General features: G+C 72.0%; 41 protein-coding genes and 1 riboswitch. Of the genes, 22 read left to right on the top strand and 19 right to left on the bottom strand.

From position 1 onward, the window contains the following. Window positions 1-72 precede the first annotated feature (72 nt). The 3 genes from ACFU97_RS08260 to ACFU97_RS08270 all read left to right on the top strand — a co-directional run bounded on the left by ACFU97_RS08260 (window position 73) and on the right by ACFU97_RS08270 (window position 3,340). Window positions 73-420: a hypothetical protein gene (locus tag ACFU97_RS08260; RefSeq protein WP_384252506.1), complete on the top strand. Its 348-nt coding sequence runs from the start codon at window positions 73-75 to the stop codon at window positions 418-420. 20 nt (window positions 421-440) lie between these two features. Then, window positions 441-1,655, top strand: a complete 1,215-nt coding sequence (locus ACFU97_RS08265) for a glutathionylspermidine synthase family protein (RefSeq protein ID WP_384252509.1) — start codon at window positions 441-443, stop codon at window positions 1,653-1,655. Between the two features lie 99 nt (window positions 1,656-1,754). Continuing rightward, window positions 1,755-1,845, top strand: a riboswitch (ZMP/ZTP riboswitch). Window positions 1,846-1,888: 43 nt separating this feature from the next. Further along, the gene (locus ACFU97_RS08270; protein WP_384252511.1) at window positions 1,889-3,340 is read left to right on the top strand and encodes a glycine hydroxymethyltransferase; all 1,452 of its coding nucleotides are present in this window, start codon (window positions 1,889-1,891) and stop codon (window positions 3,338-3,340) included. A 76-nt stretch (window positions 3,341-3,416) separates the two neighbouring features. Here ACFU97_RS08270 and ACFU97_RS08275 read toward each other — a convergent pair whose 3' ends face one another. From ACFU97_RS08275 to ACFU97_RS08285, 3 genes are all read right to left on the bottom strand, one after another. Continuing rightward, window positions 3,417-4,124: a hypothetical protein gene (locus tag ACFU97_RS08275; protein ID WP_384252514.1), complete on the bottom strand. Its 708-nt coding sequence runs from the start codon at window positions 4,122-4,124 to the stop codon at window positions 3,417-3,419. A 137-nt stretch (window positions 4,125-4,261) separates the two neighbouring features. Beyond that, entirely contained in the window at window positions 4,262-5,209 is a 948-nt protein-coding gene (locus ACFU97_RS08280) for a hypothetical protein (RefSeq protein WP_384252517.1), read from the bottom strand. Further along, on the bottom strand, window positions 5,202-5,804 hold the full coding sequence (locus ACFU97_RS08285; RefSeq protein WP_384252520.1) for an RNA polymerase sigma factor: 603 nt from the start codon (window positions 5,802-5,804) through the stop codon (window positions 5,202-5,204). Before ACFU97_RS08285 ends, ACFU97_RS08280 begins: the two co-directional genes overlap by 8 nt. 89 nt (window positions 5,805-5,893) lie before the next feature. Between ACFU97_RS08285 and trpS the strand changes: the two genes are divergently transcribed. Then, complete coding sequence (trpS, locus tag ACFU97_RS08290) at window positions 5,894-6,907, top strand: tryptophan--tRNA ligase (RefSeq protein WP_384252523.1); 1,014 nt, start codon at window positions 5,894-5,896, stop codon at window positions 6,905-6,907. 137 nt (window positions 6,908-7,044) lie between these two features. Beyond that, window positions 7,045-7,620 carry a 2'-5' RNA ligase family protein gene (locus tag ACFU97_RS08295; RefSeq protein WP_384252526.1) on the top strand — a complete coding sequence of 192 codons (576 nt, stop codon included), beginning with the start codon at window positions 7,045-7,047 and terminating at the stop codon, window positions 7,618-7,620. A gap of 16 nt (window positions 7,621-7,636) precedes the next feature. Here ACFU97_RS08295 and ACFU97_RS08300 read toward each other — a convergent pair whose 3' ends face one another. Together ACFU97_RS08300 and ACFU97_RS08305 are read right to left on the bottom strand one after the other, a co-directional pair. After that, window positions 7,637-8,392: a decaprenylphospho-beta-D-erythro-pentofuranosid-2-ulose 2-reductase gene (locus ACFU97_RS08300; RefSeq protein WP_384252529.1), complete on the bottom strand. Its 756-nt coding sequence runs from the start codon at window positions 8,390-8,392 to the stop codon at window positions 7,637-7,639. 19 nt (window positions 8,393-8,411) lie between these two features. Beyond that, complete coding sequence (locus ACFU97_RS08305) at window positions 8,412-9,761, bottom strand: FAD-binding protein (protein WP_384252532.1); 1,350 nt, start codon at window positions 9,759-9,761, stop codon at window positions 8,412-8,414. 194 nt (window positions 9,762-9,955) lie between these two features. Here ACFU97_RS08305 and ACFU97_RS08310 point away from each other — a divergent pair, with 194 nt between their 5' ends. After that, window positions 9,956-10,867, top strand: a complete 912-nt coding sequence (locus ACFU97_RS08310; protein ID WP_384252535.1) for a YihY/virulence factor BrkB family protein — start codon at window positions 9,956-9,958, stop codon at window positions 10,865-10,867. Here the strand turns inward: ACFU97_RS08310 and ACFU97_RS08315 are convergent. Beyond that, window positions 10,815-12,089, bottom strand: a complete 1,275-nt coding sequence (locus ACFU97_RS08315; RefSeq protein WP_384252538.1) for a D-alanyl-D-alanine carboxypeptidase family protein — start codon at window positions 12,087-12,089, stop codon at window positions 10,815-10,817. The genes ACFU97_RS08310 and ACFU97_RS08315 overlap by 53 nt on opposite strands. 91 nt (window positions 12,090-12,180) lie before the next feature. Here ACFU97_RS08315 and ACFU97_RS08320 point away from each other — a divergent pair, with 91 nt between their 5' ends. From ACFU97_RS08320 to ACFU97_RS08335, 4 genes are all read left to right on the top strand, one after another. Beyond that, window positions 12,181-12,420 carry an SCO4848 family membrane protein gene (locus tag ACFU97_RS08320; RefSeq protein ID WP_384252541.1) on the top strand — a complete coding sequence of 80 codons (240 nt, stop codon included), beginning with the start codon at window positions 12,181-12,183 and terminating at the stop codon, window positions 12,418-12,420. Between the two features lie 51 nt (window positions 12,421-12,471). Continuing rightward, window positions 12,472-13,755 carry a metallophosphoesterase gene (locus ACFU97_RS08325; RefSeq protein WP_384252544.1) on the top strand — a complete coding sequence of 428 codons (1,284 nt, stop codon included), beginning with the start codon at window positions 12,472-12,474 and terminating at the stop codon, window positions 13,753-13,755. Between the two features lie 231 nt (window positions 13,756-13,986). Further along, complete coding sequence (locus ACFU97_RS08330; RefSeq protein ID WP_384252547.1) at window positions 13,987-15,528, top strand: ABC transporter substrate-binding protein; 1,542 nt, start codon at window positions 13,987-13,989, stop codon at window positions 15,526-15,528. Window positions 15,529-15,624: 96 nt separating this feature from the next. Beyond that, on the top strand, window positions 15,625-16,026 hold the full coding sequence (locus ACFU97_RS08335) for an ATP-binding protein (protein ID WP_384252550.1): 402 nt from the start codon (window positions 15,625-15,627) through the stop codon (window positions 16,024-16,026). Between the two features lie 349 nt (window positions 16,027-16,375). On the opposite strand, the gene ACFU97_RS08340 is transcribed toward ACFU97_RS08335, so the two are convergent. Together ACFU97_RS08340 and ACFU97_RS08345 are read right to left on the bottom strand one after the other, a co-directional pair. Continuing rightward, window positions 16,376-17,833 (bottom strand): ATP-binding protein, encoded by a 1,458-nt coding sequence (locus tag ACFU97_RS08340; protein WP_384252553.1) that lies wholly within the window; start codon window positions 17,831-17,833, stop codon window positions 16,376-16,378. Further along, a complete protein-coding gene (locus ACFU97_RS08345; RefSeq protein ID WP_384252556.1) occupies window positions 17,830-18,519 on the bottom strand; it encodes a response regulator transcription factor in 690 nt (229 codons plus the stop codon). Before ACFU97_RS08345 ends, ACFU97_RS08340 begins: the two co-directional genes overlap by 4 nt. A 166-nt stretch (window positions 18,520-18,685) precedes the next feature. Between ACFU97_RS08345 and ACFU97_RS08350 the strand changes: the two genes are divergently transcribed. Further along, the gene (locus ACFU97_RS08350) at window positions 18,686-21,091 is read left to right on the top strand and encodes an MMPL family transporter (protein ID WP_384252724.1); all 2,406 of its coding nucleotides are present in this window, start codon (window positions 18,686-18,688) and stop codon (window positions 21,089-21,091) included. A gap of 23 nt (window positions 21,092-21,114) precedes the next feature. Here the strand turns inward: ACFU97_RS08350 and ACFU97_RS08355 are convergent, their stop codons facing one another. From ACFU97_RS08355 to ACFU97_RS08370, 4 genes are all read right to left on the bottom strand, one after another. Then, complete coding sequence (locus ACFU97_RS08355; RefSeq protein WP_384252559.1) at window positions 21,115-21,846, bottom strand: TetR family transcriptional regulator; 732 nt, start codon at window positions 21,844-21,846, stop codon at window positions 21,115-21,117. A gap of 11 nt (window positions 21,847-21,857) precedes the next feature. Then, window positions 21,858-22,334 (bottom strand): thiol-disulfide oxidoreductase DCC family protein, encoded by a 477-nt coding sequence (locus ACFU97_RS08360; RefSeq protein WP_384252726.1) that lies wholly within the window; start codon window positions 22,332-22,334, stop codon window positions 21,858-21,860. A 5-nt stretch (window positions 22,335-22,339) separates the two neighbouring features. Beyond that, the gene (locus ACFU97_RS08365; RefSeq protein WP_384252561.1) at window positions 22,340-22,735 is read right to left on the bottom strand and encodes a hypothetical protein; all 396 of its coding nucleotides are present in this window, start codon (window positions 22,733-22,735) and stop codon (window positions 22,340-22,342) included. Between the two features lie 95 nt (window positions 22,736-22,830). Beyond that, window positions 22,831-23,241 (bottom strand): VOC family protein, encoded by a 411-nt coding sequence (locus ACFU97_RS08370; protein ID WP_384252564.1) that lies wholly within the window; start codon window positions 23,239-23,241, stop codon window positions 22,831-22,833. 68 nt (window positions 23,242-23,309) lie between these two features. On the opposite strand from ACFU97_RS08370, the gene ACFU97_RS08375 reads away from it, so the two are divergent. Continuing rightward, complete coding sequence (locus ACFU97_RS08375) at window positions 23,310-23,702, top strand: hypothetical protein (RefSeq protein WP_384252567.1); 393 nt, start codon at window positions 23,310-23,312, stop codon at window positions 23,700-23,702. Next, window positions 23,702-26,170 (top strand): DUF4132 domain-containing protein, encoded by a 2,469-nt coding sequence (locus ACFU97_RS08380; protein WP_384252570.1) that lies wholly within the window; start codon window positions 23,702-23,704, stop codon window positions 26,168-26,170. The genes ACFU97_RS08375 and ACFU97_RS08380 overlap by 1 nt, the downstream gene beginning before the upstream one ends. 78 nt (window positions 26,171-26,248) lie before the next feature. Here ACFU97_RS08380 and ACFU97_RS08385 read toward each other — a convergent pair whose 3' ends face one another. From ACFU97_RS08385 to ACFU97_RS08405, 5 genes are all read right to left on the bottom strand, one after another. Beyond that, entirely contained in the window at window positions 26,249-27,010 is a 762-nt protein-coding gene (locus ACFU97_RS08385) for a succinate dehydrogenase iron-sulfur subunit (RefSeq protein ID WP_384252572.1), read from the bottom strand. Continuing rightward, on the bottom strand, window positions 27,010-28,764 hold the full coding sequence (gene sdhA / locus ACFU97_RS08390; RefSeq protein ID WP_384252575.1) for a succinate dehydrogenase flavoprotein subunit: 1,755 nt from the start codon (window positions 28,762-28,764) through the stop codon (window positions 27,010-27,012). Before sdhA ends, ACFU97_RS08385 begins: the two co-directional genes overlap by 1 nt. Before the next feature lie 19 nt (window positions 28,765-28,783). After that, window positions 28,784-29,266, bottom strand: a complete 483-nt coding sequence (locus tag ACFU97_RS08395) for a succinate dehydrogenase hydrophobic membrane anchor subunit (RefSeq protein WP_384252577.1) — start codon at window positions 29,264-29,266, stop codon at window positions 28,784-28,786. Between the two features lie 5 nt (window positions 29,267-29,271). Beyond that, a complete protein-coding gene (sdhC, locus tag ACFU97_RS08400; RefSeq protein WP_079061657.1) occupies window positions 29,272-29,652 on the bottom strand; it encodes a succinate dehydrogenase, cytochrome b556 subunit in 381 nt (126 codons plus the stop codon). 190 nt (window positions 29,653-29,842) lie between these two features. Next, on the bottom strand, window positions 29,843-30,388 hold the full coding sequence (locus tag ACFU97_RS08405) for a 2-oxo-4-hydroxy-4-carboxy-5-ureidoimidazoline decarboxylase (protein WP_384252579.1): 546 nt from the start codon (window positions 30,386-30,388) through the stop codon (window positions 29,843-29,845). 206 nt (window positions 30,389-30,594) lie between these two features. On the opposite strand from ACFU97_RS08405, the gene ACFU97_RS08410 reads away from it, so the two are divergent. The 3 genes from ACFU97_RS08410 (at window position 30,595) to ACFU97_RS08420 (ending at window position 33,464) form a co-directional block, all read left to right on the top strand. Then, complete coding sequence (locus ACFU97_RS08410) at window positions 30,595-32,199, top strand: family 20 glycosylhydrolase (RefSeq protein ID WP_384252729.1); 1,605 nt, start codon at window positions 30,595-30,597, stop codon at window positions 32,197-32,199. 107 nt (window positions 32,200-32,306) lie between these two features. Beyond that, window positions 32,307-32,810, top strand: coding sequence for a hypothetical protein (locus ACFU97_RS08415; protein WP_384252582.1), 504 nt, complete (start codon window positions 32,307-32,309; stop codon window positions 32,808-32,810). A 96-nt stretch (window positions 32,811-32,906) separates the two neighbouring features. Then, window positions 32,907-33,464: a hypothetical protein gene (locus ACFU97_RS08420; protein WP_384252585.1), complete on the top strand. Its 558-nt coding sequence runs from the start codon at window positions 32,907-32,909 to the stop codon at window positions 33,462-33,464. Window positions 33,465-33,478: 14 nt separating this feature from the next. Here ACFU97_RS08420 and ACFU97_RS08425 read toward each other — a convergent pair whose 3' ends face one another. Then, window positions 33,479-33,964 (bottom strand): DUF1877 family protein, encoded by a 486-nt coding sequence (locus ACFU97_RS08425; protein WP_384252587.1) that lies wholly within the window; start codon window positions 33,962-33,964, stop codon window positions 33,479-33,481. 174 nt (window positions 33,965-34,138) lie between these two features. Here ACFU97_RS08425 and ACFU97_RS08430 point away from each other — a divergent pair, with 174 nt between their 5' ends. Together ACFU97_RS08430 and ACFU97_RS08435 are read left to right on the top strand one after the other, a co-directional pair. Further along, window positions 34,139-34,555, top strand: a complete 417-nt coding sequence (locus tag ACFU97_RS08430) for a hypothetical protein (protein WP_384252589.1) — start codon at window positions 34,139-34,141, stop codon at window positions 34,553-34,555. Window positions 34,556-34,607: 52 nt separating this feature from the next. Then, entirely contained in the window at window positions 34,608-36,080 is a 1,473-nt protein-coding gene (locus tag ACFU97_RS08435; protein ID WP_384252591.1) for an MFS transporter, read from the top strand. Between the two features lie 20 nt (window positions 36,081-36,100). Here the strand turns inward: ACFU97_RS08435 and ACFU97_RS08440 are convergent, their stop codons facing one another. Then, window positions 36,101-38,329 carry an N-acetylmuramoyl-L-alanine amidase gene (locus ACFU97_RS08440; RefSeq protein ID WP_384252731.1) on the bottom strand — a complete coding sequence of 743 codons (2,229 nt, stop codon included), beginning with the start codon at window positions 38,327-38,329 and terminating at the stop codon, window positions 36,101-36,103. 250 nt (window positions 38,330-38,579) lie between these two features. Here ACFU97_RS08440 and ACFU97_RS08445 point away from each other — a divergent pair, with 250 nt between their 5' ends. The 4 genes from ACFU97_RS08445 to ACFU97_RS08460 all read left to right on the top strand — a co-directional run bounded on the left by ACFU97_RS08445 (window position 38,580) and on the right by ACFU97_RS08460 (window position 42,178). After that, complete coding sequence (locus ACFU97_RS08445) at window positions 38,580-39,197, top strand: RNA polymerase sigma factor (RefSeq protein ID WP_384252594.1); 618 nt, start codon at window positions 38,580-38,582, stop codon at window positions 39,195-39,197. Between the two features lie 114 nt (window positions 39,198-39,311). After that, on the top strand, window positions 39,312-40,094 hold the full coding sequence (locus ACFU97_RS08450; protein WP_384252596.1) for a hypothetical protein: 783 nt from the start codon (window positions 39,312-39,314) through the stop codon (window positions 40,092-40,094). Window positions 40,095-40,469: 375 nt separating this feature from the next. After that, the gene (locus ACFU97_RS08455; RefSeq protein ID WP_384252599.1) at window positions 40,470-41,132 is read left to right on the top strand and encodes an RNA polymerase sigma factor; all 663 of its coding nucleotides are present in this window, start codon (window positions 40,470-40,472) and stop codon (window positions 41,130-41,132) included. After that, window positions 41,132-42,178 carry a hypothetical protein gene (locus ACFU97_RS08460; RefSeq protein WP_384252601.1) on the top strand — a complete coding sequence of 349 codons (1,047 nt, stop codon included), beginning with the start codon at window positions 41,132-41,134 and terminating at the stop codon, window positions 42,176-42,178. The genes ACFU97_RS08455 and ACFU97_RS08460 overlap by 1 nt, the downstream gene beginning before the upstream one ends. The last annotated feature ends 236 nt before the right edge of the window (window positions 42,179-42,414 follow it).

The raw sequence follows: 42,414 nt of genomic DNA on the forward strand, positions 1-42,414 counted from the left end.
GATCTCTAGGCTGACCCCCTGACATCACGCGACCCGGGTCGCACGACAGCCACACCAACGGGGAGACGGAACATGGCGGACGCACGCCGGCAACTTCGCTCGGGCACGGTCGTACTGGGCGGCATGGGGCTCCTGGCCGCGGCCCTGACCGCCTGCTCCTCGGACCCCGACAAGCGCTGCGTGGACCGGGACAGCTACAACCTGTCCAAGGGCTACAAGGTCGTCTCCGACAAGAACTGCACGTCCACCAAGTCCTCGGCCCACGGGGTCTGGTACTACGGCGGCAGCAAGAAGGGCTCCTGGGTCGACGACGGCTCCTTCACCAAGCCCCGCAAGGCGTCCGGCGGTTCGGGCGGCTCCGGCGGCCACGGAGTCTCCCGCGGGGGCTTCGGCGGCGGCAAGGGAAGCTCCGGCGGCTGAACAAGGACACGAGCCACACCATGCGACGCCACACCATCACCCCTCGTCCCGGCTGGCAGCGGACGGTCGAGGAGCAGGGCCTCATCTACCCGCTCACCCGCCACCCCGACGACTCCCTGCGCCCGTACTGGGACGAGAGCGCCTACTACTCCTTCGGCCTCGACGAGGTGGAGGCGCTGGAGGAGACCGTCGAGGAACTGCACCGCATGTGCCTGGCGGCCGCGGACCACATCGTCACCACCGGCCGCTTCGCCGACCTGGGGATCACCGACCCCCGCGTGGCCGACGCGGTCGCCGACGCCTGGCGCCGGCGCGACGAACTCCCTTCCGTCTACGGCCGTTTCGACCTCCGCTACGACGGCACCGGCCCGGCCAAGCTCCTGGAGTACAACGCCGACACCCCCACCTCCCTGGTCGAGGCCGCCTCCCCGCAGTGGTTCTGGATGGAGGAACGCTTCCCGGGCGCCGACCAGTGGAACTCCCTCCACGAACGTCTCGTCGCCGCCTGGAAGAAGCAGTCCGCCCTCCTGCCGCCGGGCAGCCCCCTGTACTTCGCGCACTCCTCGGACGACGAGCTCGGCGAGGACCTGATGACGGTCGCCTACCTCAAGGAGACCGCCGAGCAGGCCGGCCTGGAGACCGACTGGATCTCCATGGAGGAGATCGGCTGGGACTCCCTCTCCGGCCGCTTCGTCGACAACCAACTCCGCTTCATCCGCAGCTGCTTCAAGCTCTACCCCTGGGAGTGGCTGACCACCGACAGCTTCGCCGGCCACGTCCTCGACACGCTCGACAACGGCGGCGGCACCGGGTCGACGATGTGGATCGAACCCGCCTGGAAGATGCTCCTCAGCAACAAGGCCCTGCTGGCGATCCTCTGGGAGCTCCACCCGGGCCATCCCAGCCTCCTCCCGGCCTACCTCGACGGCCCCCGCGACCTGGCGAGCACGACCGGCTACGTCGCCAAGCCGCTGCTCGGCCGCGAAGGCGCCGGCGTCACGATCCACGAACCCGGACCCGGCACCGAGCCGCCCGGCGACGGGGCGATGCCGCCGGCGCTGCGTGAAGAGGCCTGCTGCTACCAGGAGTTGGCCCCGCTGCCCGACTTCGACGGCAACCGCGTCGTCCTCGGCGCCTGGGTCGTGGAGGACGAGTCCGCGGGCCTCGGCATCCGCGAGTCGTCCGGCCTGATCACGGACGAGTACGCGCGCTTCCTGCCGCACGTGATCCTTTAGGGGCTTCCCGGCCGCCGTGCGCCGGGGGCGCCCCCTCGTCCGCCGTCGCTCGCATGGTGGACGCCGGACCTCGGCCTTCCGGCATGCCCGGTAGGCTGGCCGGCGGGCCGTGACTGGCGCGCTGGGATGGGACCGACCATCGGGGAGCGGCCCGTGAAGCGAGCGAGTGCCGTGCGCCTGGGCCGAACCGTAACCGTGCATGCTTCAAGCCACGCCACCCGGAGGCCGTCGAGATGTCAGAGCAGCAGCCCCTCTCCACCGAGTCCACCGCCTTCCGTGCCGCCCTCGACGTGATCAGGTCCGTCGAGCCGCGCGTCGCCGACGCCATCGGCCAGGAGGTCCACGACCAGCGCGAGATGCTGAAGCTGATCGCGTCCGAGAACTACGCCTCCCCGGCCACCCTGCTCGCGATGGGCAACTGGTTCAGCGACAAGTACGCCGAGGGCACCATCGGCCGCCGCTTCTACGCCGGCTGCCGCAACGTCGACACCGTCGAGTCCCTCGCCGCCGAGCACGCCAAGGAGCTCTTCGGCGCCCGCCACGCCTACGTCCAGCCGCACTCCGGCATCGACGCCAACCTCGTCGCCTTCTGGTCCGTCCTCGCCCAGCGCGTCGAGATGCCCGCGCTGGAGAAGGCCGGCGTCCGCCAGGTCAACGACCTCTCCGACGCCGACTGGGCCGAGCTGCGCCAGGCGTTCGGCAACCAGCGCATGCTCGGCATGTCCCTGGACGCCGGCGGCCACCTCACCCACGGCTTCCGACCCAACATCTCCGGCAAGATGTTCGACCAGCGCTCCTACGGCACCGACCCCGCGACGGGCCTGGTCGACTACGAGGCGCTGCGCGCGTCGGCCCGGGAGTTCAAGCCGCTCATCATCGTCGCCGGCTACTCCGCCTACCCGCGTCTGGTGAACTTCCGGATCATGCGGGAGATCGCCGACGAGGTCGGGGCGACCCTGATGGTGGACATGGCGCACTTCGCGGGCCTGGTCGCGGGCAAGGTGCTGACCGGCGACTTCGACCCGGTCCCGCACGCCCAGATCGTCACGACCACCACCCACAAGTCGCTGCGCGGCCCGCGCGGCGGCATGGTCCTGTGCGACGACTCCCTCAAGGACCAGGTGGACCGCGGCTGCCCGATGGTCCTCGGCGGCCCGCTCCCGCACGTCATGGCCGCCAAGGCCGTCGCCCTCGCCGAGGCCCGCCGCCCCGACTTCCAGGACTACGCCCAGCGCATCGTCGACAACTCCCGCGCCCTCGCGGAGGGCCTGATGCGCCGGGGCGCCACCCTGGTCACCGGCGGCACCGACAACCACCTCAACCTGATCGACGTCGCCACCTCCTACGGCCTCACCGGCCGCCAGGCCGAGGCCGCGCTCCTCGACTCCGGCATCGTCACCAACCGCAACGCCATCCCGGCCGACCCCAACGGCGCCTGGTACACCTCGGGCATCCGCATCGGCACCCCCGCCCTCACCACGCGTGGCCTGGGCACCGGCGAGATGGACGAGGTCGCGGGTCTGATCGACCGTGTCCTCACCAGCACGGAGGCGGGCACCACCAGCAAGGGCACCCGGTCGAAGGCCCAGCACGTCCTCGACCCGAAGATCGCGGACGAGATCTCGCACCGCGCCACCGACCTCGTGGCCGGCTTCCCGCTGTACCCGGAGATCGACCTCGGCTGATCCGCGTCCTCTCTGGAGTTTTCAAGGATCCGGGACTCCGTGGGGTCCATGACGGTCGCGGCGCGATCCGCGGCGGTCAGAGATCGATGAGTTCCTGTCGTGGCTCCTCCCGCGGCGGTCCGGCTCCCGGCCGGGCCGCCGCGCGGCGTATCAGCAGCACGCCGCCCGCCCCGGCCACGAGCCCCACGGCCAGCCCCGGCACCGCCCACCAGAGCCCGCCCGGCCCGCTCCCGTCCCCGGCGGCCCCTCGCGCGGTGGCTCCGTCGTCGCCCAGACCGTCCACGGATGCGCTCCCTCCGAGTCCCGCGAGCACCTTCTCCCGCTCCAGATCCACGAAGATCGAGCGCGGCGCCCGGTGCCAGCGGATGTCGTCGTCCTGGACGTCCGGCGCCGGATCCGTACGTATCCAGGGCGTGCCGTCCGCCGCCACCACCAGCTGGTCCTGCCGCTCGACCGCCACGTCACCGCCCGGCGCGCGATCCGTCTGCGGCCAGCCCCCGATCCCCGTCAGCTCCCAGAACACGGTGAAGTCCACCGGCGGATAGCGACCCTCGGCCCACGCCTCCGGCACCCGCTCCGTCCCCATGTAGTCGGGCCGCAGCAGCTGTCGCAGATGGGCGAAGGACTCCTGGCCGGTGCGCAGCACCGTCGTCCGCCCCGTCCCGCCCGCCACGATCATCGCCAGATCGGGAACGAACGGGTGAGGCGGCGGGGGCCCACCGGCCGAGGCGGAGGACGCGCCCCACAGCGTCAGAGCGAGCATCGTCGTCAACACCCCTGCCATCGCCGTCAGTTGACGGACCCCGCGCCCGCAGCCCCACATGCCGATCCCCAACCCGTGAGTCCCGCGCGGCCCGTCTCCGAACCGCATGTCACTTCTGGTACACCGCCCGACCCGCCAGGGTTCCCGCTGCCGGCGAACTAGCCGGAGGAATCGGGCGACTTCCCGGACGGCGCCCGCACCGACGTGGCGATCCGCACCGCCCGCTCCTTGGACGTGACGCCCTCCAGCCGCAGCGTGACGCCCTCGCCTCCGTCCCCCGATCCATGGGTCCACAGCAGCGTCGGCCCGGCGGTCCGCTCCGCGCGCGTGAACCGGTGCCCGTCCGCGTCCACCAGCCAGAAGCTCAGCAGGTGCGGCTCGGGGAACCACAGCGCGAAGTCCTGCCCGGCCCCGGCCGACGGCCGCGTGCCCAGCGGGAGCCACTGCGGAGGGTCGCGCAGCCGCTTGGCGAAGCCGATGTCCAGCCAGGCCGGGAACTCGTCCAGCCGGACCGTGCGCCCGTCCTTCCGCCAGCACAGGCTCACCAGGAACCGGCCGTGCGGTTCGCCGGTGACCGCCACCGTGTCCGGCATGCCGAGCGCGTCCGGCACCAGCGGCTCGAAGCCGGCCCGCCGCTGGGCCTGTCCGAGCGACACCGACCGGCCGCAGCCGGGCACCACGGCGCCGGGTGAGGGGACCGCCGACGGGTCGTACCGCACCTCGACCCCGCCGAAGTCGAACCAGTCCAGGACGGCGGCCCGCACCGGAGGCGTCAGCGCGAGCACCGTCAGCAGGCCGCACAGGGCCGCGGTCACCGACCGCCACCGCCGCCGCGTCCAGCGCCGGACCGCACGCAGCCCCGCCCGGGCGCCCCGGGGTTCGGCCGTGGGGACGGGCAGCTGATCGGCCAGTATCTGCCCCAGCACGCGCTCGACCATCGTCTCGGAGCCGAGAGGATCACCTGCGCCCTCGGAGCCGCTCGTCCCCGGCGCGTCCAGCGACCTGCCCAGCGCGCGCAGTTCCTCCGGCAGACCGGAGGCGGCGCCGCGCCCTCGCCCGTGGCCACGCCCGCCCTCGCCGTCGTACGCCTTCCGTCCCTCACCCACGCTCGTCACCCCCTTCCCGGGGCTCGGCTTCCGGCAGGAGCCGGCCCAGCTTGCGCAGGGCCCGGCTGAGGCGGGACTTGACCGTCCCGCGCGGCCAGCCCAGGGCCTGGGCGGTCTCGGCCTCGTCCATCTCCAGGAGATAGCGGTAGGTGACGACCAGGCGATGCTCCTCGCTCAGGCGCTCCAGGGCCGCCAGGAGGGCGTTGCGGCGCTCCGTCTCCAGGGTCGCCAGCGCCGGGTCCGCCGATTCCGGTATCAGCGGCTCGGCCTCCGCGAAGGCCGCCTCCCGGCCGGCGAGCGTGCGCTGCCGCGCCGCCGTGCGCACTGTGTTCCTCGTCTCATTGGCGACGATCGACAGCAGCCACGGCTTGAAGGCCGCGCCGTCCCGGAATCCGCCCAGCGCGCAGTACGCCTTCACGAAGGCCTGCTGCACCACGTCCTCCGCGTCCGCCCCCGCCCCGAGCGCGGCGGCCGCCCTGAGCGCGATGCCCGTATGGGCCCGCACCAGGTCCGCGTACGCCTCCGGCTCTCCGGCGCGTACGCGTGCGATCACCGCGGCCTCATCGACGATGCGGCCCCCCTCCCGCGTCCTCACACCCTTGTTACACCGCGGCGGACAGATCGGTTCCCGTCTGTTTCCGACCAGTTCCGGATCGGGGCCCAAGACCTGAGAGAATGATGAGCATGGCCTCTGATCGTCCCCGCGTGCTCTCCGGAATCCAGCCCACCGCAGGCTCGTTCCACCTCGGCAACTACCTCGGCGCCGTCCGCCAGTGGGTCGCCCTGCAGGAGTCCCACGACGCGTTCTACATGGTCGTCGACCTGCACGCGATCACGATTCCCCAGGACCCGGCGGAGCTGCGCGCGAACACCAGGCTGGCCGCCGCCCAGCTCCTCGCGGCCGGTCTCGACCCCGAGCGCTGCACGCTCTTCGTCCAGAGCCACGTCCCCGAGCACGCCCAGCTGGCCTGGGTCATGAACTGCCTCACCGGCTTCGGCGAGGCGAGCCGCATGACCCAGTTCAAGGACAAGTCCGCCCGGCAGGGCGCCGACCGCGCGAGCGTCGGCCTGTTCACCTACCCGATCCTCCAGGTCGCCGACATCCTGCTCTACCAGGCCCACGAGGTCCCGGTCGGCGAGGACCAGCGCCAGCACGTCGAGCTGACCCGCGACCTCGCCACGCGCTTCAACGGCCGCTTCGGCGAGACCTTCACGATCCCGAAGCCGTACATCCTCAAGGAGACGGCGAAGATCTACGACCTGCAGGACCCGTCGATCAAGATGAGCAAGTCGGCGTCCACGCCGAAGGGCCTGATCAACCTCCTCGACGACCCCAAGGCCACCGCGAAGAAGGTCAAGAGCGCGGTCACCGACACCGACACCGTCATCCGCTACGACGTCGAGAACAAGCCCGGCGTCAGCAACCTGCTCACCATCTACTCGACCCTGACCGGGAAGTCCGTGGCCGAGCTGGAGCGGGACTACGAGGGCAAGATGTACGGCGCGCTCAAGACGGACCTCGCCGAGGTCATGGTCGAGTTCGTGACGCCCTTCCGGGAGCGCACCCAGCAGTATCTGGACGACCCCGAGACGCTGGACGCGATCCTGGCCAAGGGCGCGGAGAAGGCGCGCGCGGTCGCCGCGGAGACCCTCGCCCAGGCGTACGACAAGGTCGGCTTCCTGCCCGCCAAGCACTGACGCGCGCCACCGCCCAGGGGCACCGCCCGGCAGAGCGCTGCACATCACTACGGTTGCGCGTGCCCACGACACTTCCGTAGCCGTACAGTCGATAGCCGACGGCCGAGAACAAATCCGTCACGACGACAGGAGACGACGTGGGGACCGTAACGATCGGCGTTTCGATCGCGGTCCCGGAGCCTTACGGCAGCCTGCTCCAACAGCTGCGCACGGGCTTCGGCGACGCCGCGGCTCACGGCATTCCCACCCACGTCACCCTGCTGCCGCCGACGGAGATCGACGGCGACGCCCTGCGGGCCGTGGAGGCGCATCTGACCGAGGTCGCCGCTGGCGGGCGGCCGTTCCCGATGCGGCTGTCCGGGACCGGCACCTTCCGCCCCCTGTCACCCGTCGTCTTCGTACGGGTCGACGAGGGCGCCGAGGCCTGTACCTGGCTGCAGAAGCAGGTCCGCGACGCCTCCGGCCCGGTGCCGCGGGAGCTCCAGTTCCCGTACCACCCGCACGTCACGATCGCGCACGGCATCGACGAGGAGTCGATGGACCGCGCCTTCGAGGAGCTCGCCGACTACCGCGCCGAGTGGTCGTGCACCGGCTTCGCGCTGTACGAGCAGGGCCCCGACGGCGTCTGGCGCAAGCTGCGCGAGTTCCCCTTCGGGAGCCCGATGGTGCCGCCCCAGGGCGGTCACGTGCGCGGCACCATCCCCAGCCACTGACGGCGGCCGTCGCCACTCAGACCGGCAGCCGCCGCAGCAGCGCCCGCGGCACGTGCCGCAGCACCGACATCACCACGCGCAGCCTGCCCGGCACCCACACCGTCTCCGAGCGCCGCCGCAGCCCCAGTTCGACGGCCGTGGCGACCGCCTCCGGGGTCGTCGCGAACGGCGCCTCGGGCAGACCCGCGGTCATCTTCGACCGGACGAACCCGGGGCGTACGACCATGACGTGCGCGCCCGTGCCGTACAGCGCGTCGCCCAGGCCCTGCGCGAAGGTGTCCAGGCCGGCCTTGCTGGAGCCGTAGATGAAGTTGCTGCGCAGCGCCCGCTCGCCGGCGACGGAGGAGAGCACCACCAGGGAGCCGTGGCCCTGTCCCTGCAGCGCGCTCGCGCTCACCAGGGCCGCCGACACCGCCCCGGTGTAGTTGGTCTGCGCCACGCGCACCGCGGCGGCCGGCTCGCGCTCGTCGCGTGCCTGGTCGCCGAGGATCCCGAAGGCGAGCAGCACCATGTCGACGTCGCCCTCGGCGAAGACCTTGCCGAGGACCGTCTCGTGGGAGCCGGGGTCGAGCGCGTCGAAGGCGACGGTGTGCACGTCGGCGCCGTGCCCGCGCAGCTGCTCGGCGGCCTGTTCCAGGGCGGGCGAGGGGCGTCCCGCCAGCCACACCGTGCGGGTGCGGCGGGCGATGAGGCGGCGCGCGGTGGCGAGCGCGATCTCGGACGTACCGCCGAGGACGAGCAGGGACTGGGGGAGGCCGAAGGCGTCCTTCACGACAGCAGCTCCTAGGTGCCTAGAGGGCGAGACGGCGGGACAGGTCCGAGGTGAACACCGCGCGCGGGTCGAGTGCGGCCCGCAGGGCCCGGAAGTCGTCGAGGCGCGGATACATCGCGGCGAGCAGGTCGGGGCGCAGCCGGGCGTCCTTGGCGAGGCAGACGCGCCCGCCGGCCGCGGCGACCTCCTCGTCGAGTCCGTCGAGGAAGGCGCCGAGGCCGGGCAGGCGGGCCGGCAGGGCGAGGGCGAGAGACCAGCCCGGCACGGGGAACGACAGCCAGCCCTCCCCGGCCTCGCCGAAGCGCTTGAGGACCGCCCCGGAGGCCGGGGAGCGCCGCTCGCCGATGCGGCGCACGATCCGGTGCAGCGTGTCCTCCTGGCCGTCCCCGACGACGCACTGGTACCGCACGAGGCCGCCGCGGCCGGGGGCGCGGCTCCAGTGGGGCGCGCCGTCCAGGGGACGGAGGAAGGCGGAGATGCCACGCAGTTCGCCGGTACGCACGCGTGGCGCCGTCCGGTACCGCAGCTCGTTGCACAGGGCCGGGGCCGGGCCGCCGAGCAGGCCCTCCGCGAACGGAGCGGCGGACAGGCGCCGGGTCCGGAATTCCAACGGAGCTCTCCGCGCGCGTGCCGGCAGCGCGTCGAGCGGGGCGTGGTCGCCGCGGGTGAGGACCGCGCGCCCCGTCACCGGGCCGCGGGCCCGAAGGTCGATCCAGGCGGCCGAGTAGCCGTAGAGGTGATCGGTGGCCGCCAGGCGCGCCAGCAGGTCGTCGAGGCCGGTGGTGCGCACCGTGTCGACCGACATCAGGGAGGTCTCCACCGGCAGCAGCCGGACGGTGGCCGTGAGGATCACCCCGGTCAGGCCCATGCCGCCGGTGGTCGCGTCGAACAGGGGCGTGCCCCGGCCGACCGCGCGGATCTCGCCGTCGGCGGTGAGGAGTTCGAGCGCGAGGACGTGGCGGGCGAAGGATCCGGCCACGTGGTGGTTCCGGCCGTGCACGTCGGCGCCGATCGCGCCGCCCACCGTCACATGGCCGGTGCCGGGCACCACCGGCACGAACCAGCCCAGCGGCAGCAGCACCTCCATCAGGCGGTGCAGCGAGACGCCCGCGTCGCACAGCACGGTGCCGCCGTCGGCGTCGATCGCGTGGATGCGGTCCAGGCCCGTCATGTCGAGCACGACTCCGCCGGCGTTCTGCGCGGCGTCCCCGTACGCCCGCCCCAGGCCCCTCGCGATGCCCCCGCGGACCCCGCAGCACCGGACCGCGGCCACGGCCTCCTCGTACGTCCTCGGACGGATCACACGGGCCGCGGAGGGAGCGGTGCGGCCCCAGCCCGTGAGGGTGACGGGAACGGTGTCGGCGGACATGACGGCGACCGTATCGTCCCTTTACGGGCGATCGGTTTTGAAACATGATGCTCATCCGCGAAATGGGTGATTAATGGGATGTCGTGCAATATTGCCGCGACATCGGCGGCCATGAGCGCGTACGGCGCCGTAACGCCGCAGTCCTTTCGGGGTACGCGCACATCGGGTGTCCGTACCGAGGGGAGAGTCGGATCATGGACTGGCTGAAGAAACTCCCCGTCGTCGGCCCGCTGGTGGCGCGGCTGATGCTCACGCACGCGTGGCGTTCGTTCGAGCGCCTGGACCGCGTGAAGTGGACCCGGCTGGCCGCCGCGATGACCTTCACCAGTTTCGTCGCGCTGTTCCCGCTGCTGACCGTGGGGGCCGCGGTCGCCGCCGCCACGCTCAGCGAGGAGCAGCAGAAGGACCTCCAGGACAAGATCGCCGAGCAGGTGCCCGGCATCTCCGACCAGCTCGACATCCAGGGCCTGGTCAACAACGCCGGCACCATCGGCCTGATCGCGGGCGCCGTCCTGCTGTTCACCGGCATCGGCTGGGCCGGTTCCATGCGCGACAGCCTGCGGGCGGTGTGGGAGCTGCCCGACGAGGACGAGAACCCGTTCGTGCGCAAGGCCAAGGACCTGGGCATCCTCGTCGGCCTCGGCGGCGCCGTCCTGATCACGCTCGCCACCTCCATCATCGCCTCCGCGATGGTGGGCTGGATCACCGAGCAGATCGGCCTCGACAAGAACGGCTGGGGCGGCGTGCTGCTCTACGTCATCGCCTTCGCCGTCTCGGTGTTCGCCGACTTCCTGCTGCTTCTGTACGTGCTCACCCTGCTGCCCGGCGTGGAGCCGCCGCGCCGCCGGCTGGCGGTCGCCGCGCTGACCGGCGCGATCGGCTTCGAACTGCTCAAGACGCTGCTCAGCGGCTATATGCAGGGCGTGGCGGCGAAGAGCATGTACGGCGCCTTCGGGGTGCCGGTGGCCCTGCTGCTGTGGATCAACTTCACCTCGAAGCTGGTCCTGTTCTGCGCCGCCTGGACGGCGACGCAGAGCAAGGAGGACGAGGACGTCACGGCCGAGACCGGCGGCGTACCAGATCCGGCAGCGGCCACCGGCGGTTGACCAGGAACGCGCCCGCGCCGAGCAGCACCAGCACACCTGCCGCTATGGCGAGGGCGACCCCCATGCCGCCGGCGGAGCCGTTCGCCGTGGAGCTCGCCACCGGGGCGCCCGAGGCGTCACCGGCGCCGCCCGCCTGACCCGAGGGGTTGGCCCCCGGCTGGGCGCTGGCCTGCGCGCTCCGCGGGGCGACCAGCGCGCCCACCGGCGTCGCCTTGCCGGACGCCTTGAAGCCCCAGTCGAAGAGCTTGGAGGCCTCCTTGTAGACCTCGTTGTGGTCGTTCTTCTCCGGATGCATGACGGTGACCAGCAGGACCCGGCCGTTGCGCTCGGCGACGCCGGTGAAGGTCGCGCCCGCGTTCGTCGTGTTGCCGTTCTTCACGCCCGCGATGCCCTGGTAGACGGGGGTGTCGTAGTCGCCGCTCAGCAGCCGGTTGGTGTTCTGGATCTCGAAGGACGGGCGTACCGTCTTGCCGCCCTTCTTGCCCTTCTTCGTCTCGCCCGGGAACTTGGCGCGCACCGTCGAGCAGTACTCGCGGAAGTCCTTCTTCTGCAGCCCGGAGCGGGCGAACAGGGTCAGGTCGTACGCCGAGGAGACCTGGCGCGGGGCGTCGTAGCCGTCGGGCGTGACGACGTTCGTGTCGAGGGCCTGGAGCTCCTGGGCGTGCTCGTTCATCTCCTTGACGGTGGTGTCGACGCCGTCGTTCATCGCCGACAGCACGTGCACGGCGTCGTTGCCGGAGCGAAGGAAGACGCCGAGCCACAGGTCGTGGACCGTGTAGGTCTCGCCCTCCTTTATCCCGACCATGCTGGAGCCGACGCCCATGCCGGCCAGGTCGGAGGGGACCACCTTGTGCTTGTCGGTCTTCGGGAACTTCGGCAGCACCGTGTCCGCGAACAGCATCTTCATCGTGCTCGCCGGAGGCAGCCGCCAGTGCGCGTTGTGCGAGGCGAGCACCTCGCCCGACTCGGCGTCCGCGACGATCCACGAGCGGGCGGTGATGTCCTTGGGGAGCACCGGGGCGCCGCTGCCGAGGCTCACCTGGGTGCCCGGCTCGCCGAGCCGGGCGCCGCCCACGCTCGACATGTGTGCCGGGGGAGTGGCCGACGGACTCGTGGAGGGGGACGGGGCCGCGAGGGCGGCGGGCGCGACCAGCGGGAGCGAGGACAGGGCGGCGGCGGTGACCAGCAGGGATCGCCTGACGGTCTTCTGGGGAGCGGACACGGACGGAAACGTACATGCCGTACGGCGGGAAGTCCCGCCTCCCACCCCACCCCGGACGCCGAACGGGACAGGCGGCGGTGATACTGAACGTATGAAGCTCAGTCGCCCCGTCTCCTGGTTCCTGCTCGCCTTCGGGGTGTGGAGCTGGGTCATCTGGGTCACTTTCGTCAAGAACCTGGTCAAGGACGGGAGCGGCCTCGCGTTCGACGACGGCCACCCGACGGCCTACTTCTGGGTGCACCTGACGCTCGCTGTCGTCTCCTTCGTATTGGGGACGGTCGTCGGGGTCATCGGGTTGCGTGGCCTGCGCGCTTTGCGTCAGACCTCATAAGCGGCGCATCCGGACACAACGGCAGAACCGGCAACGGGGGTCAACGGCACGGTGGTCATCGTCTTCGTCCTGGTCGGCCTGCTCGCGCTCGGCGTGCTCGTCGCGGCCAACTGGTACCTGTGGCGCCGCCTGTTCCGCGACACGACCGCACGGCCGGGCCCGGTGCGCCGGGCGGGCGCGGCACTGATCGCGGGCGGCTGGGTGCTGGCCGTCGGGGCGATCGTGGCCGAGCGCGCGGGTGCCCCGTTCCGGCTCCAGCAGGTCCTCGCCTGGCCGGGGTTCCTGTGGCTCGCGCTGTCGGTCTACCTCCTGCTGGCCGTCGTGGCGGGCGAGGTCGTACGGCCGCTGCTGCGCCGCGTGCTCGACCGGCGGGCGCGCGCCTCGGTGGACGTACCGCAGGCGCAGCGGGTTTCGGCCGGATCCGTACCCCCGCCGGGGCCCGAACCCGAACCCGAACTCGAACCAGAGCCTGCGGGCGAGTCCGGAGCCGGGCCCGTGCCGGGGTCCTCCGGGCAGCCCTCGCGCCGCCTGTTCGTCTCCCGTGTCGTCGCGGGCGCCGCCGCGGCCGCCGCGGTGGGCACCGTCGGGTACGGCACGTACGGCGTGCTGCGCGGCCCGCGTGTGAAGCGCGTCACCGTGCCGCTGGCCAAGCTCCCGCGCGCGGCGCACGGTTACCGCATCGCCGTGGTCAGCGACATCCACCTGGGCCCGATCCTCGGCCGGAGCTTCACGCAGAAGGTCGTCGACACGATCAACGCCACCCGGCCGGACATCGTCGCGGTCGTCGGCGACCTGGTGGACGGCAGTGTGCCGAACCTGGCCCCGGCGGCGGCCCCGCTGACGCAGCTGGAGGCGACCTCCTACTTCGTCACCGGCAACCACGAGTACTTCTCCGGCGCCGAGCAGTGGGTCGAGGAGGTGCGGCGGCTCGGCCTGCACCCGCTGGAGAACGCCCGGACCGAACTGCCCTTCTTCGACCTGGCCGGCGTCAACGACATCGCCGGCGAGAGCACCGGCCAGGGCCCCGACTTCGGCAAGGCGCTCGGCGACCGGGACACGTCACGCGCGTGCGTGCTCCTCGCCCACCAGCCGGTCCAGATCCACGACGCGGTCCGGCACGGCGTCGACCTCCAGCTCTCCGGCCACACCCACGGCGGCCAGCTCTGGCCCGGCAACTTCATCGCGGCGGCCGCCAATCCGACCGTCGCGGGCCTGGAGCGCTACGGCGACACGCAGTTGTACGTCAGCCGGGGCGCCGGCGCCTGGGGGCCGCCCACGCGCGTGGGGGCGCCGTCCGACATCACCGTGATCGAACTGGCCTCGACGCGGGCCTGACCCTCCCGGGCGGCCCGCGGTGACCGCTTGCGCGACCGCCCGGGGCGGACCCTGTGACCGTGCTGTGAAACGTCGCGGAAACCCCTTGCGGAAACTTCGGTCTCAACTCACCAAACTGCTCTTCCCTCAGTTGAAACACGTGTGATTAGGTGAGCCGCGCCACTAGGGGGTGGCGCATAGGGGTGGGTGCCCTTCGGGGCAGGGGAGGGCAAACCGATGCGTTCGGTTCGCATGCGCATTCTCGCGTCGCTTCTGGTACTTGCGGGCGTGGGAGTGGGTGGCTGGCAGCTGCTGCCGTCACAGGAGGACACCGGGAAGACCATCAGGGTCGGCACGACGGACGAGATCACGGCACTCGATCCGGCCGGCGCCTACGACGCGGGCTCCTGGGCGCTGTACAGCAACGTCTTCCAGTCACTGCTGACCTACGAGCCGGGCAGCGCCACGCCGGTGCCCGACGCGGCCCAGAGCTGCGGTTTCGTCGGCAGTGAACCGACCACGTACCGCTGCCGGCTGCGCACCGGGCTCACGTTCCCGAGCGGCCGCGCGATGACCGCGCAGGACGTCAAGTACTCCTTCGACCGGGTCCGGAGGATCAAGTCCGACGTCGGCCCGTCCTCGCTGTTCGGCACGCTTCACTCGGTGAGTGCGGACGGCCTGACCGTCACCTTCCACCTGTCCTCGCCGGACGCCACGTTCCCGTTCAAGGTGGCCACCGGCGCCGGCTCGATCGTGGACAGCGAGAAGTACCCGGAGGACGGCCTGCGCACCGGCACCGCCGTGGACGGCACCGGGCCGTACACCCTGGCGTCGTACGACAAGGGCAAGAAGGCCGTCCTCACGCCCAACAAGCACTACAAGGGCGCCCTCAAGAGCACGGGCCGGCCCGTCGACCTGCTCTACTACGTCGACCCGCAGGCCCTCGACAAGGCCTGGAACGGCAAGCAGGTCGACGTCGCCACCCGCCAGCTGCCGCCCAAGGTGCTGTCCGGGCTCTCGGCGAGCGACCCGCACCAGCGCCTGTCGGAGTCCGACAGCGCCGAGACCCGCAACCTCTACCTCAACACCCGGCCGGACTCGCCCCTGCACGACGTGCGGGTGCGGCGGGCCATGGCCTGGCTGATCAACCGCGAGCGGCTGGCCGCCACGGTGTACGAGGGGACCGTCGACCCGCTGTACTCGCTGATCCCGACGGGCATCACCGGCCACACCACGTCCTTCTTCGACGCCTACCCCCGGCAGGACGCGCAGAAGGCGAAGACCCTGCTCGCCGAGGCCGGCGTGACGACACCGGTCCGCTTCACCTACGCCTACGCCAAGAACCGCGGCGCCTCCGAGGCGGAGGCCACCGCCCTCAAGCAGCAGCTGGAGGCGAGCGGCCTGTTCAAGGTGACCCTCAAGGGCTACGAATGGACCGACTTCCAGGAGCGCTGGGCCGCAGGCAAGCTGGACGCGTACGCCGTCGGCTGGGTCGCCGACTACCCGGACCCGGACACCTTCGGCGCCCCGCTCGTCGGCACCGACAGCACCATGAACACCGGGTACAGCAGCAAGGCGGTCGACCAGCTGATCCGCACCAGCCAGTCGTACGCCGACCGCTCGGACGCCGCGACCGACTTCAGCAGTCTGCAGCAGGACGTCGCCCGCGACGTCCCGGTCATCCCGCTGTGGCAGGGCAAGGAGTACGTCCTCAGCAGCGAGGACGTCGGCGGCGGGCAGTATCTCGACGACGGCACCGGCGTGTTCCGGCTGTGGAGCCTCACCTGGATCTGACGTGAACTCACGGCGTCGGCATACGCCGGAGTGACGTCGCGCGCCCGCCCGACGCAGGACGATGTGGCGGAGGTGTGCGCACGGTGAGGAGCAGACGTGCTGAGACGCAACTCCTTCCGGCTGCCCCGGCATCCGGCTTCCGTCGGTCTCGCCCGGCACCGGGTCCGGGACCATCTGGCCGACTGGGGCCATCCGCCGGACGATCCGGCGCTGGCCGACGCGGTGCTGCTGGTGTCCGAGCTGGCGACCAACGTCGTACGCCACGGGCCGCTGCTGGAGCGGGAGTTCGAGGTGGCGGTGACCGCGCTGGCGGACGGGTCCTGTCTCATCGAGGTGTCGGACGAGGGCCGGCTCGAGCCGCGATTACGCGTCGTCGGCGACTGGGAGGAGGCCGGCCGCGGCCTGCATCTGGTGGAGAGCGTCGCGGCGGCCTGGGGGGTGTGGAGCCGCGGCCACCACGGCAAGACGGTGTGGGCGCTCGTGACGGCCAACGCCTGAACGACTGACCTTGGTGCGGCCAACGCCCCTGCCGCACCGGGATGTTGAGTCCGGGAGCCCCGCTGCCCGCCGACGGCGACGACAGCGGCACCGGGGCGAGCGGCCCGCAGGACGGGGTGAGCGGCCCGGCCCCCGCCCCGGCCCGTGAGGGGTGAACCACCAAGGCCGGTGGGCGCGTTGGCCCGCACAGTCAGGGCCAGGGGGCCGGGGGCCGGCCGGTCCTGCGGGCCCCCGGCCCGCCGGCCGTGACGGCCAACTCGCCGCCGGAGCTCGGCCGCCGGCCCCCGGTCCAGGCCCCTCGACCGTCGGCCTCGACCCGTCGGGCCCGTCGGGCCCGTCGGCCCGACGGTCACGGCCGGGCGGCCGCCCGCGCCGGGAGCGTGACCGTCACCGCCAGCCCCTCGCCCGGTGCCGTGCGCACCGCCACGTCCCCGCCGTGCGCCTGCACGACCCCCTGCACGATGGCCAGGCCCAGCCCGCTGCCCGCGCCCGTGCCGACCCGGAAGAAGCGGTCGAAGACGCGCGCCGCGTCGTCGTCGCACAGCCCCGGCCCCTCGTCCGCGACACACAGCCGGACGACCCCGTCCTCCCGCCCCACGTCCAGCCGCACCGGCACGTCCGCGGGCGTGTGGGTGCGGACGTTGCCCACCAGGTTGCCGAGCACCTGCCTGAGGCCCGACTCGTCCGCGTGCACCAGCAGCGCGCCGTCGGCGCCCACCGTGATGGGCCGCTCCGGCTGCTGCACCCGCAGGTCCTCGGCCGCGTCCCGCACCAGACGGCTCAGGTCGACGTTGCGGAAGCGCAGTTCGGGCTGCTGGTCGAGGCGGGCCAGGGTCAGCAGCTCGTCCACCAGCCGCCCCATGCGGTCCGTCTCCGCCAGCACCCGCTCCCAGGCGCGCTTGCGCTCGTCCGGATCGCTGAGCATGCCCTTGTCGTACAGCTGGAGGTAGCCGCGTATCGCGGACAGCGGGGTGCGCAGCTCGTGCGAGGCGTCGGCGACGAAGCGGCGCAGCTGGGCCGCGCTGCGCTCGCGCGTGCGGTACGCCGACTCGACCTGGTGGAGCATGGAGTTGAGGGCGAGCCGCAGCTGCTCGACCTCCTGCGTGGGATGGGTGCTGGAGGGCACGCGCAGGGTCAGGTCGCCCTCCGCGATCGCCGAGGACGTCTCCACCATGTCCTCCAGCGGCCGCATCCGCCGCCGCACGCTGAACAGCGTCAGACAGGCCAGCAGGACGAGGAGCAGACCGCCGACGGCGAAGTCCAGCTTGAGCGCCTTGCCCATGCCGTTGTGCAGGGCCTCGGTGGAGGTGGCCATCAGGACGTACGTGCCGTCGGCCAGCCGGACGGCGGTGACCCGGTAGGAGGTGCCGTGCACCTTCACGTCGTGCGGATCGGCGTCCCTGGCGAGGGCCGAGGCGTCGCCGACCGCGCGGGCCAGGCCGATCTGCGCCTCGGTGGGTTCGACGCCGAGGATGCCGACGGCGGTGCCCCGGCCGTTGACGGCCGTGTAGATCGAGTCCGGGGAGGAGCGCTCCTTGTCGGTGTCGTCCGGGACCAGCCGGTCGTGGACGAAGGCCAGGGCGCCCAGCGAGTCGATCTGGCGGACCGTGAGCTGCGAACCGCCCAGGGAGTCGCGCATCTTGGTCAGCTGGGAGTCGACCTGGTCGAGCAGGTAGTACCGCATGCCCATGAGGCTGATCGCGGTCGTCGCCACGATGCCGAGGGCGAGCAGCGCGACATTCGTCAGCGTCAGCTTGGCGCGCAGCGAGTGCATGCCGCGCTCGCAGTTCAGCCAGCGGATCCTCATGCCAGCCCGTATCCCACACCGCGCCGGGTGGTGATCACCGGCGGCCCGAGCGCCTCCAGCTTGCGCCGCAGATAGCTGATGTACGTCTCGACGACGGTGGACTCGGGCGGGGTGTGCTCGTACTGCCAGACGTGGCGCAGGAGTTGGTCCTTGGGCACGATCCGCCCGCCGTTGCGCACCAGGAAGCGCAGCAGCGCGTACTCGGTCGGGGTGAGCTCGACGCTGCGGCCGGCCCGGTGGACGCTGTACGTCGTCTCGTCCAGCTCCAGGTCGCCGTAGCGCAGCGGGGGCCGCTGCGGGAGCACGTCCGCCGGGCGGGTGCGGCGCAGCACCGCCGTGATCCGGGCGACCACCTCGTCGATGTTGAACGGCTTGGTGATGTAGTCGTCGCCGAAGCCGAGGGCGCCGACGATCTCGGCGGGCGAGTCGCGCGCGGTGAGGAAGACGAGCGCCAGATCGGGCTGCCGGTCGCGCAGTTCGCGACCCAGCGCCCGGCCGTCGCCGTCCGGCAGCATGACGTCGAGCAGCGCCGCGTCCGGCCGGGTGCGCCCGGCGAGCGCGAGGGCCTCGCGGACGCTGCCGGCGACCATCACCTCGAACCGGTGGTAGCGCAGGGCGATGGCGAGGACGTCCGCGATGCTCGGCTCGTCCTCCACCACCAGCACGGTGCCTGGAGCCGTCGTCATGTCCCCAGTATCGGGCGGACCGCCGGCGGCGGGGCCGGATCGGTCTTTGGAGTTCCTTGAGAGTCATGGCCCGGTCCGCCCGTGCGCGGGCGCCGCCCCCAATCCTGTTGCCCAGGACCTGGGGGACCGACCGACGACCGACAAGGAGCGTTTGATCGTGGCGGCATTGGCACGGTGGTGCTATCGGCACCGGCTGGTGGTCCTGTTCCTCTGGGTGGGGGCGTTGTTCGGCGTGGGCTTCTCGGCCTCGACGGCGGGCACGAACTACGCGAACGTCTTCTCCCTCCCCGACACGGACTCCAAGAGCGCGTACGACCTGATGCAGAAGGCCTTCCCGAGCACCTCGGGCGACACCGACACGGTGGTGTGGAAGGTCGACGGCGGCTCGGTGAAGGACCAGGCGGTCCGGACCCGCATCCAGCCGGCCCTCGACAAGATCGCGAAGATGTCCGGCGTCGGCGCGGTCACCAGTCCCTACGCGGGCGCCCAGGGGGCCGCGCAGATCAGCGGCGACGGCAGGATCGCCTACGCCCAGCTGACCTTCACCAAGCGCGCGAACGAGGTGCCCAAGGATCTCGTCCAGAACGTGGTCGACACCGCGCAGAACGCCGAACGCGGCGGACTCCGGGTCGAGTTGGGCGGCCAGGCCATCCAGCGCATCCAGGAGCCGCCACAGGGCCTGTCGGAGATGGTCGGCATCGTCGCCGCGGCCGTCGTGCTGTTCCTGGCCTTCGGCTCGCTGTTCGCGATGCTGCTGCCGATCGCGATAGCCGTCTTCGGCGTGGGCATGGGCCTGTTCTCCACCCAGCTGCTCAGCCACACCACCGACGTCCCCGACATCGCCCCGCTGCTCGCCTCCCTGATCGGCCTCGGCGTCGGCATCGACTACGCCCTGTTCATCGTCACCCGGCACCGGCGCGGCATCCAGCGGGGCATGGACCCCGAGGAGTCGGCGGTCACGGCCCTCAACACCTCCGGCCGGGCGGTGCTGTTCGCGGGCGGCACGGTCTGCATCGCGCTCGCCGGCATGCTCGTGACGCGGCTGCGCTTCCTGGAAGGCGTCGTCGTCGGCACCTCGCTGACCGTGGTGCTGAGCGTCCTGGCGGCCACGACCCTGCTCCCGGCCCTGCTCGGCCTCCTCGGCCCGCGCGTGCTCAGCCGCCGCCAGCGGCGCCGGCTGGCCGCGAACGGGCCCGAGACGGAGACGGCGAGCGGGCTCGCCGCCCGCTGGTCGCAGAACGTCCAGAAGCGCCCGCGCAGGATCGCCGCGCTCGCCCTGGTCGTCATGGCCGTGCTCGCCGTCCCGGTGCTGTCCCTGCGCCTCGGTGCGACCGACCAGGGCAACGACGACGCGTCGACGACCACCAGGAAGGCGTACGACCTGCTCGCCGAGGGCTTCGGGCCCGGCTTCAACGGACCGCTCCAGGTGGTCAGCGTCAGCGGGGACACGGCCACCCTGGTCAAGGGCATCGACGCGACCCCGGGGGTGGCCCGGGTCGCCCCGCTGCCGCCCGCCAAGGGCGTGACGGTGATCCAGGTCGTACCGACGACGTCACCGCAGTCGAAGCAGACGGACGACCTGATCGACACCCTGCGCAACGAGGTGATCCCGAAGGCGGGCGCCGAGGCGCACGTGGGTGGGGTGACCGCGGTGTCCAAGGACTTCGCGTCGGTGACGGGCGACCGTCTGCCCCTGTTCATCGCCACGATCATCGGCCTCGGTTTCCTGCTCCTGCTGGTCGCCTTCCGCTCGCTCGTGGTGCCGCTGACGGCCGCCCTGATGAACCTGATCGCCGCGGCGGCCTCCTTCGGGGTGCTCGTCGCGATCTTCCAGTGGGGCTGGGGCCTGGACCTGCTCGGCCTCGGCAAGGAGGGACCGATCAACGCCTTCCTGCCGGTGATCATGCTGTCGCTGCTCTTCGGGCTCTCGATGGACTACCAGGTGTTCCTGGTCAGCCGGATGCACGAGGAGTGGGTGCACACGCGGGACAACGCGCGCGCGGTGCGCGTGGGCCTCGCCGAGACCAGCCGGGTCATCAACAGCGCCGCCCTGATCATGGTCTGCGTGTTCCTGGCGTTCGTCCTCAGCGGCGACTCGGGGGCGGCGATGGCGGGCGTCGGCCTCGCGGCGGCGGTCGCGCTGGACGCCTTCATCCTGCGTACGGCGCTGGTGCCGGCCGCGATGCATCTGCTCGGCAACTCCAACTGGTGGCTGCCGGGTTGGCTGGAGAAGCGGCTGCCGCACCTGGCGGTCGAGCCGAAGGAGGAGGCGCTGGAGGCGCCGTCCCCGCAGGGCCCCGCCTCGGCGGTCCACGGCTTCGTCCGCACCGCCGACGGTGAGCCGGTCGACGGCGCCTCGGTGACGCTGCTGTCGAAGGGCGGCCGTCAGCTGGACCGGGTGACGTCCCTGGCGGACGGCTCGTACATCGTGTCGGTGCCCGCGCCGGGGACCTACCTCCTGGCGACCACGGCCGCGGCGTACGGGTCGCGGGCCGCGCACCTGGTGGTGGCCGAGGGCCCGCTGGTGTTCGACGTGGAGCTGGCGGAGGGCGAGGTGGACGCGGTGAACTGACCGCGTCCCGGGCGGAACACGCCCTAGGACCTGCCGGGGGTGGGGAGCACCTTCGTCATCCCCGGCAGGAAGTCCGTGAACAGCTCGTGCACCTCCCGCACCAGCGGCCGCAGCACCCGGAAGCGGGCCAGGGAGACGCCCCGGGCGGTCAGCCGGGCCCCCCGCTCGGCGAGCCGGTAGCTGCGCTCCCGGCCTTCCGTGCGGTCGAAGATCCAGTACAGGACCAGGCCCATCTGGGAGAGCCACATCAACTCGGGCAGGACGTCCCGCAGTTCCTCCGGGACCTTGGTCTTCGTGGCCCCCGCGAGCACCTCCCGGTGGATGGAGATGGCCTCCTCGCGCGCGTGCTCCGACTCCTCGGAGAACGGGCTGAGCGGGCTGTCCGGGTCGGCGGCGTTCTTGAAGAACTGGACCGCGAACTCGTGGTACGGCGTCGCGATGTCCAGCCACACCCGCAGCACGCCCGCGAGCCGGGCCTCCAGGTCTGTCTCCCGGTCCAGGACCTCCCGGACCGCCACCCGGTGCTCGGCGGCGATCCGGTCGTAGAAGCCCTGGATCAGGTGTTCCTTGCCCGCGAAGTAGTAGTACGCGTTGCCCACGGAGACGCCGGCCTCCGTGGCGATGGCCCGCATCGTCGTCTTGTCGTAGCCGCGCTCCTGGAACAGCCGCATCGCGGTCTCCAGGATCAGCGCGCGGGTCTGCTCGGACTTGGTGGGGTTGGCGCCCTCGTCGGGGCCGTCGTTCTTCGCAGGCACGGAACGAGAGCCTAAGGGGTGACGCACGTACCGCTGTCGCAGCCCGGTGCGATGTACCGCCAGCCCGTCCCCGGGTCGTACCGCCAGCCGTCCTGGCGGCTGTACGCCCGACCGCCCCACTGCCCGCCCCGCCACCTCGCCGCCGCGAGCACCGCGCCCTTGGCGAGCTTCGCGCCCGCCGGGGTGCTGAGCCGGTGGGCGAGCGCCCGGTGCTCGCGCAGCGCCCACAGGGTGACGATCCAGGCGGCGGCGCCCCGGTAGACCTGCCCCGCGTCGCCCACGGCGGTGATGTCGTCGAGGGTGGCGCGGTGGTCGAGGGCGGGGAAGCGCCGCCGGGCCTGCTCCGAGCCCGCGGGCACGAGCTCCAGCGGCACGAGCTGCGGCTGCCGGGTGAGCCACTCGCGCAGGAACGTGCACAGCGAGCACTCGGCGTCGTACAGGAGGGTGAGCCGGCGGACCGGGACCCGGTCCGCCGCGGTGGCGCCCACGTTCCTCACGCCCCGACCCAGTCCTGCGGCGCGACCGGGGGCACCTGCTCGCGCTCCAGCGCCCCGCGCCGCCGGATCTTGTTGAGGACGTACACGTTGCCCAGGTGCATCACGCCGAGCACCAGCAGCACCACACCGAGCTTGGTCGACAGGGTCTCGAAGATCCCCCGGGTGTCCTCGACGGTCCCGTCGCCGCTCAGGTACAGGGCGACGAAGCCGAGGTTGACCAGGTAGAAGCCGACCACCAGGAGGTGGTTCACGGCCTCGGCGAGCTGCTCGTTCCCCTTCAGCACGTCGGCCAGGAAGATCCGTCCGTTGCGGCTGAGCGTGCGGGCCACCCAGACGGTCAGCGCGATGCTGACCAGCAGGTAGATGACGTAGGCGACGACCGTGCGGTCCATGCCCCCACCCCTTCTTGAACGTGTTCAAAAAGCTGACGGGGATGACTCTAGACCCATTTTTGAACGTGTTCAACCAGAGAGGGGGAGCGGGTGGCTCAGGGGCGGCGGCCCAGCTCCGGGCGCTTGCTGTAGTCGGTGAACCCGACGACGTTTCCCCACGGGTCGGCGATCTCCACCGTCCAGCCGGTGGCCACGGCGAAGGGCTCGTCGAGCGGGGTGATGCCGGCCGCGGCGAGGGTGCGCGCCGCCGCCCGGGCGTCGGCCACCTCGATCCACAGGCGCGCCGAGGGCCAGGGCGGCGGTCTGTGCCCCAGCCCCTCCTCCTGGCGCAGCAGGACGCCGGGTGTCTCGCCCCCGGCCTTCAGCAGTGCGATCCCGGCCTCGTCGAACCGGAACCCCACCGAGAATCCGGCGCTCTCGTAGAAGCCGACCGCCGTGCCGAGGTCGCCGACGGGCAGCAGGACGTTGTCGAATCCGAGCAGTTCGTACGACTGGTCATCTGACATACCGTCAGAATAGGTGGGGTGATCGCCGGAACCGGTGATTGTCAGTGGTGCCCTTTACTGTCGGCGGCATGGCAATCGTGATGTTCGTCGACGAGACGACGGCGGGGGAGCGCGGCGCGGGCCGGGAGCTCGAGATCGCCGAGGAGCGGCTCACCGTGGGCGAGTTGATCCGGCGCCGCGTGTTCCAGGAGGTCGCCGAGTACAACGCGCGCACGCCGCAGGTCTTCCAGGGACTCGTGCAGCCGCAGGACACCGAGCGCGTGCTGAACGGCTATGCGCTGCGCACGCCCCGCCGGATCGACCCCGAGGCCCAGACGGAGCTGGCCCTGAAGGCGTTCGCGGGCAACGGCTTCCTGCTGCTGGTGGGAGACCGCCAGGTCACCGGGCTCGACGAGCAGGTCGAGCTGCCGCCCGGCACCGAGGTGACGTTCCTGAAGCTCGTGCCGCTGGTGGGTGGCTGATGGCCCGCGACACGCCGCGCTCCCACACCCAGCTCGTGCGCAACGAGATCGAGGCCGGCAACATCGGCAGGCTGGCGGACCGCCTCCTGAGGACGTCGGTCACCAACAAGGGCAACTGGAACGGCGGTTGGGCCGACATCCTCGATCTCGTACGGGGCCTGCCCGCGGCCGGGAGCGACCGGCTCGCGCAGGCGCTCCTCGACCGCTTCCGCTCGCTCGGCGAGGAGTCGGAGGTCCGGCACAACCTGCTGGTCCTGTTCGGCCTCGCCGGCCTCGACCTGCCCGGGGACCCGCTCGCCGCCGAGCGCCGGACCGCGCTGGAGCGCCTCGCCGAGAGCCCCTCCTACTGGTACGCCAACCGCTACGACGTCCTCGCCGAGGCCGAGCTCGCCGCCGGCCGCACCCTGCCGCCCGCCGTCGTCGCCGTCTTCCGCCGCACGGCCATGGACGCCTACCGCTTCAGGGAGCTGGCCGACCTGGCCAACAAGCTCAGCGAGCCCGTCCTCAACGTCGGCGAGGAGTGGGCCGAGCGGGCGATGGCGGACGCCACCGGCCCCGAGGAGCAGGCGCTTGTCGAGCACGCCCTCACCGCGACCGCCGCCAGGCCGAACGCCGCATGGGACCGGCGCGCCCGCACCCTGATCGACGCCCTCGGCGCCGACCGCGTCCGCACCTCGGTGCTGTCCTGGCTGGCCCTCGTCGGCCGCCCCCGCACCCTCCCGCTGACCCGCCTGCTGTACGGGCCGGACGTCGCCCACGCCTACGACCCCTACAACGCCAACGCCCTGCGCGGCCTCGCCTGGCTGCTCTCCCTGCTCCCGCCGCACCCGGAGACGGCGCGCGCCCTCGGCGCCCTCGTCGAGACCTCCCTCAAGAAGGTCGCCGGGATCGGCCCGCGCAACCCGAAGGTCGCGAACGCCGCGGTCAACGCGCTGGCCCGCATCGACGGCGAGGCGGCCCTCGCCGAACTGGCCCGGCTCGGCACCCGCGTCACGTACAAGGGCACCCTCAAGCTGCTGAACGCCGCGCTGGACGCGCGCGCCGAGGCGATGGGCCTCGGGCGCGAGGAGATCGAGGAGCTGGCCGTGCCGGCGTACGGCCTGACGGAGGTCGGCCGTGCGCGCCACGCGCTCGGCGAGGTGACCGCCCTGGTCGACGTGCACGGCACCAAGGCCCGGTTGACCTGGCGCAACGCGGCGGGCAAGGCCGTCAAGAGCGTCCCGGCGACGGTGCGGCGCGACCACGCCGAGCAGCTCAAGGAGCTGAAGGCGGCGGTCAAGGACATCGACAGGATGCTCGCCGCGCAGAGCGAGCGCCTGGACCGCCAGTTCCTCGCCCGCCGCACCTGGACCTACGCCGCCTGGCGCGAGCGCTACCTCGACCACCCCCTGGTCGGCACGCTGGCCCGCCGCCTGCTGTGGACGATCGACGGCAGGACGGCCGGCTACGCGGACGGCGCCCTGCGCACCCTCACCGACGACCCGGTCACCGAAGGCACCGAGGTGCGCCTGTGGCACCCGGTGGGCCACGAGACCGCACAGATCGTCGCCTGGCGCGACTGGCTGGAGCGGCACGCCGTCACGCAGCCGTTCAAGCAGGCCCACCGCGAGGTGTACCTCCTCACGGACGCCGAGCGCACGACGGGCACGTACTCCAACCGCTTCGCGGCGCACGTCCTGCGCCAGCACCAGTTCCACTCCCTGGCCGCCGTCCGCGGCTGGCGCAACAAACTGCGCCTGGCCGTCGACGACTCGGCACCGCCCGCCGTCCGCGAGCTCCCCCGGTGGGGCCTGCGCGCCGAGTACTGGATCGAGGGCGACGGCGGCGAGCACCACGAGGACATCACCGAGTCCGGCTCCTACCTCCGCCTGCGCACCGACCAGGTCCGCTTCTACCCGATCGACGCCCCGGAGAACTCGGCGCACTGCGCCGGCGGCGAGTACGAGATGTGGCTGCGGGACGGCTCGGACCCGGTGGACCCGCTGCCCCTGAGCGGCATCCCGCCCCTGGTCCTGTCCGAAGTCCTGCGCGACGTGGACCTCTTCGTCGGCGTGGCGAGCGTGGGCAACGACCCGACCTGGCAGGACGGCGGCCCGGACGGCCGCTTCCGCGAGTACTGGTCCGGCTACAGCTTCGGCGAACTGGGCGAGAGCGCCCGCACGCGCCGCGCCCTGCTGGAGCGCCTCATACCGAGGCTGGCCATCGCCGGCCGCTGCACGCTGCGGGGCCGCTTCCTGCACGTGACGGGCGAACGCCACACGTACAAGATCCACCTGGGCTCGGGCAACATCCTGATGAGCCCCAACGACCAGTACCTGTGCATCGTCCCGAAGGCCGGCCCGTCGTCCTCGCCCACGGGCTACCTGCCGTACGAGGGCGACCGCATGCTGGCGGTGATCCTGTCCAAGGCGATGCTGCTGGCCGACGACACGACGATCACGGACCCGGCGATCCTCAGCCAGCTGTGAGACCCACGGCGGACGCGCGAGGGCCCCGCCCCGGTGCAAGACCGGAGACGGGGCCCGTCCCACGCGGGGGAGTGGAGCTCAGAAGCGCCGGGTGATCAGCGCCCGCTTGACCTCCTGGATCGCCTTGGTGACCTCGATGCCGCGCGGGCAGGCGTCCGTGCAGTTGAAGGTCGTGCGGCAACGCCACACGCCGTCACGGTCGTTGAGGATCTCCAGGCGCTGCTCGCCGGCCTCGTCACGCGAGTCGAAGATGAAGCGGTGCGCGTTGACGATGGCCGCGGGGCCGAAGTACTGGCCGTCGTTCCAGAAGACCGGGCACGAGGACGTGCAGGCGGCGCAGAGGATGCACTTCGTCGTGTCGTCGAACCGCGCGCGGTCCTCCGCCGACTGCAGACGCTCGCGCGTCGGCTCGTTGGTGTCCTTCGTGACCAGGAACGGCATCACGTCCCGGTACGCCTGGAAGAACGGGTCCATGTCGACGACCAGGTCCTTGAGGACCGTCAGGCCCTTGATGGGCTCGACCGTGATCGGCTTCTCGGGGTTGATGTCCTTGATCAGCGTCTTGCAGGCAAGGCGGTTCTTGCCGTTGATCCGCATGGCGTCGGAGCCGCAGATGCCGTGCGCGCAGGACCGGCGGAACGTCAGCGTGCCGTCGACGTCCCACTTGATCTTGTGCAGGCCGTCGAGGACGCGCTCCTTGGGGTCGATCTCCAGCTGGAAGTCTTCCCAGGTCGCCTCGGCCGAGACCTCGGGGTTGAAGCGGCGGACACGGAAGGTGACCGTGATGTAGGGGGACGCCGCGGACTCCGCCTCCACCTTGTCCAGAACAGGGGTTGCCATCAGTACTTACGCTCCATCGGCTGGTAGCGGGTCTGGACGACCGGCTTGTAGTCGAGACGGATGGACTCGGTGCCGTCGTCGCCCACCTCGCGGTACGCCATGGTGTGGCGCATGAAGTTGACGTCGTCGCGGTTGGGGTAGTCCTCGCGGTAATGACCACCGCGGGACTCCTTGCGGGCCAGGGCGGACACGGCCATGACCTCGGCCAGGTCGAGCAGGTTGCCCAGCTCGACGGCCTCCAGCAGGTCCGTGTTGAACCGGCGGCCCTTGTCCTGGATCGCGACGTTCTTGTAGCGCGCGCGCAGCTCGGCGATCTTCTCGACGGCCGTCTTGATCGTCTGCTCGGTGCGGAACACCATGACGTTCGCGTCCATGGTCTCCTGCAGCTCGCGGCGGATGTTCGCCACGCGCTCGGTGCCCGTCGACGTCCGCAGGTGCTCGACCTGGTCGATCACGAGCTGCGCCGGGTTGTCCGGCAGCTCGACGTAGTCCGCCTTCTGGCTGTACTCCGCCGCCGCGATGCCGGCCCGGCGGCCGAACACGTTGATGTCCAGCAGCGAGTTGGTGCCCAGGCGGTTGGCGCCGTGCACCGACACGCAGGCGACCTCGCCGGCCGCGTACAGGCCCGGGACGACGGTGGTGTTGTCGATCAGGACCTCACCCTCGACGTTCGTCGGGATGCCGCCCATCGCGTAGTGCGCGGTCGGCTGGATCGGGATCGGGTCCGTGTAGGGCTCGATGCCGAGGTAGGTGCGCGCGAACTCCGTGATGTCGGGCAGCTTCGCGTCGAGCTGCTCCGGCGGGAGGTGCGTGAGGTCGAGGTAGACGTGGTCGCCCTCGGGACCGCAGCCGCGGCCCTCGCGGATCTCCGTGTAGATGGAGCGGGAGACGACGTCACGGGACGCGAGGTCCTTCATGACCGGCGCGTACTTCTCCATGAAGCGCTCGCCGTCCTTGTTGCGGAGGATGCCACCCTCACCGCGGGCGCCCTCCGTCAGCAGGATGCCCATGCGCCAGATGCCGGTCGGGTGGAACTGGAAGAACTCCATGTCCTCCAGCGGCAGCCCGCGCCGGTACACGGCCGCCTGGCCGTCACCGGTCAGGGTGTGCGCGTTCGACGTCACCTTGAAGAACTTGCCGCAGCCGCCGGACGCGTAGATCACGGCCTTCGCCTGGAAGACGTGGATCTCGCCGGTCGCCAGCTCGTAGGCCACCACGCCGGCCGACCGCTTGACGCCGTCGACCTCGGTGATCAGCTGGTCCAGGACGTAGAACTCGTTGAAGAACTCCACGCCCTCCTTGACGCAGTTCTGGTACAGCGTCTGGAGGATCATGTGGCCGGTGCGGTCGGCCGCGTAGCAGGAGCGGCGGACCGGGGCCTCGCCGTGGTTGCGGCTGTGACCGCCGAACCGGCGCTGGTCGATCGTGCCGTCGGGCGTCCGGTTGAACGGCAGGCCCATCTTCTCCAGGTCGAGGACCGAGTCGATGGCCTCCTTCGCCAGGATCTCGGCGGCGTCCTGGTCGACCAGGTAGTCACCGCCCTTGACCGTGTCGAAGGTGTGCCACTCCCAGTTGTCCTCCTCCACGTTGGCGAGCGCGGCGGCCATGCCGCCCTGCGCCGCGCCCGTGTGGGAGCGGGTGGGGTACAGCTTGGTCAGCACGGCGGTGCGGCTGCGCTTCGTCGACTCGATGGCCGCGCGCATGCCGGCGCCGCCGGCGCCGACGATGACGGTGTCGTACTTGTGGATCTTCATGATTCTCGCAGCCCCGTGCCTAGCGGATGTTCGGGTCGAAGGTGAAGATCACCAGCGTGCCCAGCAGGATGGTGAACACCGTGGCGGTGTAGAGCAGGGCCTTCAGCCACAGCCGGGTGTTCGCGCGCTCCGCGTAGTCGTTGATGATCGTGCGCAGGCCGTTGGCGCCGTGCAGCATCGCGAGCCACAGCATCAGGAGGTCCCACACCTGCCAGAAGGGGGACGCCCAGCGGCCGGCGACGAAGGCGAAGCCGACCTTCGAGACGCCGCCGTCCAGCACCAGCTGGATCAGCAGGTGGCCGATGACCAGGACCACCAGGACGACGCCGGACAGGCGCATGAAGAGCCAGGCCGCCATCTCGAAGTTGCCCCGGGTCGACTTCGGGGTCTTCTTGGTGCGCTTGCGCGGGGCCTCGATGAGGGGCGCCGGGTTGTCGACCGTGTAGACGGAGTCGCCTTCGACGGGGCCGATCCCGGACGCGGGGGTTTCAGTGGTCGCCATCGGTGTCAGCTCCCGAACAGTTCACGAGCGGCGTGGCCGAGGACGGGGTAGATCGCCCCGAGCATCAGCACGACCCAGATGCCTACGACGGACCAGAGCATCTGCTTCTGGTAGCGCGGGCCCTTCGACCAGAAGTCGACGGCGATGACGCGCAGGCCGTTCAGTGCGTGGAAGAGGATGGCCGCGACGAGGCCGTACTCCAGCACAGCCACGATCGGGGTCTTGTACGTGGCTACGACCTTGTCGTAGTCCTCGGGGGAGACACGAACGAGAGCGGTGTCCAGCACGTGAACGAACAGGAAGAAGAAGATGAGGACGCCGGTGACTCGGTGAGCCACCCAGGACCACATTCCTTCCCGGCCGCGGTACAGCGTTCCAGCCGGCACGGAAGTCCCTCCGGGAGCGGGGATTGGGGCCGCGCCGGCTTGTGCTGTCGGTCGGGCCCGGCCGGGTACGGTCCACCGGCCCCCAGCATCGTACTCAGGCGCCGCCGCCGGGCTTACGTCGGGCCTACCGGTGTGATCAAAGTGGCACGCGTATGGGTTAGAGGGGCGGCTTCCGGGACGGTGTGCCCCGCTATGGACCGACTGCGCCCCTGAGCAGCTGCACCAGGCGGTCCTTCGCGTGGCGCCGCAGCTCCTCGGCCGCCACCACGCGCTCCTCCTCCGGGTCGTTCGCCAGGCGGGAGCGGATGCCCTCGAGGATGCGGTCGAGGTACTCGCCGGGGGGCGCGTCGCCGACGTAGATGACGAAGGAGTGGCCGAAACGGGCCTCGTAGGCGGCGTGGGCCGCGCTGAGCGCCGTGTGGGCCGCCGCGTACGTCTCGTCCGGAAGGGCCGGCCAGGCCTCGCCGGCCAGCGCCTCCGACAGGTCGGCAGGGGAGAGGTCGTAGGCGGCCTCGTCGGAGGCGGCGAGGAGGGAGCCGAGGTCCGGGTAGGGGCGGTGGGCCGCCACCCGGTGGGCCCAGCTGAGGCTGCGGAGGCAGGAGAGCAGCAGGCGCCGCGCCTCGTCGGTGGGCGCGGTGTTGAACTCCCGCAGCCCCCTCGGGGACGGTGGAGTGCGCGTCTGCTCGGGCAGCGCCGGTATGGCGGCGACTCGGCCAGGAAAATGTGTGGGCGTCACGTGGGTTTCGGCTGAGGAAGCTGTGGGAGGTGTGACGTCACGTTATCGAGAGTGGGCATGACGTGTCCGACGGATGCCCGAATTTCACCCGGAGGGGAGAGTTTCGGAACGTGTGGTGGACGCATCGTGGTGCCCGTGGGTTCTAGGTTGGGCTCGTGAGCCAGCACCGGCGCCGGCCTCCGGCGCGGAACGTGAAACAGAGGCGGATGATCGTCGCGGGCGCGGTCGCCGGGACGATCGCCTTAGGGGTGGGTCTCGGGCTGTGGGCCTCCGGCGACGGCGGCGGCCCGGCGGGATCGGCGCAGCAGCAGCCCTCGGGCGGCCGGACCGGGGACGCGTCCGGCTCCGGCGGGGTGAGCGCGAAGCCGAGCCCGACGCGCTCCTACGCCCTCTCCAAGGCCCCGGGCACGATCCCCGCCGTGCGCTCGCACACCGCGGCCCGGGGGCCCGGCTGGCGGCCGGCGCGCGGTGAGCGCGTGGTGGTCGGGGACGCCGACCTCGCCGACGAGGGCCGGCTGATCGCCGGCGAGCTGGGGCTGGCGTACGGCGGCGAGAAGGACGACGTGCGGGCCGGGGACGTACGGCTGGCGCTGAACGACGACGAGGGGGCCGACCCGGAGTCGTACACGATGACCGTGCGCGGCGGGCGGGTGACCATCAGCGGGCGCTCCGACGCGGGGGTCTTCTACGGCACCCGGACGCTCAAGCAGGAGGTGCACGGCGGGGGCACCGCGCCCGAGGGCGTCGTGAAGGACGGGCCGGCCAAGCCGGTGCGCGGGTTCATGCTGGACATCGCCCGCAAGCACTTCACCGCGGGCTGGATCGAGGACCGGGTGCGCGAGCTCGGCGACCTGAAGTTCAACGAGCTGGGGCTGCACTTCTCCGACGACCAGGGCTTCCGGATCGAGTCCCGCACGCACCCGGAGATCGTCTCGTCGCAGCATCTGACGAAGGCCGAGGTCAAGAAGATCGTCGACCTCGCCGCGAGCCGGCACATCACCGTGGTCCCCGAGATCGACTCGCCCGGGCACCTGGGGGCCGTCATCGCCGCCCACCCCGACCTCCAGCTGCGCAACACGCGGGGCGTGGCGGCGCGCGGGGCCCTCGACATCTCCAAGCCGGCCGCCGCGAAGATCGTCGACGACCTGCTGAACGAGTACGCCGGTCTCTTCCCCGGCGGCCTGTGGAACCTCGGCGGCGACGAGTACCAGGCGCTGATGGCGTCCGATCCGTCTGCCTCCTACCCGCAGCTGGCGGCGGCCGCCCGGAAGGCGTACGGGCCCGGCGGGACCATCTCCGACCTCGCCACGGGGTGGCTGAACGACCGGGCCAGGACGGTCCGGGCGCACCAGCGGACGATGCGGGCGTGGAACGACGGCTTCTACGCCGGGACGTCCGTGCAGCCCGCCAAGGACCTGCAGGCCGCGTACTGGACCGGCAAGGAGTTCGGGGCGCGGCAGCCGGTGGCGTACCTGAGCGCCGGGCGCAAGCTGATCAACTACAACGACGAGTACCTCTACTACGTCCTCGGGCAGCCCAACGACTTCGTGTACCCGACGGGCCGGCGGATCTACGAGCAGTGGACCCCGCGCGTGGTGCGCGGCACCCAGGCGGTGCCGGCCTCCTACGACGCGCAGATCCTCGGCGGATCCTTCGCCGTCTGGTGCGACCTCTCCGGCTCGCAGACGCAGGACCAGGTCGCGGCCGGCATCCGGATGCCGCTGCGGGCCACGGTGCAGAAGCTGTGGGACGCGCGCAGGCCGGCGCTGACGTGGGCGCAGTTCCAGGCGCTGGCGGCCAAGCTGGGCTGAACCCCGCCGCGGCCCCGGGCCATTTGGCGCGTAAGGCTGCGAACTGCCGTACGAATGTGGTGTATTCGGCGCGAGCCGAAGCCGATACGGCCGTGGGGGAGCGGGACATGGGCTACTGGGGGTACTTCGTGGTGGGCCGCAGCGAGCGGCCGCTCGCGGAGCTGGACGCGCTGTCGGACGCCAAGGGCATGGAGCTGCGCCTCGAGGCACCGGGCGGCTGGCAGGTGTGGGAGTACCCGAACGGCGAGGGCGAGGTAGGGAACATGAACCTCCTCGCCGGCGAGACGGGCGCGCCCGCGCTCTTCGGGTACGTCATGGACAGCGACTGCGTGGTCGTCGAGGCCTCGGCGCCGGAGAGCGGGGCGTGGACGACCTGTCTGGCGCGGGCCGCGATGGCCCGCCACCTCGGCGCCGGGAACGACGGGCTCACGCTCGAGGACTACTTCCTGCAACCCCAGGACGCGGCCGGCCGGGCGGTCGCCTGGGCAGCGGAGGCCGGGCACGACGTGGCGGCCGAACCGCTGGTCGACGTACTGACCGCCGATGCGGACCCCTTGGCCGAAAACCTCTTCTTCCGGCTGCTCGACCGGCTGGGCGTGGTCCCGCTGTGACACTCACGGGCCGTCGCACGCAGTAAGGGAAAGTGCGGGCTCGGTGAGGGAAGAGCCCTGCTGAACCGTGCGAGAGCCCCGCAGAGGGAGGCGTGGATGAGCCTGGTGGACCTGATCGCTCAGGCCGACGAACGCGGACTGGCGGCCAGTGGGTTGGCTTGTTTGGACCGCTGCGTGCCCCTGCTGGGCGGCGACGACGAGGTGCTGCGCCCGCTGTGGGCCAACCTCGCCGACACCGACGGCACCGGTGACTGGAGCGAGCGGCTGGAGGACGCGCGCGGCAAGCTCGGCCGGCCGGAGGAGCCGGGCGACAGCGAGGCGACCATGCTGGCCCGCCGGATGCTGGCGGCCGCGCCCGACGAACCCAGCGGTGGCCCGGTACGGGTGTGGGCGGACGCCTGCTCGGTCGCCGCGCTGCAGATCCACCGGCTGCTGGATCTGGTCGACGACGAGGCGTCGTCGGTCGACGCGCGTCGCGAGGGACGTACGGACGGGATGTCCCCCCTCGTCGCCGCGGAGCTGCGGCGGCAGGTGACGGTGCTCGAGGTGCTGGCCGGGCATGGCGCGGGCGGCCTGCGACGGGCCCTGGAGGTCTCCGTCGAGGGGCGGCGGGTGCTGCAGGCAGTCGTCGCCCGGCGGGCGCGCCTGGGGTAGGCCCGCCCCGCCGGTCACAGCACGCACTTGACCACCGCGTCCCCGTACTCGGCCGTCCTGGCGTAGAAGGCCGTCAGGTCGTGGTGGGTGGACTCGAAGAGGGTGCGGGTCTGGTCCTCCGCCGGGGCGCCGCCGTAGTGGGGCAGGAGCTCCTCGCGGGCCCGGTGCCACAGGTCCGTGATGTCGGCCGTCGCGAGAAACGCGGCGACCTGGGCGGCCCGGGCCGCCGGCAGCAGCAGGAACGGTGGGTGGTCGGGCTCCGGGTGCGGGACCGGGCTGCCGCCGAGCACCACGTCGGACGGCGGGCCGTCCTCGGTGCGGTGCGGGGGAGCGCCGGCGTAGAGGAGGTGGTGGTCGGGATGGTGCCGGTACAGGAATTCCTCCCGGTGCCGGTCGATCCTGCGGCGCACGGTCGTCCAGTCGTCCTCGAACAGCCGCTGCAACCAGTTCGCGCTGTTGCGCAGCGCCGACGGGGGCACCGCGCGGAGATGGAAGTACATGCTCATCAGTGAGAGGAGCGCACGGACGGGGCGAAGCGTCACTCCCGGGAGGAAACGCGCACCTGGGAGCGTCCTGTGTCCGTCCTGCGGCGGGGCTGGGGCGGTCCTGCACCCGTCCTGGGAAACCCCCGGAATGGGCGTGACGTCCGGCACACGAGTTCCGCTCCTGTGTATGTGACTACCTTCCAGGAGACCAGGCCGAGCGCGGCGACGAAGCCCGTGCGGTGGGCGGCGGACGCGGTTGCGGCGATGCGCGAGGGGGCGCGGGTGCGCCTCGACTACTCGGCACAGAGTGTGTGGCGCGTCGACCGGATCATCGAAGGGATACGGCAGGAGGGGGCGCCGTACGCCGCCGTGGAGAGCGAGTTGCGCGCCTTCGGGGCGTACGCGGGCGAGGTGATCGTCCGTCAGACCGGCGCCGAGTGGTGGACGGGCAACGGGGAGCACTGGATCCGGACGCCGGACGGGCGGATGTGGGACCCGATCGACGAGGCCCGGCGCTGTTACCAGGGCGACGGTTCGCTGCGGCTGCTGTGCCGGGACGTGGTGACGGCGGCCGGTGCGGCGCCCGGGGCGGCAAAAACCCCGTAATAAGAGACGCTGGCGTTCCCAAACGGGCGTCGGTGGGCGCAGGATGGGCCGTATGGCTGACAACCGCCGTTGGTGGGCGCTCGTGGTCATCGCCCTCGCCCAGTTGATGGTCGTCCTCGACATGACCATCGTGAACATCGCCCTGCCGTCCGCCCAGGCCGACCTGAACATGTCGGACGGGAACCGCCAGTGGGTGATCACCGCCTACACGCTGGCCTTCGGCGGACTGCTGCTGCTCGGCGGCCGGGTCGCCGACCTGGTCGGCCGCCGGACGACCTTCATGATCGGGCTGCTCGGCTTCGCCGCCGCCTCCGCGCTCGGCGGAGCCGCCGCCGGTTCCGGGATGCTGTTCGGGGCGCGGGCCCTGCAGGGCGCGTTCGCCGCGCTGCTCGCGCCGTCCGCGCTCTCGCTGCTCGCCACGACCTTCACCGATCCCAAGGACCGCGGGAAGGCCTTCGGCATCTTCGGCGCCATCATCGGCGCCGGCGCCGCGGTCGGCCTGCTCGCGGGCGGCATCCTGACCCAGTACCTGAACTGGCGCTGGTGCCTGTACGTCAACATCCCCATCGCCCTGGTCGCCTTCTTCGGCGCGCTGGCGCTGCTCGCGCCCGGCGAGCGCCACCCCGACGCCCGCCTCGACGTGCCCGGCGCGGTCCTCGGGTCCGCCGGAATGCTCTCGCTGGTCTACGGCTTCTCCGAGGCGGAGTCGCGCGGCTGGCGCGACGGACGGGTGCTGACGCTGCTGGCCGGCGGGGTCGTGCTGCTCGCGGCGTTCGGCTGGTGGCAGACGCGGGCCCGGGTGCCCCTGCTGCCGACGTCGGTGGTGAAGGACCGGCAGCGCGTCGGTGCCTTCCTGACCACGCTGCTGGTGACCATCGGCATGTTCGGCACGTTCCTGTTCCTCACCTACTACCTGCAGGGCGTGCTCGGCTGGTCGCCGCTGAAGACCGGGGTCGCCTACCTGCCCATGACGGTCGCGATGGTGATCGGCTCGACCCAGATCGCGGCACGGCTGCTGACCCGGGTGCCGCCCCGCGTGGTGATCGTGCCGGGGCTGCTGCTGGCCGCGGGCGGCCTGGCCGTCATCGCCCAGGTCGGCGTGGAGCCCGCGTACGCCTCGCATGTCCTGCCCGGCATGCTGATGCTCGGTCTCGGCATGAGCACGGCGATGATGACCTCGGTGTCGCTGGCCACGGGCAGCGTCGCGCCGCGCGACTCGGGCGCGGCCTCGGCGACCTTCAACACCGCCCAGCAGGTGGGCGGTTCGATCGGTACGGCGCTGCTCAACACCATCGCCGCGACCGTGACCGCGCGGTATCTGACGACGCACGCGGCACCGGGTGTGGACCAGCGCCTGCTGTCGGCGAAGGCCACCGTGCACGGCTTCAACGTCGCCACCTGGTGGGCGATGGCCGCGCTGCTGCTGGCCGCGCTGATCGCCGGGGTGGTCATCAACGCGCGTCGGGCGCCCACGATGCAGAGTTCCGCATCGAAGACGCCCGAACCGGTGGACTCGGCGCTGTGAGCCGCTCGTCGATGTAGCCGCTACTTGATGTAGACCAGGCCGTCCGTCGTGATCGTCGGGCGGCCGCTGGTGCCCACCACCACGACCTTCACGGTGTGCTTGGCGCTGCTGGACCAGGTCTTGGTCCAGATGGCCTGGCGGTACAGGGTCGTCGAGGACTTCAGGTCGACGGTGGAGACCTTCGTGCCGTCGACGTAGACGTAGACCTGCCCGGAGCTGGAGGCCCGGGAGACCACCCAGGACGCCGAGCGGCCGGTGAACGTCCAGGTCAGGCTCGCGTTCTTGGAACCGCTGGAGTACGACTTGCCGCCGAGGTAGCTGCTGGAGGAACGGGTCGTCCAGCTGCCGGACTTGACGGCCGAGGTCTCCTGCAGGATCACCGGCGTGTACGACGGCGACGACGTCCTGGTGTTGCCCGCGTAGTCGTACGCCTTCATCGACCAGGTGCTCGCGGTGCCGGACTTGGCCGTGCGGCTGGAGCTGGTGGTGGTCGGGCCGAAGGTGGCCGTCGTCGGGGACAGCAGGCTCACCGACTTCAGCGCGGCGCTGTCGGCCGCCTTCCAGCCCAGGGTGACCGGGACGGCGGTGGTGTTCACCGTGCCGGTGCGCAGCGAGATCTTCGGGGTGGTCGTGAACGTCGGCGCGGTGGTGTCCGTCACGACGGTCAGCGCCGCGCTCGTCGCGGTCCTGCCCGACTGGTGCACGGCCCGCACGGCGACGCTGTGGCTGCCCGCCGGCACGGTGGCGGCGACCGAGGTGGCCGAGCCCGTCGCGGTGGCCGCGACCTTGCCGTCCACCAGCAGCTCGAACTTGGAGATCAGCGAACCGGGCGTGGTGGTCGACCACTTCGCGGTGATCGCGCCCTTGGTGTAGTACGTCGAGCCGGACAGGCCCGCGCCGGACAGCGAGGTGAGCTTCAGGCCCTGCACCGGGCCGGCCGCCCAGGCGCGGATGGTCGGCAGCTGGGCGTAGAGCGAGCTGCCCGGGCACTGGGTGTTGTAGCCGTCGCGGTGCGCGGAGATCCGGTTGAAGGTGTACTGGCTGCCCGCGGTGAAGGCGGTGCCGAAGTAGTTGGTCTGCGCCGCACCCGCGGTGAGCTTCACGGTCGAGGCGGGATCGGCGCCGTACTGGCCGAGCTTCCAGGCCGCGACCCGGGCGACGGAGGCCAGGGCCGCGTTCGAGGCCCCGGTGGAGGTGTACTCACCGAGCACCGCGATGCCCGCGGACTCGCGGTTCCAGCCGTAGGTGTGCGCGCCGAGCACGGGCAGGTCGACGCCGCCCTTGCGGCCCTCGAAGATCGTGCCGCACTTGTCGACCAGGAAGTTGTAGCCGATGTCGTTCCAGCCGTTGACCTGCACGTGATACGCGTAGATGCCGCGCACGATCGAGGCCGAGTCGGCGCACGAGTAGTCGTTGGAGCCGTCGGTGTGGTGCACGAAGACGGCCTTGACGTCCGCGTTGTACTCCGACGGGTCCGGGCTGATCGACTCGTCCGCGCCCCAGCCGGCCCGCGAGGTGATCGGCGGCTCGGGGACGGTGGACGGCGGCGCGGTCGGCACGGTCGGGCTCGCGGAGGCGCTGCCCGTCGGGCTCGGTGACGTGCTGTCGGTCGGGCCGGCGGAGGTGCTGTCGGTCGGGCTCGGGGACGCCGTGTCCGTCGGGCTCGGCGACGTGGTGTCCGCCGGCGTGGCGCCCGGCGTCGTGTCCGCCACGAACGCGGCGGGCTCCTTCGAGGGGTCGCTCGCCTTCGTCTCGGCGTCGGTGACCACACCCGGGTCGACCAGGTTGACCTGCAGCCCCTTGGGCAGTCCCGCGCTGGTGGAGCCGTTCTTGTGCACGACCTGGACCTCGACGCCGTCGGACGGGCCGACCCACAGCGGCTCGGACGCGCCGCGTGCGTCGGCGCCCGCCTGCGGGTCGCGCAGCGGGTCGGCGTCCGCCTCCAGGTCCCGCCAGGCGCTCCACGCGCCGGTCTCGACGCTGTGCGTACGGACCTGGGCCGTGCCGTGCAGCCGCTGCGTCGCCCCGGTCCAGGAGACGCCGAGCATCGAGAACTGCTTGGTGTCCGTGCGCGGCAGTTCCCGCTTGCCGTTCGCGGTGGTCTTCAGCGCCATGTCGTAGACCTTCACCGGCCGCTTGGCGCGGCCGGGCGCCTGGTGGTCGGCGGACGGGCTGGCGACGGCGTACGTGACGACGCCGCCCCCTCCCAGTACCACCGCGCCGAGCGTCAGCCATGCCCGGCGTTTCAGGCTCAGCGGTCTGTACGCGCGCGTCCCGCGAGGACTCAATTATCCCACCCCTAAGAGAAGTACATGCGTGGCACACCTGTGACGGAAGGTGGCAACTACACACAGCGCACAGCTTTGACCAAACGTCACCTGTGACACTTCCGTGACGCCCGGCGCTGAGGACCGTGGGGGCGTGTCCACGGACCGGTGTGGGGCACGGGGCGGGTTCTGCGGAGCCCGCGCACCACTCGTACGAACGACGAGGAATCTGTTGGGCCAGGGACGGGAACCCCGCCGCGCGCAGGCGTACGACGAGGAGCTGGGGGCGGCCGTCGCGCGGGCCCAGGAGGGTGACGAGGCCGCCTTCGCCCGCGCGTACCGGATCGTGCAGCCAGGGCTCCTCGGCTATCTGCGCGGGATCGTCGGCGACGACGCCGAGGACGTGGCGTCCGACGCCTGGCTGGAGATAGCCCGCGACCTCGGGCGGTTCAAGGGCGACGGGGCGGGCTTCCGCGGCTGGACCGCGACCATCGCCCGGCACCGCGCCCTGGACCACCTGCGCCGGCAGAAGGTACGGCCGCGGTCGGCGGGGCTCGACGCGGACGTGCTGGAGCTGGCCGGGCCGCACAGCACCCACGACCAGGCCCTGGAGGCGCTGTCCACCGAGCGCGCCCTGGAGCTGGTCCGCAGCCTGCCGCGCGACCAGGCCGAGGCCGTGCTGCTGCGCGTGGTCGTCGGGCTCGACGGGCCCTCGGCGGCCCGCGTCCTCGGCAAGCGCCCGGGCGCCGTGCGCACGGCCGCGCACCGGGGACTGAAGCGTCTCGCGACCTTGATCAACGGGCCGGGTGTGACGAATGACGATCCTCGGACGCTGGGGGAGTCGACATGACTGACAGCGGCGGAGCGACCGTCCACGACGGATCGAACGTCCACGACGCGACGAATGACGACGACGGCGGGACCGGCGTGAACGCCCGGCCGCCGCACACGGATGGATACGGACATGGGTGACCGGCACAGCGACCGCGGCGCCCGCGCCCGTCGGCACGCGCACCCGGGCGGAGCCCGGCCGGGCCCCCTCGACGGGCCGGCCGGCCCGGCACTGGAGAGCCTGATCGCCGGCGTGCTGCGGACGGAGGCGCTCGACGCCGACGCCGAGCGGCGGGCGGTGGCGGCGTTCCGCGCCGCCCGGGAGACCGCGGTGCACGGCGGGCGGACCCGCCGCCGGGACGACTGGCGCCCGCGCGAGCACCGCCGCATCCGCCGCTCGCTGCGCGTCACCTTCACGCTCTCCCTGGCCGGCCTCACCCTGGGCGGCGTCGCGTTCGCCGCGATCGACTCCGTCCACGGCTCCTCGCACGACGGGCACGGCTCAGGGCAGCGGACCCACGCGTCGGCGGCTCCGTCCGGTACGCCGTCGCACACGCCCGGCTCGACCGCCGCCGCGGACCGGCCGGAGACGGCGAAGGACACCGAGGCGCACTGCCAGGCGTACGAGAAGGTCAAGGACAGCGGCAAGGCGCTGGACTCGACCGCCTGGCAGCGGCTGATCGCGGCCGCCGGCGGCAAGGACAAGGTCGCGGCCTACTGCGCCGCCAAGCTGGCCGGGCCGTCGGCCGGGAGCACGCCGTCGGCGACCAGGAAGCCGAAGAACCCGCGGAGCACGCAGCGGGGCAGGGCGACGAAGAACCCCGACGCGAGCGGTTCGGGCGGTTCTTCGGGGTCGGCGGGCGCTGCCGGCTCAAGCGGTTCCACCGGCGCCGGATCCGGCAAGAAGGACAAGTAGCTTTCCAGGACAAGCGGCCCTTTTCGTAAGGGTCGCTGCCTTCAGCATGCCCTCGTCCGGTGCCCGTCGTGGCGCGTTCACGGCCCTGCCGTGCGCCACCGAAGCAACGGCCGGGGCCGCCACCCCCCACAGGAGAGGCCCCGGCCGTCGCGCGGCACGGGCCGCGCGGCGACCCGTACTTCCTACAGCGCCATGAGTGCGGTTTCTGTCACACCCCAGGCATTCCGCTCCGCGTCCTGGGTGGTTGCATCTTGTACGGACATGGACGAGCAGCGGTTTCAGGTCGTAACGTGCCTTTCGCGCCGGGCGCGGAAGACAAGATCACGGCAAGGATCGGCGGCCTCGACGCCGCGACCATCGAACGAGGAACCACTGGTGCTGGGGGACGACGCGGAGCTGACGGCCGCGGTGCTTGCGGCACAGGACGGGAACGAGACCGCGTTCCGGACTGTGTACCGCGCAGTGCACCCGCGCCTGCTCGGATACGTCCGGACACTGGTCGGTGACCCGGACGCGGAGGACGTCGCGTCCGAGGCCTGGTTGCAGATAGCCCGTGACCTGGAGCGCTTCGAGGGCGACGCGGACCGTTTCCGCGGCTGGGCCGCCCGGATCGCCCGCAACCGCGCGCTGGACCACATACGCATGCGCGGGCGCCGCCCCGCCATCGGCGGCGACGAGACGGAACTGACCGGCAGACCCGCCGAGTCCGACACCGCGGGCGAGGCCATGGAGTCGCTCTCCACCGACCACACCCTCTCCCTGATCGCCCGGCTGCCGCAGGACCAGGCCGAGGCCGTCGTGCTGCGGGTGGTCGTGGGCCTGGACGCCAAGACCGCCGCCGAGACGCTCGGCAAGCGCCCGGGCGCCGTACGGACGGCGGCGCACCGCGGTCTGAAGCGGCTCGCCGAACTGCTCGGCGACGATCCGGAATCGACCGGCGGTCTGGACGGGCTGCCGCCCCAGCGAGAACCGCGCGACGCCGCGGTGACGTCCGCGAGTGTGACGCATATGCGTGCGCGGACGCAGAAGGACATGTGATGGCCGACGAGCAGTACAGGTGGCTGGACCGCGAAACAGCGGAAAGTTTGCTGCGCGGGGAGTCGCTCGAGGCTGTCGATCCCGCCGTCCGTGATCAGGCCGAACGCCTTGCCAAGACGCTCGAGGGACTGACCGTGGAACCCCCGCCGGGCAGCGTCGAACTGCCTGGTGAGGCCGCCGCGCTGGCCGCCTTCCGGGCCGCGCGCTCCGACGCCCGTGCCGAGCGGTCCGCCACCGGCCGGCAGGCCGCGCCACCCCCGCCCCCGGACGCCGGTCTCGTCCGTATCGGCGGCCCCGCCCGGAGCGAACGCAGCTCCCGCCGGGGCCGGTCCGCGCGCTTCGTGCTGACGGCCGTACTGGCGGCCGGAATGGTCGGCGGAGTCGCCGTCGCGGCGACAAGCGGAGTGCTCCCGACGCCGTTCGGCCACGACCGGCCGAACCCCGGCACCTCCGTCTCGGCGCCCGCGTCGCCGCAGAGCCCGCTCGTGTCGCCCTCGCCGGGCGGCTCCCAGGGCGAGCCCACACCCGACGGCTCCTCCGGCGCCCCCACCGGCCCGGTGATCCCGCCCGGCTCGTCCGGCGCGGCGTCGTCCGCGCCGGGCACCGGCACCGGCAACGGCAGCCGAGACGGCATCGGCTGGTGGCGCGGAGCGCCGTCGGCCTGCACCGACCTACGCGACGGCAACGACCTGGGCACCGGCCGCCGGCGCGCCCTCGAGGGTGCCGTGGGCAGCTCCGACCCCCAGCGCGTGCGGAAGTACTGCAAGCGCGTACTGGCGCTCGCCGAGGGCGGTTCCCGGCACGGCAAGGGCGACGACCGGGACGGCAAGGGCGGCGACGGCCAGGGCGATCAGAACGGCCCCGGCGGCGAGCACGGCCAGGGCGGCGACCAGGGCGACCAGGGCGGTGACGACGACGGCCACGGCATACTGCCCGGCGTCGGCGGAACCGGCGCCACCGCGTCGCCCTCCTACGCCCCCTTGCTGCCCAGGCAGCTGATCAGGACCCCGACCGCGTCCCCGAGCCCGACGCTCAGCGCGCTCTGACCTGCGGTTTCACGGCGGAGGAAGTTTTCTCGGCCGCGCGAGTAACGTTTTCGGCCGCCCCGGCGCAGTAATGAGTGAGCCGACTGGTCATCGGCCGTCGCACAGAGCCGGGGTTCCCCCCGTACCTACGGCTCGTGCATCTCGGCGGGGGGGGGGGGGGGGTTCCCCCGCTCCCCCCCCCCCCCCCCCCCCCCCCCCCCTTCTTTTCCCCCCCCCTCCCCCCCCCCACCCCCTCC

It is taken from the genome of Streptomyces sp. NPDC057616 (assembly GCF_042800575.1).
GTDB lineage: Bacteria > Actinomycetota > Actinomycetes > Streptomycetales > Streptomycetaceae > Streptomyces.

What these genes read in the sequence shown, in the direction of transcription:
- ACFU97_RS08260 (WP_384252506.1), top strand. Translation starts at nt 73, where the DNA reads ATGGCGGACGCACGCCGGCAACTTCGCTCGGGCACGGTCGTACTGGGC.
- ACFU97_RS08265 (WP_384252509.1), top strand. Translation starts at nt 441, where the DNA reads ATGCGACGCCACACCATCACCCCTCGTCCCGGCTGGCAGCGGACGGTC.
- ACFU97_RS08270 (WP_384252511.1), top strand. Translation starts at nt 1,889, where the DNA reads ATGTCAGAGCAGCAGCCCCTCTCCACCGAGTCCACCGCCTTCCGTGCC.
- ACFU97_RS08275 (WP_384252514.1), bottom strand. Translation starts at nt 4,124, where the DNA reads ATGGCAGGGGTGTTGACGACGATGCTCGCTCTGACGCTGTGGGGCGCG.
- trpS (WP_384252523.1), top strand. Translation starts at nt 5,894, where the DNA reads ATGGCCTCTGATCGTCCCCGCGTGCTCTCCGGAATCCAGCCCACCGCA.
- ACFU97_RS08305 (WP_384252532.1), bottom strand. Translation starts at nt 9,761, where the DNA reads ATGTCCGCCGACACCGTTCCCGTCACCCTCACGGGCTGGGGCCGCACC.
- ACFU97_RS08310 (WP_384252535.1), top strand. Translation starts at nt 9,956, where the DNA reads ATGGACTGGCTGAAGAAACTCCCCGTCGTCGGCCCGCTGGTGGCGCGG.
- ACFU97_RS08320 (WP_384252541.1), top strand. Translation starts at nt 12,181, where the DNA reads ATGAAGCTCAGTCGCCCCGTCTCCTGGTTCCTGCTCGCCTTCGGGGTG.
- ACFU97_RS08330 (WP_384252547.1), top strand. Translation starts at nt 13,987, where the DNA reads ATGCGCATTCTCGCGTCGCTTCTGGTACTTGCGGGCGTGGGAGTGGGT.
- ACFU97_RS08340 (WP_384252553.1), bottom strand. Translation starts at nt 17,833, where the DNA reads ATGAGGATCCGCTGGCTGAACTGCGAGCGCGGCATGCACTCGCTGCGC.
- ACFU97_RS08345 (WP_384252556.1), bottom strand. Translation starts at nt 18,519, where the DNA reads ATGACGACGGCTCCAGGCACCGTGCTGGTGGTGGAGGACGAGCCGAGC.
- ACFU97_RS08365 (WP_384252561.1), bottom strand. Translation starts at nt 22,735, where the DNA reads ATGGACCGCACGGTCGTCGCCTACGTCATCTACCTGCTGGTCAGCATC.
- ACFU97_RS08370 (WP_384252564.1), bottom strand. Translation starts at nt 23,241, where the DNA reads ATGTCAGATGACCAGTCGTACGAACTGCTCGGATTCGACAACGTCCTG.
- ACFU97_RS08375 (WP_384252567.1), top strand. Translation starts at nt 23,310, where the DNA reads ATGGCAATCGTGATGTTCGTCGACGAGACGACGGCGGGGGAGCGCGGC.
- ACFU97_RS08380 (WP_384252570.1), top strand. Translation starts at nt 23,702, where the DNA reads ATGGCCCGCGACACGCCGCGCTCCCACACCCAGCTCGTGCGCAACGAG.
- ACFU97_RS08385 (WP_384252572.1), bottom strand. Translation starts at nt 27,010, where the DNA reads ATGGCAACCCCTGTTCTGGACAAGGTGGAGGCGGAGTCCGCGGCGTCC.
- sdhA (WP_384252575.1), bottom strand. Translation starts at nt 28,764, where the DNA reads ATGAAGATCCACAAGTACGACACCGTCATCGTCGGCGCCGGCGGCGCC.
- ACFU97_RS08395 (WP_384252577.1), bottom strand. Translation starts at nt 29,266, where the DNA reads ATGGCGACCACTGAAACCCCCGCGTCCGGGATCGGCCCCGTCGAAGGC.
- ACFU97_RS08410 (WP_384252729.1), top strand. Translation starts at nt 30,595, where the DNA reads ATGATCGTCGCGGGCGCGGTCGCCGGGACGATCGCCTTAGGGGTGGGT.
- ACFU97_RS08415 (WP_384252582.1), top strand. Translation starts at nt 32,307, where the DNA reads ATGGGCTACTGGGGGTACTTCGTGGTGGGCCGCAGCGAGCGGCCGCTC.
- ACFU97_RS08420 (WP_384252585.1), top strand. Translation starts at nt 32,907, where the DNA reads ATGAGCCTGGTGGACCTGATCGCTCAGGCCGACGAACGCGGACTGGCG.
- ACFU97_RS08425 (WP_384252587.1), bottom strand. Translation starts at nt 33,964, where the DNA reads ATGTACTTCCATCTCCGCGCGGTGCCCCCGTCGGCGCTGCGCAACAGC.
- ACFU97_RS08435 (WP_384252591.1), top strand. Translation starts at nt 34,608, where the DNA reads ATGGCTGACAACCGCCGTTGGTGGGCGCTCGTGGTCATCGCCCTCGCC.
- ACFU97_RS08450 (WP_384252596.1), top strand. Translation starts at nt 39,312, where the DNA reads ATGGGTGACCGGCACAGCGACCGCGGCGCCCGCGCCCGTCGGCACGCG.
- ACFU97_RS08460 (WP_384252601.1), top strand. Translation starts at nt 41,132, where the DNA reads ATGGCCGACGAGCAGTACAGGTGGCTGGACCGCGAAACAGCGGAAAGT.